The following is a 51305-nucleotide window of genomic DNA, read 5'->3' as shown; positions in this document are numbered from 1 at the left end:
CCGGAAAGCCTTGCTACGCCTGGTGCTGGAAAATTATGTCGCCAAACTTGGGTTTATTATTCATTTATGCTGGTACAATGAAGGAATGAAGTGCAAGTCAAGACGATATCATCCTATGAATGGAGAGATTGCGCATGAAATACAGAAAACTCGGTAAAACCGGGCTGGACGTCTCCGTACTGAGCTTTGGAGCATCCTCACTGGGCTCCGTTTTCCGTGAAACTGACGAAGCGGAAAGCATCTTCACCGTGCATGAAGCAATTGATGCGGGGATCAACCTTATCGATGTGTCGCCTTATTACGGCTTGACAAAAGCGGAGACGGTGCTGGGCCAAGCGATCAAGCAGATTCCCAGGCATAAGTTTCTGTTGTCCACGAAAGCCGGACGGTATAGCGCGGATGTGTTTGATTTTTCGCGTCGGCGGATTATCGGCAGTGTGGAAGAAAGCCTGCAGCGTTTGAACACGGATTACGTGGACATTCTGTACTTGCACGATATTGAATTCGTTCCCGCCGCGATCATAATGGAAGAAGCGATTCCTGCCCTGCAAGAATTGAAGAAACAGGGGAAAATCCGAAACACAGGCATATGCGGACTGCCGATCGCCTTGTTCGAAACGTTACTCCCCCAGGTGGACGTCGATGCCATTATTTCCTACTGTCATTACTCATTAAATGATACGGCGCTGCTTGACCTTCTGCCGCTGGTCGAAGAGAAGCATGTCGGTCTCGTCAACGCATCCCCGCTGTCCATGGGACTGCTTAGCGCGCGCGGAACGCCGGAATGGCACCCTGCCGGCAGGGAGTTGAAGGACACCTGCAAAAGGGCCGCCGACTATTGCGCCGCACAAGGCGCGGACATCGCCAAGCTGGCCGTTCAATTCTCGACGGGCGACGATCGCATCCCCACCACGCTCGTCAGTACGGCCAATCCGGCCAATATCCGGAAGAACGCCGAATGGACGGACGAGCCGATGGACGGCGCTCTGCTCAAGGAAGTTCTCGACATATTGGCGCCCATCCATAATAGGACCTGGGTCAGCGGGCGTCCGGAGTACAACGAAAATTTGAAATCATAACCGGAGAGGAGCGCTTGTTATGAAGGGCATCGTTTGCGAACAAATCGGTCAACTGAAGCTTGTCGAAATGGATCCGCCTTCTTTGGCGGAAGGTGAGGCGATCATCCGGATCAAGCGGATCGGCATATGCGGAACCGATCTGCATGCCTATAAAGGCAACCAGCCTTTCTTCACGTATCCAAGGATACTCGGGCACGAACTGGCCGGCATTGTTGAAGAGATCGGGGCTAATGGCGACGGCCTGAAGAAAGGGGATCAAGTCTGTGTGATTCCCTACATGCATTGCGGACGCTGCATCGCCTGCCGCAACGGCAAAACGAACTGCTGCACGGGCATGAAGGTGATCGGCGTGCATAGCGACGGCGGATTTAGGGAGATGATCACGGTTCCGGTTTCACACTTGATCAAAACGGAAGGCCTGACGCTTGACGAAACGGCCGTACTGGAACCTCTCAGCATCGGTGCTCATGCGGTGAGGAGGTCAGAGCTCCGCCGGGATGAGACGGTGCTGGTGATCGGCGCCGGTCCCATTGGACTCGGCGTGATGGCTTTTGCCAAATATAATGGAGCGCGGGTCATTGCGATGGATATAAACGACGAACGGCTGGACTTCTGCCGTCAGTGGGCGAAAGTCGATCATACCGTCCATGCGCTGCAGGAGCCTGGGCAGCGGCTGGCCGCGTTAACGGACGGCGATTATCCTACCGTCGTGTTTGACGCAACCGGGAACGCACGGTCGATGACAGAGTCGTTCCACTATGTTGCCCACGGCGGCAAGCTGATTTATGTGGGCCTGGTCAAAGCGGATATTGCCTTCCACGACCCGGAATTTCACAAACGGGAGCTGACTTTGCTGGGCAGCAGGAACGCAACTCCGGAGGATTTCAATCATGTGCTGGAGGCGGTGAGAGGCGGGCGGATCGATGTCGGCAGCTTTATTACTCATCGCGCTCCGTTTGATGAGATGATCGGACATTTCGACAGCTGGCTAAAGCCGGAATCCAAAGTGATTAAAGCGATGGTGGAGATTTAAGCATCGGCTATCCAACGATGCAAGCGCTACCCATGGAGGGATCGTATGAGGGCGGCCAAATTTTCATCTGTTTTCAGAAGATTTTTAATATCCTATATCATCCTATTATTGATTCCGAACATCGCCGGTTATATGTCTTACCGGACGTCGATCGACGTTGCGCAATCCAGCTCAATTGAAAATAGTTTGATGCTGTTGAAGCAGAGCGAAGAAATTCTTGAGCGGAGACTTGCGGAAGTGGAAGGTTTCACCAAACAATTGGCGATTAATCAGGACTTGAACCGGCTTATCAGCGAGAAGAAGCAGGGCGAAACGTACAATGTGTATGGCTTATGGAAAATGGCGCGGGATGTGGCGGATTACAGCCAGACGAATGATTTTCTGCAAAATTTCTATATATACTTTAACAATTATGACGTCGTGGTCACTCCCGGTTCCGTTTATTTCCGGCCGGAGCACTATTACGAACTTAACCAATACGCGGGCGTGTCTTTCGAAGAATGGAAAAAAACGATTGTGGAGGCGACCCATGAGCAAGAGATATTGCCGCTTCGGTCTTTTAAGCTGGGCAAAAGGGATTTATCGGTACTCACCTTTGCACAGTCTTTGCCGCTTAACAGCTTCCGGAATCCGCAAGCTACCGTAGTCGTGCTGATCGACGAAACGAAAATCGGCAGTCTGCTTGAGAGTGTGTCCAGCCAATACGGCGGCTGGGCGTTTATTACCGATAGCAAGGGAAATACCTTGACATCTCAAGGCATTGAAGAATCGGAGATCAGAAAATTGGCGCCTTCGCCGGGCGAGATTAAAGAGACGAGTCGATTCGATAACGGGACCCTGCTTATCACCATCCGATCCGAAAAGACCGGTTGGTTGTATACGGCGGGCATACCGAAACAAGCATTAATGGAAAAGGCAAACAAAATTAAGTATATGACATGGACGCTCTCGGCGGCGGCTTCACTGGCCGGCCTGATCATCGGCCTGCTGCTTGCCTATCGGAACAGCGCGCCGATCAATCGCTTATTGAATGCATTCAAAGAACAGAACGGCCTGGATACAGCCAACATGAAAAATGAATATGATTTTCTGGCCGGCAACATCTCGAATCTGATCGTAAGCAACAAATTGCTGCAAACGGAATTGAACAGCCAAATTCCGCTGTTAAGGGATGCGTTCATTAAAAGGCTGCTGGCAGGGGAATTTAATTCTCCTCAGGAATTGGAAGCCGTTGCTTCCCAAATCGGCTTCGGACTGGACGGAAGATCCGGATATGCGAGCATCATCAAGATAAGCGGATACGGCGGCATAGACAGCAAAGAAATTATCGAAGAACTCAGTGTGGCGCGCCTGATCGTGAAACAGACGTTAAATGAAATCGACGCCGACCTTCATATGACCGACCTGGGCTCGGATAAAATCACGATTCTCTTCTCTTCGGAACATGAGCCCGGTTCCGGATGGAAGGACGCGATCGAAACAAAACTTGCCCGGCTGGTTGAATCGATTTACGCCAACTATCGTATATCGGTAACCGTGGCGATGGGCGGTTTGTACCGTACGCTCTCCGAAATCAATCGCTCATTTGACGAGGCCGCACAGGCGATGGATTATGCCGTTTATCTGGATGAGAAAGGCACGGTTTGGTTTCAGGACACCATGAGGGAAACGACAGTGTATTATTATCCGATTGATACGGAACACCGGCTGCTCAATACGGTCAAAGCCGGAGAAATCGACGAAGGCAAACGAATCGTAGCCCAGATCTTCGACCGGAATTTTACCGAAAGAGAACTTTCTCGTGAAATGACGGAGCAGCTGATCGGGGAGATGAAAGGCACGCTGCTCAAGCTTCTTGATCAGAAGGCGTTTCAGGATGCGGAGTTTTCCGAGGCTGTCCAAAATCAAATCGTGCACATCCAACCGGCAGACGGGATTGAGCAGGTAAGGCGGAGCTTGGAGAGCATTCTGGAGCAATTTTGTGGATGGATTGCCAAGAAAAAAAGCGATCTTCATCACGAAACGGTGCATGAGATTACCAGCTTTATCGAAAGATCATATGGTGACCCTGATCTGACGTTATACCGGATCGCCGAAACGGTGGGCCGTCCCGAAAAATATATTTCGCAGCTTTTTAGGGAGCAAACCGGTGAAAACTTATCCGATTATTTGGAGAGAACGAGGATCGGCAAAGCGTCCGATTTGTTAATCGAAAACCGGTTAACGATTGATGAAATCGCGTTCCAAGTAGGGTATAACAGCGCGCACTCTTTTCGAAGAGCGTTTAAAAGGGTTAGGGGCGTATCGCCCAGCATGTACCGGCAATCGGTCGATGAATGACAGGCCTGTCTTCGGACAGGTTTCTTTTTTGTTTGCGAGAGAACGGGTAAATGTACGGTGCACGGAAAAATGTACGCTGCTCAATATGAGCGAATTGTACGGTAAATACCCAAGTGTACCTTTACGGAGAGAAGCCGGGTGACCTAAGATGAGTCTAGGAAAGCGCTATCATATATAGTTGGCACAACACCGAGAACATAATTTTGGGGGTGGTTGTTCTGGAGACGGTAGTCACTACGAAACGACAAGCTTTGAAATCCAAAGGAAAAACGACGCATCAATGGCCATCTGCGAAGAAGAGTTTAAAGAGACATTGGCAGCTGTATTTGCTGGCGATTCCGCCGATACTTTATTTTCTCATCTTCAAATACGTACCGATGGCTAACGCCATACTAGCATTCAAGGATTACAACGTAATCAAAGGGATTTGGGGCAGTCCGTGGGCAGGAACCAAATATTTCGAATTGTTTTTCCAAAACCCGGCATTCTTTACCTTGATTAAAAACACGTTATACATTTCCTTCTATCAGCTCGCGGTCGGCTTCCCGATCCCGATCCTGCTCGCATTAGCGCTTAATGAAATCAAGAATGCCCGGTTCAAACGAACCGTTCAAATGGTAACCTATGCGCCGTATTTCATTTCCACCGTCGTTATGGTGTCGATTATTATGCTCTTCCTGGCTCCGCGGCTCGGTATTGTCAATACGATCTTCAGCGCCTTCGGAATGGAAGCCGTTAATTTTCTAGGCGATGCGAAATGGTTCCGGTCCGTTTATGTATTTTCCGACGTATGGCAATCGGCGGGTTATTCGGCGGTTATTTACTTGGCAGCGCTCGCAGGCGTCGATCCTTCCCTCTACGAAGCGGCGAAAGTCGACGGCGCGTCTCGTTTTCAAAAAATTATAAACGTGGACCTGCCCGGTCTGATGCCGGCAGCCGTCATTATTTTGATTCTGAGCGTCGGCAACATGATGGCGATCGGATTCGAGAAGATGTATCTGCTGCAAAATCCGCTCAATTTGTCTACGTCTGAGATTATTTCTACTTATGTGTATAAGATCGGTTTGCTGAACGCCAATTACAGCTTCGCAACCGCAGTCGGACTGTTCAACTCCGTGGTGAACCTTGTTCTTCTGCTGGTCGTCAACACGATCGCGAAACGAGCTTCCAGCACCAGCCTATGGTAACGCTGACGAAGGGAGGGAAGTCTATGACCGCCGAGCAAAAAACAATCAGGGAATCGATGGGAGACCGGATTTTCCTTGGCATGATTTATCTGTTTTTGACCATTATCTTGCTGCTGGTCTTGTACCCGCTCGTTTATATTCTGAGCTCTTCCATAAGCAGCCCTGAAGCCGTATCGGCAGGCCGCGTATGGCTGTGGCCGATCGACATCACGCTCGACGGTTATAAGACCGTATTCAAGAACGATCAGGTGTTGAGCGGCTATGCAAACTCCCTGTTCTATACGGTCTCCGGTACGCTGATCAGCGTGGCCTTTACGATTATGATCGCCTATCCGCTGTCGAAGAAGACATTTTTCGGCCGCAGTCCGCTGATGATCTTCATTACGTTTACAATGCTTTTCTCGGGCGGATTGATTCCGACCTACCTGGTCGTAAAGTCGTTGGGAATGATCGACACCCGCTGGGCGCTGCTGGTTCCCAATGCGATTTGGGTCTGGCAGGTGATCATTGCGCGGACGTTTTTCCAGACGTCGATTCCCGACGAGCTCAGCGAAGCTGCCGAAATTGACGGCTGCAGCGACTGGCGTTTCATCTTCAGCGTCATTATCCCGCTTGCCAAGCCGATCATTGCAGTTTTAGCCCTGATGTACGCGGTCGGGCAGTGGAATGCTTACTTCGATGCGTTGATCTACTTGAAGACGCAGTCGATCTACCCGCTGCAGCTGATTCTGCGAAGCATCCTGATTCTCAATAATGGGACAGGCACCATTGACGCCAGCGAAATGGTAAGAAGACAGCAAATGGTCGAGCTCATGAAGTACTCGCTGATTGTCGTCGCAAGCCTGCCGGTACTGGTTATCTACCCGTTCGTGCAGCGCTTTTTCGTCCAAGGCATGCTGATCGGTTCCGTCAAAGGATAATAGAGGACTATTGGAAGGGGGGGGTTATATGTAGATGTGTACTTTATGCACTCGTTCGTTGATTGCGGGGGTTGAACAATTATGACGAAAAGGGAGAGGTTACTTTGAAAACAAAATGGACATTCCTTGCTGCATGTGTTGTGGTTCTCATTCTGATCTTGTCAGGCTGCTCGAAGGGCGGCGAAAATGCGGGAACGGACTCAGCCAATACCGGCGGCAACAGCGCAAATGCAGGCGGCGAAGACGGCGCCGCATTATCCGAACCGGTTACGATTTCTGTCTTCGCGCAGCAGGGTACAGACACGGACTTGGCAACCAGTAATTTCACCAAACTGCTTGAACAAAAATTCAATATCAATTTCAAATGGACAACGGTACCGTTCGATGGTGCTGCCGAAAAAAGACAAATCTCGCTTGCGAGCGGCGACTATCCCGACCTGTACCTGCTCATTCCGTGGGTGGACAGATTCTCGCAAACCGACCTGCTGAAGTTCGGCCAACAAGGTGTAATCGTTCCGCTGAACGATCTGATCGACCAGTATGCGCCGAACATCAAGGAAACGCTTGAGACAAACGAATATTACAAGGCGATGAATACTGCGCCGGACGGCAAAATCTATGGATTGACGGGATTGAATGAGTGCTTCCACTGTTCGTACCCGAACAAAATGTGGATCAACACGAAATGGCTGAAGCAACTGGGTCTCGAAGAGCCGAAAACGACCGAAGAATTTAAGAATGTATTGAAAGCATTCAAGACGGGGGATCCGAACGGCAACGGTAAAGCTGATGAAGTGCCGCTCAGCGGTTCCACCGAACCATACGGCGTGCACGTCATTCCGTACCTGATGAACGGCTTCATCTATGACGACGACAGAACCTATTTGGTCATGAAGGACGGCAAGGTGGACATGGCTGCTAACAAGCCGGAATGGAAAGAAGGCCTGGCTTACATCAAGTCGCTGTACGACGAGGGCCTGATCGATCCTGGCGCATTCACGCAAAACGCCGAAGCATACAAGAAAATCGGCGACAATGCCGACGCGCAGCTGCTCGGCGCCGGCGCCGGCATGCACCCTGCGATCTTCGTAAATACGGCTGCTGACAGCCCATACGGCAAAGACTACAATCCGATCGCTCCGCTGCAAGGGCCGTATGCTTCGTATGCGACGTTCAATTACCCGATCGACCCGGGCGCGACGTTCGTACTGACGAACAGAGCAAGCAAAGAAGCACAGATTGCCGCGATCAAAATGCTGGATTATTTGTACACGGAAGAAGGAACGCTGCAAGGCATCTTCGGCGAAGAGAATATCGGCTGGCGGAAACCGAAAGAAGGGGAAATTGCCCTTAATGAACAGGCAACACCGCTTTACTACGAAATCCCGGTGAAGACCGGCGAAACCCCGCGCAACCTTTGGGGTCCGATGGCACAGTACAACCAGCACAAAGATTTCCGGGACGCCGCGGTTCAGGGCAAAGATATTTATGCCGGCGACGGTTACGAACGCCGCCTGCAGGAAGCCACTTACCTGTATGAAGGCAAAGAGCCGGCAGAAGTTCTCCCGCACTGGGCGCTCTGGCTTGACCCGACTCGAGCGGATGAAGCAAGCATGATGCAAACAAACATCAAGGATTACATCGATCAGAACGCGCTGCAATTCGTAACGGGCGCCAAGAGCCTGGATAAGGATTGGGACGCTTATGTAAAAGGTCTTGACGCATTGAACCTGAAAGGTTACCTGGAAATCATGCAGCAAGCTTATGATTCATCCACCATATCCAAGTAAAGGTTGTCGCAAGCGTCTCTATCAAGAATAGAGGCGCTTGCGTGTATGGGTGACGACAACGGGAGGGAAACTATGAAACTTCATTACCACATGCCGGCGAAAATATGGACGGAAGCGCTCCCGGTAGGAAACGGGCGGCTTGGCGCGATGGTCTTCGGCGGCGTGGAGAACGAGCGCATTCAATTGAATGAAGACACCTTGTGGTCAGGATTCCCCAGGGATTGGAACAATCCCAAGGCGAAAGAGCTCCTGCCGGAGATTCGCCGGCTCATCGAGCAAGGCCGGTATATCGAGGCGGACCGCATGAGCAAGGAGATGATGGGGACCTACACCCAGTCGTATATGCCTTTGGGCGATTTGCGCCTTCATTTTGAACATGGGGGCCTCTACCAGGGGTACCGTCGCGAACTGGATATGGGGCAAGGACTTTCGCTTGTCGAGTATCAGGTCGGCGAGGTGCGGTATGCGCGGGAGGTGTTTGCATCCCATCCCGATCAAGTCATTGTCGTTCGCATCTCGGCGAGTGTGCCCGGCAGGCTTAACTTCCACGCTCGGCTGGACAGCCCGCTCCGTTACCGCACGTCGGCCGAGGGGGAGCAGTTCGTGCTGCAGGGCACCGCTCCGGAGCAAGTGTGGCCGAACTATTACCGCTCGGGCCATCCCGTCGTATACGGTGATGCGGACAGTACGGAAGCGATGCGCTTCGAAGGGCGTTTGCTTGCAAGGCAAGAGGACGGCAAGATGCAGGTGGACCAAGACGGCATACATATTACCGGCGCGACGACCGTCACGCTGTATGTCGGCGCGGCCACCAGCTTCAACGGGTATGACCGGTTACCGGGCAGCGGCGGACGGGATCCCGGACCGGTGGCGCAAGGCATTCTGGAGCGGGCGGCGCAGGACAATTACGATTCGCAGCGCGAGGCGCATATTTCCGATCACAAGCAGCTGTTCAACCGGGTGGAGCTGTCGCTTGGAGAAAGCCTGGCGCCGGACGATTTGCCGACCGACCGCCGGATCGCAGAGTTCGGCGGGGACGATCCTGGGCTCGTCGAGCTGCTGTTCTACTATGGCCGCTATCTGATGATCGCAAGCTCCCGACCCGGAACCCAGCCGGCGAATTTGCAGGGAATCTGGAACCAGGAAACCCGTCCGCCGTGGAGCAGCAACTGGACGCTGAATATTAACGCCGAAATGAACTATTGGCCTGCGGAAACGTGCAATATGGCCGAACTGCATGAACCGCTGCTCGAATTTATCGCCAACCTGGCGAACAACGGCAGCAAGACCGCCGAGGTCAATTACGGCGCGCGCGGCTGGACGGCCCATCATAACTCCGATATTTGGGCGCAAACGGGCCCCGTGGGCGACTTCGGGCACGGCGATCCCGTATGGGCGAGCTGGCCGATGGGCGGCGTCTGGCTGTGCCAGCATTTGTGGGAGCATTATGCGTTCAGCCGGGACACCGCGTTCCTGCGCGACAAAGCGTACCCGATCATGAAAGAGGCGGCGCTCTTCTGCCTGGATTGGCTGTTCGACGACGGAACCGGCCGGCTGATTACGTCGCCGTCCACCTCGCCGGAGCATAAGTTCCGGACAGAGGGCGGGCTCGCAGGCGTCAGCGCCGCGACCACGATGGACCTCTCCCTGATCTGGGATTTGTTCACGAATTGCATCGAAACGTCCGAAATATTGCAAGCCGACGAGGCGTTCAAGCACGAGCTCACCGCCGCGAAGGAACGTTTGCTGCCGCTGCAAATCGGCAAATATGGCCAGCTGCAGGAATGGTCGAAGGATTTCGAGGACGAAGACGTTCATCACCGTCACGTCTCCCATTTGTTCGGCGTCTATCCCGGCCGGCAATTGACGGAGCGCGGGACTCCGGAGCTGTTCGCGGCTGCCAGGCAGTCGCTCGAACGGCGCGGGGACGAAGGCACAGGCTGGAGCCTCGGCTGGAAAGTGGCGCTGTGGGCCCGGTTCGGAGACGGCAACCGTTCTCTGCGTCTCCTATCCAATCTGCTGAAGCTTGTCAGGGAGGACGAGCCGGAGAACTATCATCGCGGCGGGGTTTATGCCAACCTGTTCGACGCGCATCCGCCGTTCCAAATCGACGGCAACTTTGCCGCCACGGCAGGCATTGCCGAAATGCTGCTGCAGTCTCATCAAGGCTATCTTCAACTGTTGCCCGCACTGCCTGAAGCTTGGCCGAAGGGGTACGTCAAGGGCCTTCGCGCGCGCGGCGGATTCGAAGTGAGCCTGAGCTGGGACGGCGGCCGGCTGGTCGAAGCGGAAATCGTCTCGCATAACGGCGGACTGTGCGCCGTTGCCGCCAAGGAGGCGTTCCGTGTCGCCGAGGGGGGAAACGCTGTCGCCGCGGAAATTTCCGAAGCCGGCGCATACCGGTTCGAGACCGTGCAGGGCGCGCAATACCGGATTACATTCTAAAAGATTTTAACGCTTATCAACGATGGGGGGTGCTGAACAATGCTGCAAATGACTATTGCGAAAGGTCCTTTTGATCCTGCTTTCGAATCGTTGAGACGGTATGAGTGTCCCGAATGGTTCCGGGACGCCAAGCTCGGCATCTGGTCTCACTGGGGCGCCCAATCGGTGCCCATGTATGGGGATTGGTACGCCCGCAACTTGTATTACGAAGGTTCCGACCAGTACCGGTACCATATCCGCCATTATGGTCATCCTTCGAGATTCGGCTACAAAGACATTGTAAAGCTCTGGAAAGCGGAGAAATTCGATCCGGAAGCGCTGATGGACTTGTATGTGGCGGCCGGCGCCAAGTATTTCGTTGCCCAGGCCATGCACCACGACAACTTTTTCAACTACGATTCGAAAATCCACCGCTGGAACTCGGTCAACATGGGACCGAAGAAAGACATCGTCGCACTGTGGAAGGACGCCGCTTCCCGCCGCCGCCTGCCGTTCGGCCTGACCGAGCATCTCGGGGCGACGTTCAGTTGGCATCAATGGAATAAAGGCCGGGACAAGGAGGGCCCTTACGCAGGCATCCCTTATGACGGCAATGATACCGGGTACGAAGATTTGTATTTACCGAACCGGGAGCATTATCATCCGGACAAGAAGCAGTTCGATCCGGCGGATCCCTGGTATACGTCCAACCCTTGGTGGCATCAACGCTGGTTCAACGTCATCAAGGAAGTCATCGACAGGTACCAGCCGGATCTCCTGTATTCTGACGGCGGGCTGCCGTTTGCCAGTTCATGGGATAAAAAGGACGTCTCCTTGGAAGACCCGGCGTTCGATGCGGGACTCCATGCGGTCGCTCATCTGTACAACACCAGCGCGGCGGCCAACGGGGGCGTGAATCGTGCGGTCTATAACCAGAAAGACCGCCGGAAGGAGATTTATTCCGTCGGCGTCCTCGATATCGAACGCAGTCAGGAGCCGGATATCAAGCCGGCTCCGTGGCAGACCGATACGTGCGTCGGAGACTGGTTCTACAACGTGAAGAGCGTATATAAAAAGCCGGGGCACGTCATCGAAATCCTGGTGGACATTATCGCCAAGAACGGCAATCTGCTCCTTAACATTCCACAGAAGCCGGACGGCACAATAGACGACGAGTGCATCCACATCCTCCAAGAAATGGCCAAATGGTTCACAACGTGCGGAGAGGGCGTGTACGGCACGCGTCCGTTCCGCGTGTCGGGAGAAGGCCATTCTCGCGTGGTGATCGACCACTTCAAAGAGGATCAAGTGGACTGGAACGCGACTGATTTCCGTTTCACGCAGAAGGGGAATACGCTTTACGCGTTCCAGATGCGATGGCCGGAGGACAACCGAGCCGTCATCCGGAGTCTGACGCCCGCAGACAAAGTTAAATCCGTACGGCTGCTCGGCGCGGGGGATGTGGCGTTCGACCAGCCTTACGGCGCGCTGGTCGTTTCGCTGCCGGAGCGGCGGCCGACGCCGTACGTCAACTGCCTGGCAATCGGGTTGGAACAATAAGGGCCTCGAAGCTGAGAACAACGCCTATGTCGTTGCCGTTGGGCAACGACACAGGTGTTTTTTGAACACGCTTCGTCATAGTTCAAGCACTTTTTACGGTGAGAGGATTAACGGATAAAATATATGTAAGCGCTGCTGGTTTATCAGTGAAGATAATAATACAATAGAATCGTGTGAAACTTTGCAGGAGGTGCGTCGTATATGTTGAAGCGAAAAATAGGCCGTTTGGGTTTTGAAGGTTCGGTGGTTATGTTCGGCGCAGCCAGTCTGGGTAACGTAACGCAGGAAGAAGCGGATGAATCTATCTCCTTTGCGCTCCGGCACGGCGTTAACCACTTTGACACCGCCGCCAGTTACGGGGATGCCGAAGTGCGGATGGGTCCGATCATCAGCAAGGTGCGGAAAGACATCTTTTTGGCTACAAAGACCGGACAGCGATCGAAAAAGGAAGCGAAAGAAGAAATTTACCGTTCTTTGGAACGGATGCAGGTGGATTCCGTGGACCTGCTTCAACTGCATGCTGTGGGAACCGTGGAAGAGCTGGATAGATGTACGGAAAAAGGAGGCGCTCTGGAAGCGGCTCTTGAAGCGAAAGAAGAAGGGGTCGTTAAAGCGATCGGCATTACGGGCCATGGGCACGAAGCTCCTATTGCGCATTTGGAAGCGCTTCGCCGGTTCCCGTTTGAGACCGTTCTGCTTCCGCTCAATTATTACATGTACGCTTTAGCCGAATACCGCGAAGCGTTTGACGCGCTAATGGAAGAAGCCAACAAACAGAACGCCGCCGTTCGGGTGATTAAGGCGATCGCCAAGGCTCCGTGGGGCGAGGATCAACAGCGTCAATACGCGACGTGGTACGAGCCCTTTGACAGGCAGGAAGTCATCGACGCTTGCGTGCATTTTGTGCTTTCTTTTCCGGGGGTGGCCGGTTTTGCCAGCGCAGGGGATATCCGCTTGTTCCCCAAAATCGTCGATGCGGTCGAGCGGTTCGGATCGATGAACGACGAAAAGGCGGAACGCATTCTTGGCTCGATCAGCGGCTATACCTCCGTGTTCGGTTCGCCGACATCCATCGCGTGAGGGAACGAGAGGAAAGCGAATGACGATTCGCCCGTTTCGCGCGGTCGACCGGGAAAGGTGGGGAAAGGAGAATGAGCGTGCCGCATGGGAAACTGGAAGCATTAAAAGAGACGCTTAGAAATATGCAGAGTGTAGTCGTCGCTTTTTCCGGAGGAGTGGACAGCACCTTTTTGCTTAAGGTGGCTTTGGATGAGCTCGGGCCTGACAATGTTTTGGCGGTAACCGCCGATTCGGAAACGTATCCGTCGGCGGAATTGCTGGAAGCCAAGAAGCTGGCCGAACTTATCGGGGCTTCGCATCAAATCATTCAAACATCGGAGCTTGCGATCCCGGGATACAGCGAAAACACGTCTAACCGCTGCTATTTTTGCAAAAAAAGTTTATTCGAGCACTTGATCCCGATCATGACCGGGAACGGTTACAAGAATGTGGTTTTCGGACTGATTGCGGACGATATGAGCGAGCACCGGCCAGGTACACAGGCGGCAAAAGAGTATGGGGTAAGAGGGCCTCTGGCCGAGGTGAATTTGCATAAAGAAGAAATCAGGGAATTATCCCGTGAGCTCGGACTGCCGACATGGGATAAACCTTCCTTTGCTTGTCTGTCTTCGCGCATCGCCTACGGTGAAACCATCACGCAACAAAAGTTGACGAAAATCGATAAATCGGAAGCCTTCATAAAATCCCTGGGCATACGCCAAGTAAGGGTCCGGACGCATGGGGAGATTGCAAGAATCGAAGTGATGCCCGAACAGATGCCAATCATTATGCGCAATCTCGACAAAATCGGCAGCACCCTGCAATCGTATGGCTATAAATACGTCACGCTCGATTTGTTCGGATACCGCAGCGGAAGCATGAATCAGGTTCTGTCATCGGCAGGAGGTTGGAGTGGGCAGCATGAATCAGTTTGAGGACTTGGGGTTCAGCAAAGTGGACTATGCAAGGGAAGCGAGAACGGGCTGTCCTGAAGTGATCTTCGGGAAAGGGAAAACGGCCGCCCAGGTAGCCGCTATTTTTGAACGCCTGATGAAAGCTCACGGCAAAGCGCTTGTAACGCTTGCCACAGAGGAAATGGCGCAGGCTGTGAAACAAGATTTCCCCGATGCTTGCTACGATCCGGTCTCCCGTTTAATCAGCCTGGGCCGGTCTGCCGAGCGATTTGCGGGCAAAGTTCTTGTTCTATGTGCGGGCACTTCCGACTTGCCGGTTGCCGAAGAAGCGGCGGGTACCGCCGAATGGATGGGGTGCCGGGTCGAGAAAATATACGACGTCGGTGTGGCCGGTATTGATCGGCTGTTGGCTTATCGGGACAAGCTTCAAGAAGCGAATGTATTGGTCGTGGTGGCAGGCATGGAAGGAGCGCTTGCCAGCGTAGTCGGCGGAATGGTGCGGCGGCCGGTCATTGCCGTCCCCACATCGATCGGATATGGAGCCCACTTTCATGGCTTGACCCCGCTGCTGTCCATGTTGACGTCTTGTGCCGCGGGGGTTTCCGTGGTGAATATCGATAACGGCTTCGGCGCCGGTTACCAAGCCGCAGCTATTCAACGACTGGTGATGGAGGCGGGAGCAAAATGAAGGCATTGTACCTGGACTGCATCTCCGGTATTGCCGGAGATATGACCTTGGCGGCATTGATCGATTTGGGCGCGGATCTCTCCTACATTGAAGAGCAGCTCAGAGCGCTTCCTATCGATCCTTTTACCATGCATATCGATCCGGTCGACAAACGGGGAATTTCTGCCAAGAAGCTGCGTTTACATATCGGTGAACACCCTCATTCCCATAGACATGAGCCGGATGGCGGACGGCATGATCACCGCCGACATTCGCACCGAAAAGCCGCGGATATTATTCGCATGATTGAAGGGAGTGGACTGCCTGAAAGGGTGAAACAGCGAAGCGCCGCCGTGTTTCAAGCCATCGCGAAGGCGGAAGGGAAAATCCATGGCGTGACGCCGGAGGAAGTCCATTTCCATGAGGTGGGTGCAATGGATTCCATTATCGACACGATTGGCGTCTGTTTAGCTCTGGAAAACCTCGAAATCGAGGAGATTTACGCATCGCCGGTTCCGACAGGGCAAGGAAAAGTGAAGATGGCCCATGGGTTGTATCCGATCCCTGCTCCGGCCACAGCCGAGCTGCTGATCGGTATTCCTCTGGCCGAGCTGAACGCGGCCGGTGAATTGACAACTCCGACAGGCGCAGGCATCCTAAAGGCGCTTGTGAAGAAATTCGGCGGCCTGCCGCCGCTTACAATCGAGAAAGTCGGGTATGGCGCGGGCACGAAAGATTTTGCGCATCCCAATGTGCTGAGGGCTTTGCTGATGCAGCCAAAGCCGGACCTCGACGGACAAGAATCCATCTTTGTCGTAGAAGCCCAGTTGGATGATATGACCGGAGAAGCGCTCGGTTATACGATGGAACGATTGTTTGAGAGCGGAGCTGCGGATGTTTTCTACACGCCGATTTATATGAAAAAAAACCGCCCGGGCACGCTTATAACCGTACTGGTTCCCGATGCATCTCTGCAGAGATGTGAAGATGTATTGCTGAGGGAAACCGCGACGCTGGGGGTGCGGCGAACCAAATGGATGAGACGGATCCTTGACAGAGCATTTATGACGATTGAGACACCGTATGGACCTGTTCGTATTAAACTGGCGATCAGGGGAGATCAGGTTCTTCATTTTTCGCCCGAGTATGAGGATGTGGCAAAGACTGCAAAACAGAGTGGAGTCCCGTTTCAGGAAATGTACCAGCTTGCCGTTTCGGCAGGTGCCGACCATATCCAGGCAGGCGCATGCACCCGGAGTCTACAACTCTAAACGTCATGGGCACGGTCGAACCTGACATTTCATTTCAATAGCCAATGCACAAAAAACGTCGGAAAGGAGGGGTGAACTCCTTTCTGACGTTTTTCGGCTTCGGCGGTTTTCCGCCGGATGCCCGTTTACCCGTTGACGACTTGTCCGCCGTTCAGGTGCAGCGTTTGGCCGGACATATAGGTCGAGTCGTCGCTGGCCAGGTATACGTAAGCCGCCGCGAGCTCGGACGGCTGGCCGGCGCGCTTCATCGGCGTGTCGGAGCCGAACTTGGCCACCTTCCCGGCGTCGAACGTCGACGGGATGAGCGGCGTCCAGATCGGTCCGGGCGCCACGGCGTTGACGCGGATGCCTTTGCTCGACACGTTGTTCGAGAGCGCCCGCGTGAAGGAAACGATCGCGCCCTTCGTCGACGAGTAGTCGAGCAGCATCGGGTTTCCTTCGTAAGCGGTGATCGATGAGGTGTTGATGATCGACGCGCCCTTTTGCAGATGGGGCATTGCCGCTTTCGTCAGGAAGAACATCGAGAAAATGTTCGTCCGGAACGTTTTCTCCAGCTGTTCGGCCGTAATATCCTCGATGCTTTGCTGCGGATGCTGTTCGGCGGCATTGTTGACGAGGATGTCGAGCTTGCCGAACGCCTGCACCGTCTGCTCGACCGCTTTTCGGCAGAACGTTTCGTCTCCGATGTCGCCGGGGATGAGCAGGCAGCGCTTGCCCAGCTCCTCGATCCGCTTTTTGGCGGCCTGCGCGTCATTGTCTTCATTCAAATAGACGATTGCGACATCCGCGCCTTCCTTGGCGAACGCGATGGCGGCGGCGTGGCCGATCCCGCTGTCGCCTCCGGTAATGAGAGCGGCTTTGCCCAGCAGCTTTCCTGCTGCCTTATAATTCGGCGATTCGATTTCCGGTTTGGGATGCATTTTGGTTTCAACGCCCGGCTGTCGGTGCTGCTCCTGGGGCGGGAACGTTTGTTTTTGCAGTGTTTCCTTCTCCGTCGTTTTGCTCGGCATCGGCAATCCCTCCTGAACAAATTGGAATAAGGTACGTCTAAAGATTACCCTTATTCTAGAAAGAGAAAACCGATCCTATACATGCCCGTCCGATTTAAAATGCCCGAACAAGCGACCGTTTTCCGCGAATAAAACATTTTTGCCCAATCCGCGGCTATATGATAGAATGACACCGAAAAATGGTGAATAAAAGAGGACGGCACTCGCCAATGACGGCGAATGCTTCCTCGACCTGACGGTTGTCGCTGCGGAGCGAACAGGGAAGCATGGCTGCGGACAACGTTAGGAGTGATGCTTGAATGAAACGGGTTCAACTGCCGCGCACGACAATGGAAGCATCGATCCTGTGCCTCGGTACGGCGGGCTTCGGCGATACGGTTGGGCCGGATGAAGCGGAGCGGCTGATGGATGCTTTCGGGGATGCGGGGGGCAATCTGATCGACGCGGCCGGCGCTTATGCGCACCGGGCGACGGATACGCCGGGGGAAGGCGAGCGGATGATCGGCAGATGGCTGGCCAAGCGCGGAGACAGGGACAAATGGCTGCTCGCCGCCAAATGCTGCCGGCCGGCAGAATGGATTGCGCAGGATCTGGAAGCCACGCTCGAACGGCTTCAGACGGACGTCATCGATCTGTACTTCGTTCATTGGGACAACCGGACGCAGTCTGTCGAGCAGGTCATCGACACGCTGAACGCGCAGGTTCGCAGAGGGCTGATCCGGCATTTCGGCTTTGCCAACTGGACGGCGCCGCGCGTTAAAGAGGCGGGCATCTACGCGGTGAAGTCGGGCCAGGAAGGCTTCGTCGGAGGCCAGACGATGTGGAGCCTCGCGGAAGCGGATCCGAGCTTCGTCGATCCGGCGCTGGTCGCCATGGATGAAGAGTTGTATACGCTGTTCAGGGACGGGGGCATAGCCGCTTTCCCTTATGCTTCTTCGGCGGGCGGCTTCTTCAGCAAGCTGGCGGACGGCATTCCGTTCGAATCGCTGGATCCCGATAAGCGTAAAATGTACGGCTCCGACTTCAACATGAGGCGGGCGGAGCGGGTGGAGATGCTTGCGCGGCAGTCGGGAACTCCGGTGACGTCGATCGTGCTCGGCTATTTGCTGGCGCAGCCTTTCACGGTCGTGCCGGTGCTCGGCTGCCGCACGGTCGGCCAATTGCTCGACAACGTGCGCGCGGCGGAAACGAAGCTGACCCCGGATCAAACGGCTTATTTGCTGCTTGACGCCTGAGCGGCTGCCGCACGGCCCGGTTCAACTAAAACAAATTATTGGCAATCCGGCGGGAGGAAAAGGAAACGATGAAGTACAGATTGCTCGGACGTACAGGATTGAACGTTTCGGTTATCGGAATCGGCACCTGGCAATTCGGAGGCGAATGGGGCGTCGACTATTCGCAGGGAGAGGCGAACGCTGTGCTCCGCCGCGGCAAGGAGCTGGGGATCAATCTGATCGATACGGCGGAATGCTACGGCGATCATCTGTCGGAGCGGTTGATCGGAGGTTTTCTGAAGGAGGACCGGCGTGAGGACTGGATTGTGGCGACGAAGTTCGGGCACCGGTTCAAGTCGAATTTTTCGCGTGACGACTTAGCGTCCCCCGAGGCCGTCCAAAAGCAGCTGGAGGACTCGCTGCGCGCGCTGCAGACGGATTACGTCGACCTGTACCAATTCCATTCGCTGCCTGACCGGGACTTCGACAACGACGCGTTGTGGACGATGCTCGACAAGCAGAAGCAGGCGGGCAAAATATGCTGCCTCGGCATCTCGATCGGGGCGAACACCAATATCTATCAGACCGACAAAGCGACCGACTACGGGGCCGACGTCATTCAAGTGGTATACAATCGGCTGGACCGCAAGCCCGAAGCGGAGGTCTTTCCTTCCTGCGAGCGGCAAAACCTGGGCGTTCTGGCGAGAGTGCCGCTGGCAAGCGGGTTTCTGAGCGGGAAATACCGCAAAGGCGTCGTGTTCCCCGACAACGACCATCGCTCGAGGGGCAACGCCGCCGTGGAGGAACGCGCCCGAATGCTGGACGAGGTGGAACGGATCCGCGAGGAGGAGGTTCCCGAAGGCGTGCCGATGTCCGAATGGGCTTTGGCCTGGTGCTTGCGCCATCCTGCGGTACATAGCGTCATACCGGGCTGCAAAACACCCGAGCAGGTCGAAGCGAACGCGCGCGCGGCCGAGCTGCTGTAAAATTAATCAGGGCGCAGGTTTCCCCGCTTCCTAATATGGTACAATGGTAGCTGACACTGTATTCGGGATGGGGGCAGTATGGCGAAAATATTGTTGTTCGGCTTGTTGTGGTATATTTTCGGCAATCCGTTCGTGGCGATTGTGGTTCTGCTGGCGGCGCTTTATTTGCTGGACCGGCGTTTCGTCGGCCTGACGCCGAGCTTCGTCAAACCGCTCAAACGCCGCAGCCGGATCGCCAAGCTCCGGCAGCAGCTGTCGCTCAACCGGAACGACGTATCGGCCAAAATGGAGCTTGCGCGGCTCCTGCTCGACAAGAAGGATTACGCCGGCGCCAGGCGCGTGCTCGAAACGATCGGCGATACGATGGAGCATTCTGCGGAATATTGGGACGATCTGGGGACGGCCTATTTGCATACGGGAAAGACGGACGAAGGCGAGCAGGCGATTCTGCAGGCGCTGGACATCAACCCGCGGGTCAAATACGGCGAGCCTTATCTGCGGCTGGCATCCGTCACGGCCGGCAAGGACGCCGCCAAGGCGCTCGGCTATCTTGAGGCGTTCCGGGGCATACATTCCTCGTCCTGTGAAGGCTATTACCGAATGGGCCGCATTTACAAAGCGCTGGATCGCAAAGGGGAAGCCCGCCGGGCTTTTGAAGAAGCCCTGGACGTATACCGCACCCTCCCCCGTTACAAGAAACGCGGAGAGCGGGGCTGGGCGCTTCGCAGCTTTTTTGCCAAAAACGGTGTGTGACGAATAGCCGGCTCGTGTACGGCGCGCCAAGGTTCCGCAGCGGGCGGAGCCTTTTTTGCAAGCTCCGCGGCGATGCTTTCCATCCCGCGGCGGTCACGGGAGAGGCAATTCCCCACTGACCGGGCGGGCTGCACCGTAACGGTCCGATGACGGGGGCGCAGGGCGCTAACAAGGCTTTCTTGCCGATTTTTTCGGCAGGAAAGCCTTTTGTTTGGTATAATATAAGGACGCCTTCAGGGAAACGGTTCCGGGCATGATGAGGGAAGGAGCAGGGTGCCATGACTGTCACGAACCGTTTGGCGGAGGATCAAACGGATTATTTGGAACGGGAACTCGGCACGCGTGCGGCGAACCAAATACTGCGGCGGGGCTACGAGTATTACCGCGATCGGCGCGTGTTCGTGACCGAGGTCGTCGAAGGCAACACCGTCTACGGGGCCGTGAACGGAAGCGCCGTATACGCGGTTACGCTGGACACGGACGACTTCGCTTACAGCACATGCACTTGTCCGTTCGAGGACTATTGCAAGCATATGGCGGCGGTTTTCTTTCAATATATCGCTTCGGCGGGCGAGGACGCGGAGGCGTCTTTCCAGCGCATGACGGGCGATGGTGAGCCAGGCGGCGGGCGTGAGAGACCGGCGGCTTCGGGCTCGTCAAATGCATCAAATGCACCAAACGCATCAGGCGCTTCGGTCGACTCGCCTCCCGGACATACCGACGGCCCGCAGGCTTGGCGCTTGTGGTTCGAGCAACATTACGGCGGCGTGTGGAAGCAATGCAAGCACTCGCTGCACCCGCTCCAGCCTATCCTTCAGGAGCTCAAGGGCAAAGCGAGAAATTGGCCGAAACGGCTGCAGCGCCTGCATTGGCTGCATGCGGTCGCCTTCGTCCTGGAGCAGGTGGAGCGGGCTTATGCCTCTACGGATGCCTACAACCGTTATTATTATGAGATGTCCTTCACCCGCTCGGTCGATCCCTGGATCGGCAATTTCAACGAGCTGGTGTCCGAGCTGGATGCGGACGCGTTGCCCGATAACGAGCGCGAATGGCTTTTTTTCCTGAACGAAACGCTGCGGGACGCCTCCTTGAACGAAGATTATACGCTTCTGCGTTGGGATTTCATGTATCACGTCTTATGGGAGCGGATGGCGGAGGTGTCGGAGTGGCGCCGGTCGGAACGCGACAAGCTGACCGCTTTGCTGGCCGAGCCGGCGGACGGCGGCAAACCATCCGCCGCGCTGCATGCGGCGCTCGCCCATCTTGATTTTCGCGAGGGCCGCAACAGCGAGGCGATCGGAGCGCTGTCGCGGACGCCGTTCGAGCGGACCTCTCTTATCGTGTATGCTTTCGCCGGACATTGCCTCGAGGAGGAGCGGTTCGACGCGCTCGCGGAATGGCTGGATTTTATCCGCGGGCGGCTGGCTGACTGCCGGAACGTGGCGCTGCTGCGGCCTTATTTGAAGCTGTGCCGGGAGGCCGATGTGAAGCAGCCGGAATCGGACCGGTGGACTCGGCTCATGACGGGACATTTGCCTTACGCTTATCCGGAGCTGTCCGCACATTGGCTGGAGAGAGGCAAGTTTCGGGAGTGGGCCGATCTGCAGCTGTATATGGGGATGCGGCCCGACGAGCTGGACGCGCAGGACCTGCGCATTGCGGCCAAGGCGGAGCCCGGCCTGTTGATCCCGCTTTATCACCAGGCGGTGGACGAATCGATCCGGTCGCGCAACCGCCAAGGCTACAGGACGGCCGTCAAGCTGCTGAAAAGACTCGAGAAGCTGTATCAATCGACCGGCAGGGGCGCGGTATGGTCCAGGTATATCGGCCATGTTAACCGGAAGTATTCCAGGCTGCGCGCGCTGCAGGAGGAAATGAAGAAAGGAAAGCTCGTAACATGATCGGACCGGGAACGGCAGGGATGAAAGCGGCCGCCGGCAGGATGGGGACGGCGATCGGAGAGCTCGACGCCTACTGGCTGCCGGGAGAAGGGCTGTGGCTGATCGCGCCTGAATGGAACGCCCCGCTCGAGCGGCTGCGGGGCATGCTTTTCGGCCGGCACGCCGCATCCTGGTATGGGGAGAGTGTGGGCAAGCATCAGAAAGGCGCGCTCGAGGGCTTGCTGCTGTCGCCGCTCCTGGCGATGGATTATATGGCCGAGCCGGGCCACTTGCGGCTTATACAAGTGAGCTGGAGCCCTCGGGCGGAGCTGCTTCGCCGGACGGCTCAGTGGATCCGGCGGGCGATGCTGTCCGGCTGGTATGCGCCCGACCTGGCCGGCTGGTCGGAAGGCAAACGCCGCTGGAGCGCGGCTCCGCCCGGCGCGGAGGAAGCGGCGCGGCGGCAATGGACCGTGCTGATGAGCGAAGCCGCCGCTTTGGGGCTCGTCGGGGTGGAGGGCTGGCTCGGCGAAGCGGTGGAAGAGGTGATCGCCTCCGAACCGGAGGCGGCGGACGCGCTGCTACGGCTGAACGGGCGCACGGGCGCCGATCTGTCGGCCCGCACGGCGGCGGATGAGGACGATTGGCTGGTCGGCATCGGCTGGAAGCCGGATGAAACGCCGTTCCGCACCGCGCTGCAGCTGGTGGAGCCGGATGGACGCGAAGGCTGGCGGCTGCGCGTCATGCTGCGCGAACGGTCGGAGCCGGAGCGGACCGTTCGGCTTGCGCGCGGCGAAAGCGGCGCATGGCAGGCGGAATCGGGCGAGCCTCCGGCCGAGTGGGAGCGATGGCTCGGACCCAAGCTGGCCAAGGAGGAAGCGAAATGGACGGCTGCGCTGCCGGAGCTGGCCGGCGACGCCGGCAATCCCGCGGCTTTGCGGCTCGCGCTGTCCGAGGAGGAGGCCTGGCGGTTTCTGCAGGACGGCAGCGTGCGGCTGCTGCAGGCGGGCTGCCCGGTTATGCTGCCGGCCTGGTGGGAAGCGGCGCGCAGCCGGCGGATGCGGCTTCGCGCGAAGGTGAAATCGTCGGTCGGCACAGCCGAGCAGCCGATGTTCGGTTTGAACCAGATCGTCGATTTCGATTGGAAGCTGGCGGTCGGCGATATCGATCTGTCGGAGGAGGAATTTGTGCGGCTGGCGGCCGACAACCGGAGGCTGCTGAACGTACGCGGGGAATGGGTGCATCTGGACCCGAACGATGTGAAGCTGATCCGGGAGTGGATGAAGCGCAAAGGCAAGTCGAAGGGGATGTCGTTCCGGGACGTGCTGGAATGGCATTTGCGCGGCGGCCTGCCGCTGCAGGGCTACGAGGAAGACGGAACCGGACGGGGCCCGCAGGCCGAGATTGAGCTGAACGCGCACCTGGCTTCCTGGCTGGAGCGGCTGCAGCGCGCCTCCGAGCTGCCGGTGATCGACAAGCCGGAGGGCTTCCGCGGCGAGCTTCGCCCTTATCAATTGGAGGGCGTGTCGTGGCTCGCTTTCCTGCGGCAATTCGGACTCGGCGGTTGTCTGGCCGATGACATGGGCCTCGGCAAAACGATCCAGTTCACCGCCTATCTGCTGCATGTGAAGGAGCGGCTGAATGCCGCCGATGCGGAGCATGCGCCATCCTTGCTCATCTGCCCGACATCCGTTATCGGCAACTGGGAAAAGGAACTGGAGCGGTTCGCGCCCGGCCTTAAGGTGCATATCCATTACGGGGCGCGCCGGATGAAGGGCGTTGATTTTGCGGATTCGGTACGGGACGCCGACCTAGTCATCACCTCGTATGCGCTTGCCCCGCTGGACGAAGACGAGCTCGGGGCCGTCGATTGGGACACCTTGTGCCTGGACGAGGCCCAGAATATAAAGAACGTGTACACGAAGCAGTCGTCGGCCATACGCAGGCTGAATGCCCGCCATCGCATTGCGATGACGGGGACGCCGATGGAGAACAGGCTGACGGAGCTGTGGTCGATTCACGATTTCATGAATCCCGGGTATCTCGGCAATTTGACCGAATTTCGCCGCGAGGTCGTGGCGCCGATCGAGAAAACGCGCGAGGAAGGCATGATCCGCCAGCTGCAGCAGTGGGTGAAGCCGTTCATGCTGCGCCGGCTGAAGAAGGATCCGAACATCCGGCTGGCGCTGCCGGACAAAAACGAGCAGAAAACCTACGTGTCCCTCACCGCCGAGCAGGGAGCGCTTTACGAAAACACGGTGACCGAGCTGCTGAACGGCCTGGACGGCCTGAATCCGATGCAGCGGCGCGGACTGATTCTGGCCGCGCTGACGAAGCTGAAGCAGCTGTGCGACCATCCGTCGCTGACGCTCGGCGACGTGCCGCGCCGTCCCGAACGCTGGGACAGCGAACGCTCGGGCAAAGTGACCCGCCTGCTGGAGATGGTGGACGAGGTGGCGGCGGAGGGCGAGCGGTGCCTCATTTTCACGCAGTTTGTGGATATGGGCGCAATGCTCAAGGCTCAGCTGGAGAAAAGGCTCGGCCTGCCGGTGCCGTATTTGCACGGAGGCGTGCCGAAGAAGGAGCGCGACGTGATGATCGAGCGGTTTCAGAACCCGGAGCTGCCGGGCTGCGCGTTCGTGCTGTCGCTGAAGGCGGGAGGTACCGGTTTGAACCTGACGGCCGCCAACCATGTGTTTCATTTCGACCGCTGGTGGAACCCCGCCGTGGAGAATCAGGCGACGGACCGCGCTTTCCGGATCGGCCAGACGAAGGACGTGCAGGTGCACAAATTCATCACGATCGGCACGCTCGAAGAGCGGATCGACGACATGCTCTCGCGCAAGCAATCGCTGAACGAGCAGGTCGTCGGACAGTCGGAGGGCTGGATCACGGAGCTGGACAAAGACGAGCTGCGCGCCCTGTTCACGCTGCGGCGAAGCCGGCTTCACAGCTAGCGGGATTGTGGGGGAATGGCGGACGCGCGCGATCAGCGGTGTGTTACGTGCGGTGATAAGTGGCGACTGTGATGCAGGGAGTGAGCAGGGCAGTAAGAATTCACGGATTGCGGAGGTGGCGAGCGGTGGCTTGGAACGAAGCGGCCCTAAAAGGGCTTGACGATCGCGATCGCGGACGGCTGGAATCGATCGAAACGGATGTGCCGGCCGTTCGCGGGCGGTCAGAAACAGTTGATGACGAATGGGCAACTGCCGGAGCGTTCGGGCAGCACAACCGCACGGGCGGCATCCGTCCGGATGCGAGTCCCGAGTGGCGGGAACTCTTCGTCGAGGTGCGCAAAGCGGTGGAAAGGCTGCGCGAATAGGATTTGTGCAAGGTTGTTTGTCGGCAGCGTCCAAGAGGAACGAATCGTCTGGCATTGTCTATGATTGAGCGGATGCGGCGCTTTTAGACAATCGTGAGTTCGTCATGCAATCCCGCGTTGGAAATCATCCAACAAAACGTCCTCTTTTCACTGGAAGCTAGGTTTATGTTGGAAAACCTCCAATGAATTGACCGTTTTCTCCTCTGAAGCGTCATTGATGTTTCATTTGGTTGGAGAGAATCCAATATAGCGGAGAGAAGAGGATGGAAACTAAATTTGCGCTGGATGAAATCCAACGGGGGCATTCGGAATGAGGAGCGCAGCCGTGCGTATGGTTAAAAGCTGAGAGAGCCAGACATAAGTCGATGGCGGCATGTTTAGGGGAAGTCGACGGGTGCGTAAGAGCCGGCTGAAGGTCGGGGAAAACAAAGAGAAACCATGTCTTTGTGTCTATTAAAGACGCGGGTTTCTCCATCGGATGAAGGGCTGGGTAGACAGCGTGATTTCGCTGTCTACCCAGCCCTTTTTCGGCTTGCCGGGATGCTTGGACGGCGATGGCACGTTAGTCCCCCGACAGCTCGTCGAGCGTTTTGCCGAAGCTGGGCGCCATGTGCGTGAGGAACCATTCGACCTCGGGCATCGCGAGCTTCGCGAGCTTTTGCTCGGTTTGGCCTTTGGCGACGGCGAACTCGCGGTTGCCGGATGAGAGCTCGGACAGGCATTTCAAGTAGGCGTCGAGCAGGTCGGCCGCTTTGAGATAGGGCAGGAGCTCACGTTCCGGTTCGGGCGAATCGGATGAAGCCGCACCTCCGGCCAGCAGCGGCTCGTAAGCGTCGCGCAAAGGCTCCGGCACCATGCCGAGCAGGCGGTCGGCGGCCATCGCCTCGATCTCGCGAAAGCTTGCCAGCATTTTGGGGTTGTGATGCTTCACCGGTGTCGGGATGTCGCCTGTGAACACCTCGGTCGCATCGTGGAACAGCGCCATGGAGACGACCCGGTCCGCGTTCAGCTTCCGGCCGAAGACGCGGTTGCCGATCTCGCAGAGCATGTGCGCCAGCAGCGCGACATGGTAGGAGTGCTCGGCGACCGTCTCGGGCGTCGTGTTGCGCATCAGGCTCCAGCGCTCGATATAGCGCAATCTGTACATATAAGCGAAAAAATGGCTCTCCAAAGATCGGTTTTCCTTTCCGATGCCTAAATCGAGTAATGCGGGAAAAAATGGCATCTAAGCTTCAAGGTTGCCCTTGTTTTTATATCGTATCACATTAAAGACCGTAAGCTAAGTGATGAGTTTTCTTAGGAAGGTGTTGACACGAGGGCGATCGCAGCGTATATTAATACCCATAGGGGTATATGTATATAACTCCCTGGCTGTGAAAGGTTTTTAACGGTACAGCAATCAGCATTGCATGAACATGCCTGCCGTTGGCAAACTAACGTTGGTCTACTGGCTTTGCCGCGGTGGAATTGTTCGAATAAATGATGGGGGTGTGAGAATTGTCAATGCATTCAGAAATCCGGGCGGATAAAACGCTGGATTGTCAAGGACTGGCTTGTCCCATGCCGATTGTGAAAACAAAAAAGGCAATGGATGAATTGGCCGCCGGCCAAGTGATTGAAGTCCAAGCCACGGACAAAGGCTCGCTCGCGGATATTCAAGGATGGGCGAAAACCACCGGGCATCAGTATTTGGGTACCGTACACGATCGCGAGGTAATGAAGCATTATCTTCGCAAGGCGAGCCCGGATGAAGTGAAGGAAGAAAAAAAGCATCCCTTTACGACAACGCATGAAGAGCTGATGCATAAGCTTGCTTCCAATGAAAAAATCACGGTGCTGGACGTGCGCGAACCGGCCGAGTACGCATTCAACCGCATTCCGGGCGCAACGCCCATTCCGCTCGGTGAACTGGAAGAACGGATTCATGAATTGAATCCCGACGACGAGATTCACGTCGTGTGCCGAACCGGCAACCGCAGCGACCTGGCTTGCCGGATGCTCACGGATAAAGGATTCAAGCATGTCAAAAACGTAGAATCCGGCATGGCCGGTTGGACGGGTCCGGCCGAAAAGAGCCACTAGCCCGGACATACAACAGCACATGGAGGGAACAACAATATGTCTATGAAAGTCGCGATCATCGCAAGCAACGGCGGGCTGTTCGACGCTTATAAGGTTTTCAACATCGCAACCGCTTCGGCGGCAACCGATGCCGAAGTGGCCATATTTTTCACCTTCGAGGGACTGAACCTGATTCACCGGCAAGCGTATCATCAATTGCCGATGCCGGCGGGGAGGGAGCATTTTGCCGAAGGGTTCAAAAATGCCAACGTGCCGTCCATCCCGGAGCTGGTAGCGATGGCCCAAGAGATGGGCGTCAGAATTATCGCTTGCCAGATGACTATGGATGTCATGAATTTGCAGCAAGCGGATTTCATCGAAGGAATCGAGGTCGGCGGCGCGGTCACTTTTCTGGATTTCGCGAAGGATGCCGATGTTTCATTAACGTTCTAAACGGAGGGGAGAATGTTCGATGACGACTTCAGCAGGAATCAACCCGATGACAGCGGCGGAGTTAACCCGCAAGGTGCTAAATAAAGACGGATTGTTCATTCTTGACGTGCGCAACGAGAGCGACTTCAAGGACTGGAAGATCGAAGGCGAAGGAATCGATATCATCAATGTCCCTTACTTTGAGCTGCTTGAAGGCGTGGATCACCTTCTCGATCAAATCCCGAATGACCGGCCGATTCTCGTGGTGTGCGCCAAAGAAGGATCATCCAGGTTCGTGGCCGAGCAGCTTGCGGAGGCGGGCCGGAATCAGGTGTTCTATCTGGAAGGCGGCATGAAATCCTGGAGCGAGCATCTGGAGCCGGTCAAAATAGGCGATTTAAAGGACGGCGGCGCCATTTATCAGTTTGTTCGGATCGGGAAAGGCTGCCTGTCTTATATGATTGCCTCAGGCGGTGAAGCGGCCGTGGTGGACACGCTTCGCATGACGGATGTATTTAAGAGCTTCGCTGAAGAACAGGGCGTAACGATTAAGCACACGATTGATACCCATCTCCATGCCGATCATATCTCGGGCGGAAGAAAGCTGGCGGAACAGTCGCAAGGAACCTACTGGCTTCCGCCGAAGGATGCTGCTGAAGTGACGTTTGATTATGCCAAGCTTGAAGAAGGCCACGCCATTCAGGTGGGACATACGACCATTAGCATTCAGCCGGTTTACTCGCCGGGCCACACCATCGGAAGTACGTCGCTGATCGTGGACGACCGGTATTTGCTGACGGGAGACATCTTGTTCATCGAGTCGATCGGTCGTCCGGACCTGGCGGGTCAAGCCGGAGATTGGGCAGGCGATCTCAGACGGACGTTATACAGCCGCTATAAAGAATTGTCTCCGGATTTAATTGTTCTTCCTGCTCACTTCGGGAAGGTATCCGAATTGGGCGAAGGGGGGGAGGTTTCGGCTCGTTTGTCGGAACTTTATGCCGGCAACCGCGGTCTGAATATCCAGGAGGAATCGGAATTCAGACGCTTGGTTACGGAAAATCTGCCGGAGCATCCGAATTCGTATCAGGAGATCCGGCAAACCAATATGGGCAAAATCGAGCCCGGTGACGAAGAGCAGCGTGAGATGGAGATTGGCCCCAACCGCTGCGCTGTACACGATCACTAAAGGAGGCATAACCATGCAGGCAGATCTTGTTGTCGATACAAAAGGAATGGCATGCCCGATGCCGATCGTTAGAGCGAAGAAGGCGCTCGATGGACTGCAGCCCGGCCAGGTGATGGAAGTACTCTCCACGGACAAAGGCTCCGTCAACGATTTTCAGGCTTGGGTGAAGCAAACGAAGCATGAACTCATGAAACATGAAGAAGAAAACGGCGTTTATAAATTTTTCGTGAAAAAGATCTAAATGGTGAAGCAAGCAAAATAAGCGAACACGCTCGCCCGTGTTCGCTTATTTTAAACCGTCATATACGATTCTGACTCCAAGGGAGCAATAGCTTTCTTCTTTATAGTGCCCCTCCGGACATACCTTCGTGCAGCATAGAGTCTCGTTGATTAACGTTAACGGTTCCTTGCAGGCCGGGCATTTATCTTCAAATATTTTCTTCAGATTGGTCAGCATATTGTATCACCTTATTTCTGATGAAATTACTTGGTTTTATTATAGCCGATTGTTCGAGGAGGAACAAGGAGGGATTTATGGACATTCTCCTATTTGTGGTCATGATGTTGCTTGGTTTTGTCGGCTCCTTCTTCTCGGGATTGCTCGGCATAGGCGGAGCCATCATTAATTATCCCCTTCTGCTGTTTGTTCCATCCGGTCTCGGCTTGGCTGCGTTTACCGCACAGGAAGTCGCGGCCATCAGCATGTTTCAGGTATTTTTCGCTTCGTTGGCCGGCGTCATCGCTTTTCGTACGAAAGGCGGTCAGGCTGCGGTCGTGCACAAGGGACTTGTGCTGTACATGGGCGGCAGCATATGGCTCGGGAGTCTTGTCGGAGCATTCGGTTCCCGGTTTTTGCAGGAAGAAATCATAAATATGATTTACGGCACGCTGGCGGTCATTGCGGTAGTGCTTATGTTGATACCCAGCCGCGTGAAGCAGAACTCGGCGCACGGAGAGATCGCATTTAACAAATTGATCGCCGCAGCGGCCGCCTTTATGGTGGGAACGGTGTCCGGCGTCGTTGGCGCCGGCGGCGCGTTTATTCTTATTCCGATTATGCTGACGGTGTTGAAGATTCCTGCACGGGTCACGATTGCTTCGTCGCTTGCGATCGTGTTCATTTCGGCCATCGGCGGTGTAATCGGCAAAATAACGGCAGTTCCATTCCCTGTTTGGCCGACGGTATTTGTGGTTCTGGGCAGTTTGATCGGTGCTCCGCTCGGTTCCAGGGCCAGTTCAAAAATAAACGTACGGGTTTTGCGCTATGGTCTCGTTGTATTGATCGCCGCGACCGCCGTTAAGGTATGGGCATCCATTTTATAGATACGAATAGTTCACGAACTGGCGCAAGAGCAGGGCGTTAAGCTTGTGGCATGCACGATGACCATGGATCTGCCTGGTCTCCGGCAAGAGGAATTGATGGATAGCATCGAATACGGCGGGGTGGCGGCTTATATGGGAGACGCGTCGGACGCGGTTGCGCACCAAGCAGCAGGAAAAGCTCCCTTTAATTTGCTATCTTCGAGGTACGTGTCGTGATTTAACGGAATTTCTCCCTGTAATTCGGCACGTTGCCCATACAGGAGACATTTTTACAAGACTAACGGGAGCTTTTCCCGCAAAAAGATCCCACAGAGAGCATTCGGGCGAGATTAGCAGGGGCTTTTCCAGTTCGCCCTGGCGGGTGCTTGCGCTGATGTGGGGTGCCGGGCCAATACCGCGCCGACGGCTGCAGAAGACTCAAATAACGAGTATATTCAATAGTTCCACTTAAATAGAGGATGTATCGATTTTATTTTTTGCTTTATAATATACCTATACACGTATATGTCATCTGGAAGGCAGGGATAAGCCATGGAATACGATTACACGGATGAATTGAAAACCCGCTTGAGAAGAATCGAAGGCCAGGTGCGCGGCGTGCTGCGGCTGATGGAGGAAGGGAAGTCCTGCAAGGAAGTCGTAAGCCAGCTGTCGGCCGTACGGAACGCATCGGATAAGGCCATTGCGCAAATCGTGGCGGAGAATTTGCACCAGTGCATCTTGGAAGAAAAGGAGACGGGCGGCGACACCGGGAAGATGGTCCAACAAGCGATTGAATTGCTTGTGAAGAGCCGTTAAGGCGGACAAACGAATGGATAAAACCGATAAATAAAGGAGACCGGTGAATGGATATGAATACGCTGATCAACGTTGTACTTATTTTGTTGATCGTTTGGTTTGTGTATACACGATTCGGACCGACGAAGGGATTAAGAACCTTGAGAGAAGGTGATTTTCGCAAGGAAATCGAAGCCTCGACAAACCGCATGCTGGTTGATGTCCGAGAACCGTCGGAGTTCCAGGGCGGATTCATTCCCGGGGCAAGGAATATTCCATTATCGCAGCTTGGCCGTCGCTTGGGGGAAATTCCGGAAGAGTGCAGCATCTATCTCTATTGCAGAAGCGGCATGAGAAGCAAAAGCGCGGCTCGAATGCTTAAAAGGAACGGCTATACCAAGCTGGTGCACTTGCAAGGTGGCATCAGCGCTTGGAGAGGCAATATAGCGAAGTAAGCGGAGAATCAGGCGGGAGACGCATTGTTCATTCAATGATTTGAAAAAGCAAAGGAGTGGTTACATGTTCCATTATACGGTGGAAACAAACAAGACGCCTATACAGGCAATGGACGATCTCCAGGAGCAGCTGAAATCAGAGCAATTCGGCGTGTTATGGCAGTTGGACATGAAGGAGAAGCTGAAGGAAAAAGGTGTGGAGTTTAATCGGACGTATCACATACTCGAGGTATGCAATCCGGTCGAAGCAAAGCGGGTGCTTACCGAAAACGCGCTTGTCGGCTATTTTCTGCCTTGCAAGATCGCCGTATATGAAGAGAACGGCATGACGAAAATAGGGCTTCCCAAGCCGACGGCATTAATCGATATGCTGCAAAATGACGTGCTTAAGGAAATAGCCGTTGACATTGAGAAACGGTTGATCGCGTGTATTGACCGGAGTCGCTGATCGTTGACAGTTCAATCAAATTGATGCCTTGTACATCGCTCCGCGCTCCATTATTATAAAACTATTACAGACTAGCGACCAGAGAGGAGCCGCCACACCGTTATGCACAAGTTTGAAGAAAGCGTCTATCAGCTCGTCGTCGAGACGTCGACCAACCTGCCGGGCGATGTCCGCCAGGCGATTAAAGTCGCTCAGGAGGCGGAGGACAGCGCGACCCGCGCCGGTCTGTCCCTGTCGACGATCGCCACCAATATCGAGATGGCCGAATGCAACGTTTCGCCGATCTGCCAGGACACCGGCATGCCGACGTTCATCGTGCACACGCCGGTCGGCGCGAACCAGCTCGTGATGAAGCAGCAGATCCGCAACGCGATCGCGCGCGCCACGAAGGACGGCAAGCTGCGCACCAACTCCGTCGATTCGCTGACGGGCGGGAACACGGGCGACAACCTGGGACCGGGCACGCCGGTCATTCATTTCGAACAGTGGGAAAAAGACGACGTCGACGTCCGCCTCATCCTGAAGGGCGGCGGCTGTGAAAATAAAAACATTCAATACAGCCTTCCGGCCGAGCTGGAAGGGCTGGGCAAAGCCGGCCGCGATCTCGACGGCATCCGCAAATGCATCATGCACGCCGTTTATCAGGCGCAGGGCCAGGGCTGCAGCGCCGGCTTCATCGGCGTCGGCATCGGCGGCGACCGCACGACCGGCTACGAGCTGGCGAAGCAGCAGCTTTTCCGCCGGGTCGACGATACGAACCCGATCCCCGAGCTGAAGCAGCTTGAGGCATACGTCATGGATAATGCAAACAAGCTCGGCATCGGCACGATGGGCTTCGGCGGCGCGGTGACGCTGCTCGGCTGCAAGGTCGGCGTCATGAACCGTTTGCCGGCCAGCTTTTTCGTCTCGGTCGCCTATAACTGCTGGGCTTACCGCCGCCAAGGCGTGCTGCTGAGCGCGGAAACAGGCGACATCAAGGAGTGGCTGTACCCGGAAGGCGGCCAGGTATCGATGAAAGCAAGCGCCGATGAAGCGGCGGCGCAGGCGGCCGCCAACGCGGAGCGCCGCGAAGTGCGGCTGACGACGCCGCTGACCGAGGAGCAGGTGCGTTCGCTGCGCGTCGGCGACATCGTCATCATCGACGGCGAAATGCATACCGGACGCGACGCGCTGCACAAGCATCTGATCGACCACGATTCGCCGGTCGACCTGAACGGCGCGGTCATCTACCACTGCGGACCGGTTATGCTCAAGGACGAGCAGGGCTGGCAAGTTAAAGCGGCGGGCCCGACGACCAGCATCCGCGAGGAGCCGTATCAGGGCGACATCATCAAGAAGTTCGGCATTCGCGCGGTCATCGGCAAAGGCGGCATGGGCGCCAGGACGCTTGCCGCCTTGCAGGAGCATGGCGCGGTTTACCTGAACGCCATCGGCGGCGCGGCGCAATATTATGCCGAATGCTTCAAGCGGGTGAACGGCGTCGATTTCATGGAATTCGGCATTCCGGAGGCGATGTGGCACTTGCAAACCGAAGGCTTTGCGGCGATCGTGACGATGGACGCGCACGGCAACAGCCTGCACGCCGACGTCGAGCGGGATTCGCTCGCGAAGCTCGGCCAATTCAGGGAACCGGTGTTTAAATAATAAGCCGGGGACTCATTTTCCGCTCATCACCCGAGACAAAGCGGCGCTTTATCATCATCATCCGCACCCTACAGAGAGAGTGACGACCTATGCGCATGCGGCAATTCGGACTTGCCTTCAACCGGATATTCGAACAATGGATGTTTCTGCTAATCCCCGGATCTTTGCTCCTGGGATTTCTTTTTGCCGAAGGGCTGCTTCCGCTCGTTGCCGCCGTCCCCGCGCTGTTCGCCGTCGTGACGTTCACGATGGGCCTCGGCTGCGGGCTCAGCCAGCTTCGCCTCGTTTTCGCCCGGCCTCTGCCCATGCTGTTGACGCTGCTGATCGCGCATATCGCGCTGCCCCTGACCGCCTATGCGATCGGGGCGGCCCTGTACGGGCCGGAATCGCCCTACGTGATCGGGCTGGTGCTGTTCGCGCTCATTCCGCTCGGCGTTTCCTCGGTCATTTGGGTCGGCCTGTCCGGCGGCAGCGTGGCGATGATTCTGTCCATGGTCGTCATCGATTCGCTGCTTAGCCCGTTTGTCGTGCCGGCCGGCATCCGGCTGCTGTTCGGCGCCTCGATCCGGGCGGATACGCCGGCGATGATGACGGATCTGCTGCTGATCGTCGTCGCCCCGACGATCGCCGGCGTGCTTCTGGGCGAAGCGACCAAGGGCAGAATCGCCGACCTTGCCAAACCGGTCACCGGCCCGGTGTCCAAGCTGTGCTTCGCCGCGGTCGTCGTGCTGAACGCCGCGGCCATCGAGCCGTATGTGACCGCGCTGAAATCCGACATGGCGAAGCTCGTCCCGATCGTCGTGCTGCTTGTCGGCGTCTGCTACGCGGCAGGCTTCTTCGGCGCCCGGCCGCTGCGCAGCAGGGAGCTCGAGGCGACGGTATCCTACGCTACCGGCATGCGGAACATTTCGCTCGGCATCGTCATCGCGCTGCAATATTTCAGTCCGCTGGCAGCCGTGCCGGTCGTGCTCGCAATTCTGATCCAGCAGCCGGTCGCGACGCTGCACCATTACGTTTTACAAAAACTTCATAAAAGAGAAGCTGGGCAACCGGTCTCCCGCCATGTAGGATAAAACCGTATCGTTTCGTATTCGACAAAGCAAGCTAGAGAAAGAAGGAGGAAGGGCATGAACAGCTTCCGCTCCCGGCTGGCCGTCATCATGATCGTTCTGATCGGCTTGTCCGTTTCGGCGGCCGGGTATTTCATGGCGCAGTCGTTCCAACGCGAAAATATAGCCGCGCTGCAGGAAAATATGGTGCGCGATATCAAGCTGATGCTCGATGACGTGCAATGGGGAGAAAACGGCGCCGGGCTGCCGGCCGATTATTACACCGAACAGGCCGCACGCTATAAGGAAATTACCGGCATGCGCGTCACGTTCATCGACGGCGGCGGCGACGTGCTCGGCGATTCCGACTTTGATCGGCGCCGGATGGAAAACCATGCGGATCGCCCGGAAGTAATCGACGCCAAGCGAAGCGGCGTCGGCAACGACATCCGCGTAAGCGACACGGTGAAGCAGAAAATGCTCTACGTGGCTTATGCGGTGCGGCCCGGAGCGCCCGATTCCGAAGTGCTCCGGCTTTCGAAGAACATACAGGATGTGGAGCGAAGCGTCGGGGAGATGTGGGTCGTGCTGATTTCCGGTCTGCTCCTCCTGTTCATCGTCGCAGCCGCGGTCAGTTACCGGATTGCGCTCGGCCTGACGCGCCCGCTGGAGCAAATTACGCGGGTGGCGAAACGGATCAAGAGCATGGATTATCAGGCGAGGGTGCCGCTCATGAAAAACGATGAGATCGGCGAGCTCGGCGTCGCGATCAACGCGATGGCGGAAAGCCTGCAGGACCAGATGCAGCGTATCCGCCAGAAGGAAGGCCAGCTTGAGAGCGTCCTGGACAACATGATCAACGGCATCGTCATGATCGACCGGAGCGGCCGGATTCTGCTGCTCAACCGGATGGCGGAGGAGGTGCTCGGCTTCTCGGCGCGGGAGCTGGCGGGCCGCCATTACGCCGAAGCGAAGCAGCAATATGAGCTCGCTCAGATCATCCAGGAAGGGCTGGAGAGGCGGGAGCATCTGCACGACGAGATCACGTTCTATTTCCCGGAGGAGCGCCTGCTGGAGATCAATCTCGTGCCGGTGTTCCATTCTGGGGACGAGTTCGGCGGCGTGCTGCTTGTCCTTCAGGACGTGTCCGCGATTCGCAGGCTGGAGCGGATGCGGAGCGAATTCGTGGCGAACGTATCGCATGAGCTCAAGACGCCGATCGCCGCGGTCAAAGGCTTTGCGGAGACGCTGCTGGGCGGCGCGGTGAACGATCCGGACACGGCCAAATCGTTTCTGCAAATCATTTATGACGAGAGCGAACGGCTTAACCGGCTGATCGGGGACATTCTGGAGCTGTCGAAAGTGGAATCCAGACGTGTGCCCCTGCAGTTTTCCCCGGTCGAGCTGTCTTCCTTCACCGAGAAAACGGTGGAGCTGCTCGCCACGGAAGCGTCCCGCAAAGGCATCCTCCTGGACGTGTCGGTCGAGCCCGGGCTGTACGTGGAGGCGGACGAGGACCGGCTTCGCCAGATCGTGATGAACCTGCTCTCGAACGGGATCAACTACACGCCGGAAGGCGGCCGGGTCTCGGTGAAGGTCGACGGAGATGACGACCACATCCGCATTCGCATTTCCGATACGGGCATCGGCATCCCCAAAAAGGATCTGCCCCGCATCTTCGAACGGTTCTACCGGGTGGACAAGGCGAGGTCGCGCAGCTCGGGCGGGACGGGTCTCGGCTTGTCGATCGTCAAGCATCTTGTCGAGCTGCATAAAGGGACGATTGCGGTGGACAGCAAGGTCGGAGCAGGTTCCGTCTTTACGATCGAGCTGCCGGTGCTGCAATCCTAGTCGACATTTTACAATGCCTTTACACTTCGCCCGCATAATCATGCTATGATGATCGTAAAAGCCGGATTTGTCCTAACGGAGGGGTTGTTATGTCTGTTCGCATTTTGGTCGTTGAGGATGAACCGACCTTGGCTCGCCTGCTCTCCTACAATCTGACGCAAGAGGGATACGAGACGACGGTTTCCGACAACGGCGCCGAAGGGCTGCAAACCGCGCTGCAGCGCCCGTTCGACTTGATCGTGCTGGACATTATGCTGCCCGGCATGAACGGTTTTGACGTGTTGACCAAGCTTCGGCAGAACGGCATCCGTACGCCCGTCATTATACTTACCGCGCGCAACGCGGAGGAAGAGGTCGTACAAGGGCTGAAGCACGGGGCGGACGACTATATCACGAAGCCGTTCGGCGTCGCCGAGCTGCTGGCTCGGGTGTCCGCGGTGCTGCGCCGTTCGCAGAACGACGACGCGCAGCCGGCCGACCGGGACGAGAAGGTGATCGCCGCAGGCGAGCTGGAGATTTACCCGGAGAAATACGAGGTCGTGATCGGCGGTGAAACGGTGCCGCTCCGTCCGAAGGAATTCGAGGTGCTGTTATACCTCGTCCAGCGTCCGGGCATGGTTATTACCAGAGACGACCTCATGAACGTCGTATGGGGCTTCGATTATATCGGCGGCCAGCGGACCGTGGACGTGCACGTGAGCTCGCTTCGCAAAAAGCTGGAGCTTAACCAGCAGTCGGTGCAAATTGAGTCCATACGCGGCGTCGGCTACAAGCTCGTCATGCCGAAAAAGCTCGGATCGCCCAAATAAGGCGTCCGGGCTTTCTTTAGCGTTTATTTTGGGTTATGATGCGAAAAGCGTCATCTGCGGTTCCATGCCAGCATTTTTTTCTGGTATTCCTTCGGCGAGCAATCGTTGTATTTCTTGAACATTTTGTAGAAATGGGCCATGTTCGGGATGCCGATCACATCGCCGATCTCCGATATGCTGCGGTCCTCGGTGAGCAGTATGCGCTCCGCCCATTTGATTTTCCGGTAATTTACATATTCGGTGAACGATAAGCCCACCGATTTTTTGAAAAACTTAACGAAGTAATAGTAGCTCATGTTCGCGAGCCTGCACACCTGATCGACGTGAATCCGGCCCGTCAGGTTGGCTTCGACGTAATCGAATACCGGCTTCAGCCGCGCCCGGTCGAAATCGTCGTGCTCGGCCAGCGTGTGCCGGGTATCGCTCCGGAGCAGGTGCAGAAGAATCGTTTTGATCAGAATGTTGACGGCCAGTTCGTAACCGGCCGATTTGGTTTTGGCTTCACTGAATATATCTTTGATGCAGCGGGCGATTTCCCGCTTCGCTTCCGGCTTCTCGCTGAAAATATAATTGATCTTGCTCAGCGGATTTTTCGTTTCGGTGAAAAACCGGATATAGGGCATCGTGCTATGGTCGAAAAACTGGTCCAGATCGAACTGGAGCACGTAATATTCGAGCAAACCGCGCGAGGTGCTTCTGTCCCGGTGCAGCTGGGAGGAGCCGATGACGACGATGTCGCCCGGTTCCAGATGATAATAGTCGTCTTCCGTATAGACGTCCAGCTCGCCCTGATCGATCAGCAGCAGCTCGACCTCCCGGTGATAGTGCCAGCCGATGAACAGATCGTCCTCCCGCTTCGTCTGGAAGATTCTCAGCGACAAGAGAGGGTTTTCATAATCTACTTTCTCGTTATAAGCTTCCAATGCTGCACCTCGCCCAGGACAAAATCGCATAAAAGCGTCGCCATAATCGGCATTACTTTACGGGATCATTCGCAATATACTTTATTCTAGTGTGACTTGCCACAAAGAATCAAGCATCGAAAAGAAAAATGACCTATTTTATCGAATATTGGGAGGAATAACGGATGGCTAAAGTTAGAATCGGCATCATCGGATGCGGGGGAATCGCGACCGGCAAGCATATGCCCAGCCTCGCGAAAGTGGAAGAGGCGGAAATGGTCGCGTTCTGCGACATCGTCCTCGAACGCGCCGAGGAAGCCAAGACCAAATTCGGCGCGGCGGATGCCGTCGTGCACGAGGATTACCGCGAGCTGCTGAAGGACGGCACGATCGATGTCGTTCACGTCTGTACGCCGAACGATTCGCATGCCGACATCACGATCGCCGCGCTGGAGGCCGGCAAGCACGTCATGTGCGAGAAGCCGATGGCCAAAACGGCCGCCGACGCGCGCCGCATGCTGGAAGCCGCAGAGCGCACGGGCCGCAAGCTGGCGGTCGGCTATCAGAACCGATACCGCCCGGATGCCCGTTACTTGAAGGATGCCTGCAATAACGACGAGCTCGGCGAAATTTATTTCGCCAAAGCCCACGCGATCCGCCGGCGCGCGGTTCCTACATGGGGCGTATTTCTGGATGAAGAGAAGCAGGGCGGGGGACCGCTGATCGATATCGGCACGCACGCGCTGGACCTGGCGCTGTGGCTGATGGACAATTACAAGCCGAAGGTCGTATTGGGCCGCGCCTACCACAAGCTTTCGCAAACCGAGAATGCGGCGAACGCCTGGGGACCTTGGGATCCGAAGCAATTCACCGTGGAGGATTCCGCGTTCGCGATGATCACGATGGAGAACGGCGCGTCAATCGTGCTCGAATCGAGCTGGGCGCTCAATTCGCTTGAAGTGGACGAGGCGAAGGTGACGCTTTGCGGCACGAAGGCGGGCGCCGATATGAAGGAAGGGCTGCGCTTTAACGGCGAGCATAACAGCCGCCTCTATGTGAAGAACATTGAGCTGACCGGCGGCGGCGTCGCGTTCTACGAGGGCAACTCGGAGGATCCGGCGGAGCTTGAAGCCCGGATGTGGATCGACGCCGTGCTGAACGACAAGGAGCTGGTCGTCAAGCCGGAGCAGGCCTTGGTCGTCTCCGAAATTCTTGAGGCGATCTACGAATCGTCCCGGACGGGCAAAGCCGTTTATTTCAATTAAACCGGACAGCCGTTTGACAAGCGCTCGCCTCTTTTCGGGGCGGGCGCTTTTGTGTTGAAACGAAACTTCATTCTCCATAACGACGTATATTCTACAAGATATGGATTTCAATATGGATATTGGCGAAAGGGGGGGCGTCGGTGGAAGCCTTGTTCTGGGCGAGTCTGGCCGGCGGGATGCTGTATGCGGTCGTGGCGATCATTTTCGGGGACCTGATCAGCCAGGCGCTGGACGGGGCGCTGGATTTCCTGTCGATGGACGGAATGCCTTGGCTGCAGCCGATGACGCTGGTCGGAGGCATTACCGTTTTCGGCGGCGCCGGGCTTTTGCTTGACGCGTATACGGCATTGGGTACGGCTGGGGTGCTGCTGCTTTCGCTGCTTAGCGGGGCGGTGATCGGCGCGGGCGTTTACTTCATATACGTCAGGCCGATGCAGAACACCGAGAATTCCACAGGCTATTCGATCCGCGACATGGAAGGCAAGCCGGGGGAAGTGATCGTCCCGATTCCTGCTACGGGCTACGGCGAGGTTATCGTTCGTGTCGGCCCGGCGGGCGTAACGAGCCAAATCGCCGCCAGCTTCGACGGCGAGCCGATCGCAGCCGGCGACCGCGTCGTCGTGGTGGAGGCCAAAGGCGGCACGCTTTATGTCGCCAAGCTTGATTTGTAACGTGTAGCATGAGGCAGACCTAACTTGAGAGGAGATGTTTTATGCCGGATTTTCTGCTTATTCCCGTTCTTGTTGTCGCCGTTCTCGTCGTGCTCGGCTTGGCTTTCTGGGCCCGTTACAAAACCGTGAGCCCCGACGAGGCGATGATCATTACAGGCTCGCTGCTGGGCAGCCGCAATACGCTGGTCGATGAAAGCGGGCGCCGGATCAAAATCGTGCGCGGCGGTGGGGCGTTTATTTTGCCGATTTTCCAAAAAGCCGAATTCCTGTCGCTGCTGTCCCACAAGCTGGACGTCTCGACCCCCGAAGTCTATACGGAGCAAGGGGTGCCGGTGCTGGCGGACGGTGTCGCCATAATCAAAATCGGCGGCACGGTGGAGGATGTGTCCACGGCGGCCGAGCAGTTCATGGGCAAGCCGATCGAAGCGCTGAAGGGCGAGGCGCAGGAAGTGCTCGAGGGCCATCTCCGCGCGATTCTCGGTTCGATGACGGTGGAGGAGGTTTACCGCAACCGCGATAAATTCGCGCAGGAGGTACAGGGCGTCGCCGCCAAGGATCTGAAGAAAATGGGCCTGCAGATCGTTTCCTTCACGATCAAGGATGTGCGCGACAAGCACGGCTACCTCGAAGCGTTGGGTAAGCCGAGAATCGCGATTGTGAAGCGCGACGCTGAAATCGCCGAGGCGCAGGCGATCCGGGATGCCCGGATCGAGAAGGCGCGCGCGGAGGAGGAAGGCCAGAAGGCCGAGCTGCTGCGCGACACGAATATCGCCGAAGCGTCGAAGGAAAATCAGCTCAAGGTCGCTTCCTTCAAAAAGGAGCAGGACATGGCCAAAGCCGAGGCGGACCAGGCGTACCATATTCAGGAAGCCCGTTCCAAGCAGAGCGTCGTGGAGGAGCAGATGCGGGTGGAGCTGGTGCGCAAGGAGCGGGAGATCGATCTTGAAGCGAAGGAGATTTTGCGCCGCGAGAAGCAGTACGATGCGGAAGTGAAGAAAAAGGCGGACGCCGACCGCTACGCGGTCGAGCAGGCGGCGGAAGCCGACAAGGCCCGGAAGCTGCGCGAAGCGGACGCGCTGCAATACCGGATTGAAGCGGAGGCCAAGGCGCAGGCCGAGCAGAAGCGGCTGGCGGGCCTGGCGGAAGCGGAGGCGGAGCGGGCCAAGGGTACGGCGGAGGCGGAGGTCACCCGGCTGCGCGGCCTGGCCGAAGCGGAAGCGAAGGAGAAGCTGGCGGAAGCGTTCGAGAAGTTCGGGGAGGCGGCCATCCTGGACATCATCGTCAAGATGCTGCCGGAGCTGGCGGGCAAAGTGGCGGAACCGATCCGCGGCATCGACAAGCTGACCGTCGTCGATACGGGCCATGGCGAGGGGGCGGCGCGGGTGAGCAATTACGTCACGTCGCTGATGGCGACCGCTCCCGAAATGCTGAAGAGCGTATCGGGCATCGACGTCGAAGGATTGATCAAAGGGCTTACGGCCCGCAAGGCGTTACCGGCTTCCGCGTCGGCTCAAGCGTCGGCTCCGGCCCCGTCGCCGGCATCACAGTCAACGTCAAGTACGACGATTTAAGCAAACTCATCATGATAAGTGTCAGGGAGATTCAGGGAGATTCCGTTCTAACGGATACTTCCTGTTTTTTTCCTTATGCGCACTATCCCGTTGCAACAGGAGATGGGAAAAGAACGGCCTTGAGGAGAAGTGAACTTGACCCGGATTTTCGGCGACCCGCTGCAACAGGAGCTGGGAAGGCTGGACTTGGGAGGGCGGTGAGCTTGAGATGTTTATACGCTTGATCAGGATTTGAGCGGCATTCATGAACCGGATCTAAGCGAAATTATTTCTTTATTAATGAAGTTGCTTTGCTATGGTTCCGCAAGTATACTAACAAAATTGAGTTTAGAGAAGAATATTCCCTAATAGTTACCTGAATGCGGAAAGATCCGCCGATAGGCTGTAATGTTGCTCGAAAAACATTCGTTTGGCCGGAGCCCGGCCAACTCGTTCAGGGTCGCATGCGGTCCGACAACCGCTATGCAAGGCCGCAACACGCGGCGCACCTTTCCCCGAACGGCAAGGGCAATATGTATAAGGAGCGAGAATCATGAATGAAATCGAATTGGGCTCGGCGGAGCGGTTTGCCGATTTTCCGGCCGAGGTGCGGATCGGTCGCGATGCTTATTATTTGGTGAAGGGCGGTGAGGGCTTCCGCCTGCTGTCGCGCACCTGCCCTCACGCGGGTTACGAGGTGGAGGCGGAGGACGGGGGATTTTATTGCTATATGCACGGATGGTCGTTTGACGGCCGGACGGGCAAATGTCTGAACGTAACAGGAGCGGAGCTGACCTCATACGAGGTTGAGCTGCGCGATGGCGTCTTCTATGCGAAAAACTTACCCGCAGCGGAAGCCGGCCGTTAAGCCCCGCCCTTGACCTTATCGAAAAAGCCGCTGATCGCGTAAAAAGCGGCGCCGTATACGGCTGACCGCTCGCGCAGCTCGGCGTACAGCATCTTCATGCCGCTGCGGTGATACGGCAGCGTTCGGCGCTCGATCGTTTCCCTGATCGGCTCCCGAATCCACGGCTCGGCCAGGCTTAAGGTGTTGCCGATAATGACCGCATCGGGATTGAATACGTTCACGATGTTCGCGATGCCGATGCCGAGGTATCGGCCGATCCGGTTGAGCAGGGCGACGGCGCGGCCGTTGCCGTCCCCGGCCGCGGCAACCACCTGATCGAAAGCGCTCCAGCCGTAAGCGGCCGCCTGCTCAAGCAGCGCTTTCTCGGAGGCGTAAAGCTCCCAGCACCCTTGGTTGCCGCACCGGCACGCCGGGCCGTCGAGGGCGATGGACAGATGGCCGAGCTCGCCCGAGAAGCCGGAAGCGCCTTTATAGAGCTTCCGGTTAATCATAATCCCGGTGCCGATCCCGATGCCGGCGCTGATGTAAATGATGTGCTCGATCCCGCGGCCGACCCCGTATGTCTGCTCGCCCTGCGCACCGGCATTCGCCTCGTTGTCGATCGTCACGGGGACGCCGAACCGCTCGCCGACCAACGACTGCAGCGCGACGCGCTCCCATTCCAGGTTGGGCGCGAACAGCACGGTGCCGCTGCCGTCGACGATGCCGGGAACGCCGATGCCGATGCCGACGATGCCATAAGTGCTGCGGGGCGCCTTCGCGATCAGTCCGTCGATGCACTCGTACAGCCTTGGCAGCACATCGTCGGCCGACCGGCTTTCCAAACCGACATACGCCTCGGCGACCGGATGACCCTCCAGATCGGCGAGCATCCCGCGGATATAAGTTACGCCGAGCTCGATGCCGACCGCATACCCCGCGCTGCGGTTGAACAGCAGCATAACGGGCTTGCGTCCGCCGCTCGATTCGCCCATGCCGATCTCGACGACGAGGTCGCCGGTTATCAGGTCTTGAACGAGGCTGGATACCGTGGCCTTGTTAAGCCCGGTCCGCTCCGAAATTTGCGCGCGGGAGAGCGGGGCATGGCGCAGCACGCAGTCGAGCACGATGGCGCTGTTGATTTTTTTGATGAGCGCGGCGTCTCCGGTCGGTTTTTGCATTCGCGTCTCGTACCTCCATCTGTGCGGTTTGCCGATCGACAAGCCGAATCGGCTTCATTCTAACACGAAATCCGGTTTGCCGCATTTCTCATCTTTTGCACGTCGGCAACCGCTCAAATCATAATAACATAAAATCTTAGTTTGTTTAATAGACAAACCAAGTGTCTCGGTGGTAAAATCAGTTTTAGAAACGTTTTCATGACTATTCTGCATATCCAAGAAATCCAAGGAGGCGTCAGACGATGGCTTATTTCGAGAAGGTAGGCAAGATCGGATACGAAGGGAAGGGGTCGGACAACCCTTTCGCATTCAAACATTACGACCCGCAGCAGAAGGTTCTCGGCAAAACGATGGAGGAGCATTTCCGCTTCGCGGTCGCCTATTGGCACACGTTCACGGGCGCCGGTTCCGATCCGTTCGGCGTCGGCACGGCGATCCGCGGCTGGGACAAGTATGACGGCATGGATCTGGCCAAGGCGCGCGTGGAAGCGAACTTCGAATTTCTGGACAAAATCGGCATACCGTTCTACTGCTTCCATGACCGGGATATCGCCCCGGAAGGCGCGACGCTGCGGGAAACGAACAAGAACCTGGACGTCATCGTCGATTTGCTGAAGCAGAACATGAAGACGTCGGGCAAAAAGCTGCTGTGGAACACGGCGAACATGTTTACCAACCCGCGTTTCGTGCATGGAGCGGGCACGGCGCCGAATGCGGATGTGTTTGCCTACGCGGCCGCGCAGGTGAAGAAGGGGCTTGAGGTCGGCAAGGAGCTCGGCGCGGAGAACTATGTATTTTGGGGCGGACGGGAAGGCTACGAGACGCTGCTCAACACGGATATGGCGCTTGAGCTCGACAATCTGGCTCGACTGCTTCACATGGCCGTGGCGTACGCGCAGGAGATCGGCTTCGACGCCCAGTTCCTGATCGAGCCGAAGCCGAAGGAGCCGACGAAGCATCAATACGACTTCGATGCGGCGACGACGATTTCGTTCCTGCGGAAATACGGCCTGACCGGCCGCTTCAAGCTGAACCTCGAGGCGAACCATGCGACGCTCGCCGGCCACACGTTCGAGCATGAGATCCGCGTGGCGGCGATCAACGGCATGCTCGGTTCGCTGGATGCGAACCAGGGCGACCTGCTGCTCGGCTGGGACACGGACGAATTCCCGACCGATCTGTACGGCGCGACGCTGACGATGTTCGAGATCGTGAAGGCCGGCGGCCTCGGCCGCGGCGGCGTCAACTTCGATGCGAAGGTGCGCCGCGGCTCGTTCGAGCCGGAGGATCTGTTCCTCGCGCACATTGCCGGTATGGACACCTATGCCTGGGGCCTGAAAGCAGCGGCGAAAATCATCGAAGAGCGCGTGCTCGACCGCATCGTCGAGGAACGCTACCGCAGCTTCCGCGAAGGCATCGGCGCCGACATCGTCGCAGGCAAGGCGACGCTGGCCAGCCTGGAGCAATACGCGCTGGAGAACGATGCGATCCGCAACGAGTCCGGCCGCCAGGAGCGGATCAAGCTTGTATTGAACGAAATCATCTATAGCGTGTAACCTTAAATTTATAAACGGTCAGGCCGGTCAATAGGGCCGGCCTGTTCCGCTTGAGAGGGGATTATCGCATGTCCTATGTGATCGGCATTGATTTGGGCACGAGCGCGGTAAAGGCTTTGCTTGTCGACCGCGAGGGGCGGGTGAAGGGAGAGGCGTCCCGAAGCTACCCGCTTATCCATGAGCATTCGGGCTGGAGCGAGCAGAAGCCGGAGGATTGGGTCGACGGCACGTTGGACGCGCTGCTCGAACTGCTGGACTCATCCGGTGTATCGGGCGGGCAGATCGAAGGCATCAGCTTTTCCGGCCAAATGCACGGTCTCGTGCTGCTGGATGCGGACCGTAAGCCGGTCCGCAATGCGATTCTGTGGAACGACACCCGAACGACGGCCGAATGCCGCGACATCGAACGGGTGTTGGGCGGCAAGCTGCTGAGCGTGGCCCGCAACCCCGCGCTCGAAGGCTTTACGCTTCCCAAGATCCTCTGGGTCCGCAAGCATGAGCCCGAGGCGTTCGAGCGTGCGGCAAGCTTTCTGCTGCCAAAGGATTACGTCCGTTTCCGGCTGACCGGCGAGCTGCACATGGATTACTCCGACGCGGCCGGCACACTGCTGCTCGATGTGGCGGGCAGGACGTGGAGCAGCGAAATTTTGCAGTCGTTCGGGCTGCCGGCCGGCTTCTGTCCGCCGCTTGCGGAGTCGCATGAACTCGTCGGCACGCTGCTGCCCGACATGGCCCGGCGCTCCGGCTTGCCGGCGGGCGCGAAGGTGTTCGCGGGCGGCGCGGACAACGCGTGCGGGGCGATCGGCGCCGGCATTTTGTCCGAAGGACTGACGCTGTGCAGCATCGGCACCTCCGGCGTGATCCTGACCTATGAGAATGACAAGGATGCGGATTACGAAGGCAAGGTCCATTTCTTCAATCACGGCCAGAAGGACGCCTTTTACGCAATGGGCGTCACATTGGCGGCGGGCTATTCGCTGAGCTGGTTCAAAAACACGTTCGCGCCGAACGAATCGTTCGGAGAGCTGCTGACAGGCGTCGGGGACGTGCAGCCGGGCGCGGGCGGCCTCCTGTTCACGCCCTATCTCGTCGGCGAGCGCACGCCGCATGCCGATTCGCAAATCCGCGGCAGCTTTATCGGGGTGGACGGCTCGCATACGAGGGATCATTTTGCCCGCGCCGTTATGGAGGGCATTACGTTCTCGCTGGGTGAGTCTGTGGCGATCTTCCGCGCGGCCGGCAAAAAGGTCGATAGGGTCGTGTCGATCGGCGGCGGCGCGCAAAATCCGATATGGCTGCAAATGCAGGCCGACATTTTCAACGCCGAGGTAGTTGCACTGGAGAACGAGCAGGGGCCCGGCCTCGGCGCGGCGATGCTGGCGGCATACGGGTGCGGCTGGTTCGACAGTCTTGAGGCATGCGCGGACAAGTTCGTCAAGCGGACGTCCGCGTACAAGCCGCAGCCGGAAGCGGTGAAAGCGTATGAGGGGCTTTTTGAGATATACCGCCGGGTGTACGCGCAGACGCGCGGCATGAACGAGGCGTTGGCGGCTTTCAGAGAATAATATCCGGCAACACAAAACCGCCCGAGCCGGCTCCAAGAAGCCTTGCCCGGGCGGTTTTGTTTGCTTGAAAAAATTTAATGTCCTTGAGGGGGCCCCGCCAATGGAATAGGATACGCTGCAGAGCTTCGCTTCGCTTTTTGGAAACGCTGGCGCTTGGCCGGCCCGCCGTTCTAGGATTCCGACGCCGCGGGCTTGTCCAGCCATTCGCGGATCATGGCCAGCAGCTGGGCGCTGTTGACCGGCTTCGTGATGTAATCGGAGCAGCCGGCCTCGAGGCACAGCTCGCGGTCGCCCTTCATCGCTTTCGCCGTCAGGGCGATGATCGGCAGCTCGCGGAACTCCGGTTTGCTGCGGATGGCGCGTGTCGTTTCATAGCCGTCCATGACAGGCATCATGATGTCCATCAGGACGACGTCGATGTCCTTGGTTTCCTCCAGAACACGAATCGCATCGTGTCCGTTCTCGGCCGGAATGACCTTCATATTGTGCCGTTCGAGAATGGTCGTCAGGGCGAAAATGTTGCGGATGTCGTCGTCGACGACCAGCACGTTCTTGTACGCGATCATATCATCGGCTTCCCGAAGCTTGACGAGCTTGCGGCGGGGCTCCTCGGGCATATCCTCCGCCTTGCGGTGCAGGAACAGCGACGTCTCGTCCATAATCTGCACGGGAGACTTCGCGGACTTCAGCACGGCGGTTTTCATCAGCTCGTCCAGCTCGTTCTCTTCTTCATCCGCCAGCTTGGCGGTCCGGTAAAGCACGACCGGCCGGTATTTGTTGGCCGGCTGCTTCTGGATGTCGCGGATGAAACGGACCGGAGTCGCATCCGGCAGCGAATCGTCGGTCAGGACGCAATCGAACGTTTTGGACTTCAACTGATTGAGCGCCTTGCGCGCGGTATCGACCGCCGTAATCCGCAGATCGCCGCCGTCCAGCAGGTCGGTCCATTGCTTGCGCAATTGTTCATTGCCGGAAGCGATCAGAAGGCTGCGCGTCGACTGTTCCGCGAAGGCGTTCAGCTTATCCAGCGCATTCTCCAGATCCTCGTTCGTGACCGGCTTGCAGACGTAGTCGAACACGCCTTTTTGCTTGAGGCCGATCTCGTCCTCTTCGACCGTGATGACCGTAACCGGTATGTGGCGGGCGAAGAGGTCGTTCTTCAGATGCTCGATGACGAGCCAGCCGTCCGTATCCCCCAGCCTCAGGTCGAGCGTGATGGCCGCGGGCTTGTATTTCTGCGCCAGCTCAAGCGCGTTCGCGCCTGTGGTGGTGACGACGGCCTTCATTCCTCGCTTGTGCAGCATTTCGAGCAGGATTTCGTTGAATTTCAGATCGTCCTCCACGATCAGCATGACGCGGTCGTCCTTCTGGATATCGTTCCGGTCGTCGACGATGCCCTGCTCCAGATTAAGCGAGTAGCTGCGCGGCCGCTTCATGGGAACGACGTCGATCACTTCCGGCACGAATTTTTGCTTCGTCTCCGGTGCAGGCTGCGGCTCCGGCCCGAACGTCTCCGTTGATGCTGGCAAATACACGTTGAACGTGCTGCCGACATCCGGCACGCTGGTCAGCGTAATTTCTCCGCCCAGCATCGCGACGATTTCGCGCGAGATCGCGAGGCCGAGGCCCGTTCCGCCGTAAATCCGGTTGGTGCTGCCGTCCGCTTGCTGGAACGCTTCGAAGATAATAAGCTGCTTGTCCTCCGGAATGCCGATGCCGGTATCGCTCACGGAGAAGCAGACGACCGACTGGGCGCGGTTCAACGATTCATTGTCGCTGCTCCAGCCGCCGCTTGCCGGACGCACCTGTATCGCAACCCGGCCTTTCCGGGTGAATTTGAACGCGTTGGAGAGCAGGTTCTTCAGCACCTGCTGGAGCCGCTTCGAGTCCGTGACGATCGATTGCGGGACGCCCGGCTCGGTTTTGATTTCAAAATCGAGCTTTTTGTCCTCCGCGATATGGCGGAACGTACGGTCCAGGCTGTCCAGAAGCTCGGACAGCTTCGTTTCCTCCAGATCCGCGGATACGGTGCCGGATTCGATTTTGGACAGGTCCAGAATATCGTTGATCAGATTAAGCAGCTCCAGCCCGGATTCCTGGATCGTCTTGGCGAATTTCACCTGGTAGTCGTTCAGGTTCTCGTCCGGATTCTCGGCGAGCTGCTCGGCCAGGAGCAGCAGGGAGTTCAGCGGCGTCCGAAGCTCGTGCGACATGTTCGCAAGGAACTCCGATTTGTACTTCGACGTAAGCGCAAGCTGCTCGGCTTTCTCCTCGAGGAAACGCTTGGCCAGCTCGACCTCCTGGTTCTTGCTCTCGACCTCGGCCTTCTGGATGACGAGCATCTTCGCCTTGTCCTCCAGCTCCTCGTTCGTATTCTGCAGTTCAAGCTGCTGCTTCTGCAGCTCCTCGGTAAGCGACTGCGACTGCATCAGCAGCTGCTCCGTGCGCTGGGTCGCCTGCATCGTGTTGATGACGATGCCGATCGACTCGGTCAATTGGTCGAGGAAGGCGACGTCGATTTCGCTGAACGGACGGAAGGAGGCAAGCTCCAGCACCGCAAGCACCTGATCCTCGAAAATGATCGGCAGCAGCACGATGTTAAGCGGCGTGCTTTCGCCGAGACCGGATGAAATGACCACATAGTCGGACGGCACGTTCGTCAGCAGAATGCGCTGCTTCTCGATCAGGCACTGGCCGACCAGGCCTTCCCCGGCGCGGAACTCGTTCGACAGATGCTTCCGACTCTGATAGGCGTAGCTGGCAAACAGCGTCAGCGTCGGTTCGCCTCTCGTCAGATCGTTCATATAGAATACGCCGTGCTGCATCGACACCAGCGGCGCAAGCTCGGACAGAATCATGCGGCATACGGCGTACAGGTCGCGCTGGCCTTGCAGCAGGCGCGAGAACTTTGCCAGGTTCGTTTTGAGCCAGTCCTGCTCGGTGTTGATCCGCGTCGTTTCCTTCAGGTTCCGGATCATCTCGTTGATATTGTCCTTGAGTGTCGCGACCTCGCCGGCCGCGGCGACGTCGATCGAACGCGACAGGTCGCCCTTCGTCACCGCCGTTGCGACGTTCGTGATGGCGCGGACCTGCGTCGTCAAGGTACTCGCCATGTAGTTAACGTTGTCGGTCAGGTCGCGCCATGTGCCGGCGGCGCCCGGCACGCTCGCTTGGCCGCCGAGCTTTCCTTCCGCGCCTACCTCGCGGGCAACGGTCGTAACCTGCTCGGCGAAGGTGGCCAGCGTATCGATCATGTTGTTCATCGTATCGGTCAGCTCCGCGATTTCGCCCTTCGCTTCAACGTTCAGCTTCTGCTTCAGGTTGCCGTTCGCGACCGCGGTCACGACCTTGGCGATGCCGCGCACCTGATCGGTGAGGTTGGTCGCCATTATATTAACGTTGTCGGTCAAATCCTTCCAGGTACCGCCGACGCCGCGCACCTGCGCCTGGCCGCCCAGCTTGCCGTCCGTGCCGACCTCCCGCGCCACGCGCGTAACCTCGGAGGCGAACGAGTTGAGCTGGTCCACCATCGTATTGATCGTGTTTTTCAGCTCGAGCAGCTCGCCTTTGACGTCGACCGCAATTTTCTTGGACAGGTCGCCGTTCGCGACGGCGGTGGTCACCGCCGCGATGTTGCGTACCTGGTTGGTCAGGTTGCTGGCCATGTTGTTGACGGAATCCGTCAGGTCCTTCCAGGTGCCGGAGACGTCCTTGACGTCTGCTTGCACGCCCAGCTTTCCTTCCGTACCTACCTCGCGGGCGACCCGCGTAACCTCGGAGGCGAAGGTGGAGAGCTGGTCCACCATCGTGTTCATTGTGTTTTTCAGCTCGAGCATTTCGCCCTTGACGTCAACTGTAATCTTCTTGGACAGATTGCCCCGGGCGACGGCTGTCGTGACGCCGGCGATGTTGCGGACCTGGTCGGTCAGATTGCGCGCCATGTTGTTAACGCTCTCCGTCAAATCCTTCCATGTTCCGCCGACGCCTTTTACCTGCGCCTGGCCGCCCAGCTTTCCTTCCGTGCCTACCTCGCGGGCAACCCGCGTAACCTCGGAGGCGAAGGTGGAGAGCTGGTCCACCATTGTGTTGATCGTATTTTTCAACTCGAGCATCTCGCCTTGAACGTCGGCCGTGATCTGCTTGGACAGATCTCCGTTCGCGACCGCGGTCGTGACGACCGCGATGTTCCGCACCTGATTCGTCAGGTTGGAGGCCATGTTGTTCACGCTTTCGGTCAAATCGCGCCATGTGCCGGCAACGCCTTTAACTTGCGCCTGCCCGCCCAGTATGCCCGCCGTGCCGACCTCGAGCGCGACCCTGG

The 51305-nt window shown here is 57.0% G+C and carries 41 protein-coding genes and 1 pseudogene; 37 read left to right on the top strand and 5 right to left on the bottom strand.

The annotated features are described in order from the left end of the window. Nucleotides 1-134: 134 nt before the first annotated feature. From RWM61_RS09975 to larC, 12 genes are all read left to right on the top strand, one after another. A complete protein-coding gene (locus RWM61_RS09975; protein WP_314000174.1) occupies nt 135-1079 on the top strand; it encodes an aldo/keto reductase in 945 nt (314 codons plus the stop codon). A 19-nt stretch (nt 1080-1098) separates the two neighbouring features. Beyond that, on the top strand, nt 1099-2112 hold the full coding sequence (locus RWM61_RS09970; protein WP_314000172.1) for a zinc-binding alcohol dehydrogenase family protein: 1014 nt from the start codon (nt 1099-1101) through the stop codon (nt 2110-2112). Nucleotides 2113-2157: 45 nt separating this feature from the next. Then, nucleotides 2158-4452, top strand: a complete 2295-nt coding sequence (locus RWM61_RS09965; RefSeq protein ID WP_314000170.1) for a helix-turn-helix domain-containing protein — start codon at nt 2158-2160, stop codon at nt 4450-4452. 377 nt (nt 4453-4829) lie between these two features. Further along, entirely contained in the window at nt 4830-5639 is an 810-nt protein-coding gene (locus tag RWM61_RS09960; protein ID WP_314000178.1) for an ABC transporter permease subunit, read from the top strand. Between the two features lie 23 nt (nt 5640-5662). Continuing rightward, a complete protein-coding gene (locus tag RWM61_RS09955; protein ID WP_314000168.1) occupies nt 5663-6559 on the top strand; it encodes a carbohydrate ABC transporter permease in 897 nt (298 codons plus the stop codon). 104 nt (nt 6560-6663) lie between these two features. After that, entirely contained in the window at nt 6664-8349 is a 1686-nt protein-coding gene (locus tag RWM61_RS09950; RefSeq protein WP_314000166.1) for an ABC transporter substrate-binding protein, read from the top strand. Between the two features lie 72 nt (nt 8350-8421). Then, nucleotides 8422-10794: a glycoside hydrolase family 95 protein gene (locus RWM61_RS09945; protein ID WP_314000164.1), complete on the top strand. Its 2373-nt coding sequence runs from the start codon at nt 8422-8424 to the stop codon at nt 10792-10794. A 39-nt stretch (nt 10795-10833) separates the two neighbouring features. Continuing rightward, nucleotides 10834-12333 (top strand): alpha-L-fucosidase, encoded by a 1500-nt coding sequence (locus RWM61_RS09940; protein WP_314000162.1) that lies wholly within the window; start codon nt 10834-10836, stop codon nt 12331-12333. Between the two features lie 201 nt (nt 12334-12534). Next, nucleotides 12535-13413 carry an aldo/keto reductase gene (locus RWM61_RS09935; RefSeq protein WP_314000160.1) on the top strand — a complete coding sequence of 293 codons (879 nt, stop codon included), beginning with the start codon at nt 12535-12537 and terminating at the stop codon, nt 13411-13413. A 77-nt stretch (nt 13414-13490) separates the two neighbouring features. Continuing rightward, nucleotides 13491-14327, top strand: a complete 837-nt coding sequence (gene larE / locus RWM61_RS09930) for an ATP-dependent sacrificial sulfur transferase LarE (RefSeq protein WP_399538324.1) — start codon at nt 13491-13493, stop codon at nt 14325-14327. Further along, complete coding sequence (gene larB / locus RWM61_RS09925; RefSeq protein WP_314000155.1) at nt 14314-14994, top strand: nickel pincer cofactor biosynthesis protein LarB; 681 nt, start codon at nt 14314-14316, stop codon at nt 14992-14994. Before larE ends, larB begins: the two co-directional genes overlap by 14 nt. After that, nucleotides 14991-16244: a nickel pincer cofactor biosynthesis protein LarC gene (gene larC / locus RWM61_RS09920; RefSeq protein WP_314000153.1), complete on the top strand. Its 1254-nt coding sequence runs from the start codon at nt 14991-14993 to the stop codon at nt 16242-16244. The genes larB and larC overlap by 4 nt, the downstream gene beginning before the upstream one ends. A 125-nt stretch (nt 16245-16369) precedes the next feature. Here larC and RWM61_RS09915 read toward each other — a convergent pair whose 3' ends face one another. Continuing rightward, complete coding sequence (locus RWM61_RS09915; protein ID WP_314000151.1) at nt 16370-17254, bottom strand: SDR family oxidoreductase; 885 nt, start codon at nt 17252-17254, stop codon at nt 16370-16372. Between the two features lie 299 nt (nt 17255-17553). Here RWM61_RS09915 and RWM61_RS09910 point away from each other — a divergent pair, with 299 nt between their 5' ends. The 6 genes from RWM61_RS09910 to RWM61_RS09885 all read left to right on the top strand — a co-directional run bounded on the left by RWM61_RS09910 (nt 17554) and on the right by RWM61_RS09885 (nt 25409). Then, on the top strand, nt 17554-18489 hold the full coding sequence (locus tag RWM61_RS09910; RefSeq protein ID WP_314000149.1) for an aldo/keto reductase: 936 nt from the start codon (nt 17554-17556) through the stop codon (nt 18487-18489). A gap of 68 nt (nt 18490-18557) precedes the next feature. Then, nucleotides 18558-19454, top strand: a complete 897-nt coding sequence (locus RWM61_RS09905; RefSeq protein ID WP_314000147.1) for an aldo/keto reductase — start codon at nt 18558-18560, stop codon at nt 19452-19454. Nucleotides 19455-19532: 78 nt separating this feature from the next. Next, a complete protein-coding gene (locus RWM61_RS09900; protein WP_314000145.1) occupies nt 19533-20207 on the top strand; it encodes a tetratricopeptide repeat protein in 675 nt (224 codons plus the stop codon). A 278-nt stretch (nt 20208-20485) separates the two neighbouring features. After that, entirely contained in the window at nt 20486-22108 is a 1623-nt protein-coding gene (locus RWM61_RS09895; protein ID WP_314000143.1) for an SWIM zinc finger family protein, read from the top strand. Further along, entirely contained in the window at nt 22105-25044 is a 2940-nt protein-coding gene (locus RWM61_RS09890; RefSeq protein WP_314000140.1) for a DEAD/DEAH box helicase, read from the top strand. Before RWM61_RS09895 ends, RWM61_RS09890 begins: the two co-directional genes overlap by 4 nt. A gap of 125 nt (nt 25045-25169) precedes the next feature. Further along, on the top strand, nt 25170-25409 hold the full coding sequence (locus RWM61_RS09885; RefSeq protein ID WP_314000138.1) for a hypothetical protein: 240 nt from the start codon (nt 25170-25172) through the stop codon (nt 25407-25409). A gap of 562 nt (nt 25410-25971) precedes the next feature. Here the strand turns inward: RWM61_RS09885 and yfbR are convergent. Next, a complete protein-coding gene (yfbR, locus tag RWM61_RS09880; protein WP_314000136.1) occupies nt 25972-26580 on the bottom strand; it encodes a 5'-deoxynucleotidase in 609 nt (202 codons plus the stop codon). A gap of 332 nt (nt 26581-26912) precedes the next feature. On the opposite strand from yfbR, the gene RWM61_RS09875 reads away from it, so the two are divergent. From RWM61_RS09875 to RWM61_RS09815, 13 genes and pseudogenes are all read left to right on the top strand, one after another. After that, nucleotides 26913-27491 carry a sulfurtransferase TusA family protein gene (locus tag RWM61_RS09875; protein WP_314000176.1) on the top strand — a complete coding sequence of 193 codons (579 nt, stop codon included), beginning with the start codon at nt 26913-26915 and terminating at the stop codon, nt 27489-27491. Nucleotides 27492-27527: 36 nt separating this feature from the next. Beyond that, a complete protein-coding gene (locus tag RWM61_RS09870) occupies nt 27528-27923 on the top strand; it encodes a DsrE/DsrF/DrsH-like family protein (RefSeq protein WP_314000134.1) in 396 nt (131 codons plus the stop codon). A gap of 19 nt (nt 27924-27942) precedes the next feature. Then, entirely contained in the window at nt 27943-29091 is a 1149-nt protein-coding gene (locus tag RWM61_RS09865) for an MBL fold metallo-hydrolase (RefSeq protein ID WP_314000132.1), read from the top strand. A 13-nt stretch (nt 29092-29104) separates the two neighbouring features. Beyond that, a complete protein-coding gene (locus tag RWM61_RS09860) occupies nt 29105-29332 on the top strand; it encodes a sulfurtransferase TusA family protein (RefSeq protein WP_314000130.1) in 228 nt (75 codons plus the stop codon). A gap of 293 nt (nt 29333-29625) precedes the next feature. Further along, on the top strand, nt 29626-30414 hold the full coding sequence (locus RWM61_RS09855; RefSeq protein WP_314000127.1) for a sulfite exporter TauE/SafE family protein: 789 nt from the start codon (nt 29626-29628) through the stop codon (nt 30412-30414). A gap of 15 nt (nt 30415-30429) precedes the next feature. Then, nucleotides 30430-30630 (top strand): annotated as a pseudogene (locus RWM61_RS09850) (DsrE/DsrF/DrsH-like family protein); the annotation flags it as partial. A gap of 315 nt (nt 30631-30945) precedes the next feature. Next, the gene (locus RWM61_RS09845; protein ID WP_314000125.1) at nt 30946-31212 is read left to right on the top strand and encodes a metal-sensitive transcriptional regulator; all 267 of its coding nucleotides are present in this window, start codon (nt 30946-30948) and stop codon (nt 31210-31212) included. Nucleotides 31213-31259: 47 nt separating this feature from the next. Continuing rightward, nucleotides 31260-31646 (top strand): rhodanese-like domain-containing protein, encoded by a 387-nt coding sequence (locus tag RWM61_RS09840; protein ID WP_314000123.1) that lies wholly within the window; start codon nt 31260-31262, stop codon nt 31644-31646. 64 nt (nt 31647-31710) lie between these two features. Next, the gene (locus RWM61_RS09835) at nt 31711-32094 is read left to right on the top strand and encodes a DUF302 domain-containing protein (RefSeq protein ID WP_314000121.1); all 384 of its coding nucleotides are present in this window, start codon (nt 31711-31713) and stop codon (nt 32092-32094) included. 102 nt (nt 32095-32196) lie between these two features. Continuing rightward, nucleotides 32197-33738 carry a fumarate hydratase gene (locus RWM61_RS09830; protein ID WP_314000119.1) on the top strand — a complete coding sequence of 514 codons (1542 nt, stop codon included), beginning with the start codon at nt 32197-32199 and terminating at the stop codon, nt 33736-33738. Nucleotides 33739-33827: 89 nt separating this feature from the next. Next, nucleotides 33828-34811, top strand: a complete 984-nt coding sequence (locus RWM61_RS09825) for a bile acid:sodium symporter family protein (RefSeq protein ID WP_314000117.1) — start codon at nt 33828-33830, stop codon at nt 34809-34811. A 54-nt stretch (nt 34812-34865) separates the two neighbouring features. After that, nucleotides 34866-36638 (top strand): two-component system histidine kinase PnpS, encoded by a 1773-nt coding sequence (pnpS, locus tag RWM61_RS09820; RefSeq protein WP_314000115.1) that lies wholly within the window; start codon nt 34866-34868, stop codon nt 36636-36638. Nucleotides 36639-36727: 89 nt separating this feature from the next. Continuing rightward, the gene (locus RWM61_RS09815; RefSeq protein ID WP_314000113.1) at nt 36728-37447 is read left to right on the top strand and encodes a response regulator transcription factor; all 720 of its coding nucleotides are present in this window, start codon (nt 36728-36730) and stop codon (nt 37445-37447) included. A gap of 50 nt (nt 37448-37497) precedes the next feature. On the opposite strand, the gene RWM61_RS09810 is transcribed toward RWM61_RS09815, so the two are convergent. Next, nucleotides 37498-38370 (bottom strand): AraC family transcriptional regulator, encoded by an 873-nt coding sequence (locus tag RWM61_RS09810; RefSeq protein ID WP_314000111.1) that lies wholly within the window; start codon nt 38368-38370, stop codon nt 37498-37500. A gap of 164 nt (nt 38371-38534) precedes the next feature. On the opposite strand from RWM61_RS09810, the gene RWM61_RS09805 reads away from it, so the two are divergent. From RWM61_RS09805 to RWM61_RS09790, 4 genes are all read left to right on the top strand, one after another. Then, complete coding sequence (locus RWM61_RS09805; protein WP_314000109.1) at nt 38535-39614, top strand: Gfo/Idh/MocA family oxidoreductase; 1080 nt, start codon at nt 38535-38537, stop codon at nt 39612-39614. Nucleotides 39615-39754: 140 nt separating this feature from the next. Continuing rightward, nucleotides 39755-40285: an NfeD family protein gene (locus RWM61_RS09800; protein ID WP_314000107.1), complete on the top strand. Its 531-nt coding sequence runs from the start codon at nt 39755-39757 to the stop codon at nt 40283-40285. A gap of 41 nt (nt 40286-40326) precedes the next feature. Beyond that, on the top strand, nt 40327-41856 hold the full coding sequence (locus tag RWM61_RS09795) for a flotillin family protein (RefSeq protein WP_314000104.1): 1530 nt from the start codon (nt 40327-40329) through the stop codon (nt 41854-41856). A gap of 532 nt (nt 41857-42388) precedes the next feature. Next, entirely contained in the window at nt 42389-42703 is a 315-nt protein-coding gene (locus tag RWM61_RS09790) for a Rieske (2Fe-2S) protein (protein WP_314000102.1), read from the top strand. Here the strand turns inward: RWM61_RS09790 and RWM61_RS09785 are convergent. After that, on the bottom strand, nt 42700-43863 hold the full coding sequence (locus RWM61_RS09785; protein WP_314000099.1) for an ROK family transcriptional regulator: 1164 nt from the start codon (nt 43861-43863) through the stop codon (nt 42700-42702). The genes RWM61_RS09790 and RWM61_RS09785 overlap by 4 nt on opposite strands. Before the next feature lie 242 nt (nt 43864-44105). Here RWM61_RS09785 and xylA point away from each other — a divergent pair, with 242 nt between their 5' ends. Together xylA and xylB are read left to right on the top strand one after the other, a co-directional pair. After that, nucleotides 44106-45419, top strand: coding sequence for a xylose isomerase (gene xylA, locus RWM61_RS09780; RefSeq protein ID WP_314000097.1), 1314 nt, complete (start codon nt 44106-44108; stop codon nt 45417-45419). Nucleotides 45420-45487: 68 nt separating this feature from the next. After that, nucleotides 45488-46984 (top strand): xylulokinase, encoded by a 1497-nt coding sequence (gene xylB, locus RWM61_RS09775; protein WP_314000095.1) that lies wholly within the window; start codon nt 45488-45490, stop codon nt 46982-46984. Between the two features lie 170 nt (nt 46985-47154). Here the strand turns inward: xylB and RWM61_RS09770 are convergent. Continuing rightward, on the bottom strand, nt 47155-51305 hold a 4151-nt coding region (locus RWM61_RS09770), incomplete at its 5' end, for a response regulator (protein WP_314000093.1).

It is taken from the genome of uncultured Paenibacillus sp., from assembly GCF_963515335.1.
Taxonomy (GTDB): Bacteria; Bacillota; Bacilli; order Paenibacillales; family Paenibacillaceae; genus Paenibacillus_I.
Note: the sequence above shows the minus strand (reverse complement) of the source record. Positions and strands in the feature narration are given on the sequence as shown.

Excerpts from the sequence above, each read along its gene's own strand:
- xylA (WP_314000097.1), top strand. The coding sequence starts at position 44,106 with ATGGCTTATTTCGAGAAGGTAGGCAAGATCGGATACGAAGGGAAGGGG.
- RWM61_RS09795 (WP_314000104.1), top strand. The coding sequence starts at position 40,327 with ATGCCGGATTTTCTGCTTATTCCCGTTCTTGTTGTCGCCGTTCTCGTC.
- larC (WP_314000153.1), top strand. The coding sequence starts at position 14,991 with ATGAAGGCATTGTACCTGGACTGCATCTCCGGTATTGCCGGAGATATG.
- RWM61_RS09815 (WP_314000113.1), top strand. The coding sequence starts at position 36,728 with ATGTCTGTTCGCATTTTGGTCGTTGAGGATGAACCGACCTTGGCTCGC.
- RWM61_RS09860 (WP_314000130.1), top strand. The coding sequence starts at position 29,105 with ATGCAGGCAGATCTTGTTGTCGATACAAAAGGAATGGCATGCCCGATG.
- RWM61_RS09935 (WP_314000160.1), top strand. The coding sequence starts at position 12,535 with ATGTTGAAGCGAAAAATAGGCCGTTTGGGTTTTGAAGGTTCGGTGGTT.
- pnpS (WP_314000115.1), top strand. The coding sequence starts at position 34,866 with ATGAACAGCTTCCGCTCCCGGCTGGCCGTCATCATGATCGTTCTGATC.
- RWM61_RS09910 (WP_314000149.1), top strand. The coding sequence starts at position 17,554 with ATGAAACGGGTTCAACTGCCGCGCACGACAATGGAAGCATCGATCCTG.
- RWM61_RS09915 (WP_314000151.1), bottom strand. The coding sequence starts at position 17,254 with ATGCCGAGCAAAACGACGGAGAAGGAAACACTGCAAAAACAAACGTTC.
- RWM61_RS09905 (WP_314000147.1), top strand. The coding sequence starts at position 18,558 with ATGAAGTACAGATTGCTCGGACGTACAGGATTGAACGTTTCGGTTATC.
- RWM61_RS09870 (WP_314000134.1), top strand. The coding sequence starts at position 27,528 with ATGTCTATGAAAGTCGCGATCATCGCAAGCAACGGCGGGCTGTTCGAC.
- RWM61_RS09845 (WP_314000125.1), top strand. The coding sequence starts at position 30,946 with ATGGAATACGATTACACGGATGAATTGAAAACCCGCTTGAGAAGAATC.
- RWM61_RS09895 (WP_314000143.1), top strand. The coding sequence starts at position 20,486 with ATGACTGTCACGAACCGTTTGGCGGAGGATCAAACGGATTATTTGGAA.
- RWM61_RS09890 (WP_314000140.1), top strand. The coding sequence starts at position 22,105 with ATGATCGGACCGGGAACGGCAGGGATGAAAGCGGCCGCCGGCAGGATG.
- RWM61_RS09945 (WP_314000164.1), top strand. The coding sequence starts at position 8,422 with ATGAAACTTCATTACCACATGCCGGCGAAAATATGGACGGAAGCGCTC.
- RWM61_RS09900 (WP_314000145.1), top strand. The coding sequence starts at position 19,533 with ATGGCGAAAATATTGTTGTTCGGCTTGTTGTGGTATATTTTCGGCAAT.
- RWM61_RS09975 (WP_314000174.1), top strand. The coding sequence starts at position 135 with ATGAAATACAGAAAACTCGGTAAAACCGGGCTGGACGTCTCCGTACTG.
- RWM61_RS09960 (WP_314000178.1), top strand. The coding sequence starts at position 4,830 with ATGGCTAACGCCATACTAGCATTCAAGGATTACAACGTAATCAAAGGG.
- RWM61_RS09970 (WP_314000172.1), top strand. The coding sequence starts at position 1,099 with ATGAAGGGCATCGTTTGCGAACAAATCGGTCAACTGAAGCTTGTCGAA.
- RWM61_RS09835 (WP_314000121.1), top strand. The coding sequence starts at position 31,711 with ATGTTCCATTATACGGTGGAAACAAACAAGACGCCTATACAGGCAATG.
- RWM61_RS09825 (WP_314000117.1), top strand. The coding sequence starts at position 33,828 with ATGCGCATGCGGCAATTCGGACTTGCCTTCAACCGGATATTCGAACAA.
- RWM61_RS09840 (WP_314000123.1), top strand. The coding sequence starts at position 31,260 with ATGGATATGAATACGCTGATCAACGTTGTACTTATTTTGTTGATCGTT.
- RWM61_RS09785 (WP_314000099.1), bottom strand. The coding sequence starts at position 43,863 with ATGCAAAAACCGACCGGAGACGCCGCGCTCATCAAAAAAATCAACAGC.
- xylB (WP_314000095.1), top strand. The coding sequence starts at position 45,488 with ATGTCCTATGTGATCGGCATTGATTTGGGCACGAGCGCGGTAAAGGCT.
- RWM61_RS09790 (WP_314000102.1), top strand. The coding sequence starts at position 42,389 with ATGAATGAAATCGAATTGGGCTCGGCGGAGCGGTTTGCCGATTTTCCG.
- RWM61_RS09805 (WP_314000109.1), top strand. The coding sequence starts at position 38,535 with ATGGCTAAAGTTAGAATCGGCATCATCGGATGCGGGGGAATCGCGACC.
- RWM61_RS09940 (WP_314000162.1), top strand. The coding sequence starts at position 10,834 with ATGCTGCAAATGACTATTGCGAAAGGTCCTTTTGATCCTGCTTTCGAA.
- RWM61_RS09875 (WP_314000176.1), top strand. The coding sequence starts at position 26,913 with ATGCATTCAGAAATCCGGGCGGATAAAACGCTGGATTGTCAAGGACTG.
- RWM61_RS09865 (WP_314000132.1), top strand. The coding sequence starts at position 27,943 with ATGACGACTTCAGCAGGAATCAACCCGATGACAGCGGCGGAGTTAACC.
- RWM61_RS09830 (WP_314000119.1), top strand. The coding sequence starts at position 32,197 with ATGCACAAGTTTGAAGAAAGCGTCTATCAGCTCGTCGTCGAGACGTCG.
- RWM61_RS09965 (WP_314000170.1), top strand. The coding sequence starts at position 2,158 with ATGAGGGCGGCCAAATTTTCATCTGTTTTCAGAAGATTTTTAATATCC.
- RWM61_RS09955 (WP_314000168.1), top strand. The coding sequence starts at position 5,663 with ATGACCGCCGAGCAAAAAACAATCAGGGAATCGATGGGAGACCGGATT.
- RWM61_RS09855 (WP_314000127.1), top strand. The coding sequence starts at position 29,626 with ATGGACATTCTCCTATTTGTGGTCATGATGTTGCTTGGTTTTGTCGGC.
- larB (WP_314000155.1), top strand. The coding sequence starts at position 14,314 with ATGAATCAGTTTGAGGACTTGGGGTTCAGCAAAGTGGACTATGCAAGG.